The sequence below is a fragment of the Sphingomonas sp. LR60 genome (assembly GCF_036855935.1).
In the GTDB taxonomy this organism is placed as follows: Bacteria; Pseudomonadota; Alphaproteobacteria; order Sphingomonadales; family Sphingomonadaceae; genus Sphingomonas.
Map to the genome: position 1 here is coordinate 3,431,601 of NZ_JASPFK010000001.1, position 55,636 is coordinate 3,487,236.

55 protein-coding genes and 3 pseudogenes (2 of these 58 only partly in view) are annotated in these 55,636 nt (G+C 67.4%); 18 read left to right on the forward strand and 40 right to left on the reverse strand.

Going from position 1 to position 55,636, the window contains the following annotated elements; all coding sequences use genetic code 11:
• A protein-coding gene (locus QP166_RS16300; RefSeq protein WP_333916859.1) for a gamma-glutamyltransferase family protein crosses the window boundary here: on the reverse strand, positions 1-411 show its beginning. 1,311 nt of this gene lie to the left of the window's left edge; only the first 411 of its 1,722 coding nucleotides appear in the window; its start codon is at positions 409-411; its stop codon lies beyond the left edge, outside the window.
• A gap of 140 nt (positions 412-551) precedes the next feature.
• On the opposite strand from QP166_RS16300, the gene QP166_RS16305 reads away from it, so the two are divergent.
• A complete protein-coding gene (locus tag QP166_RS16305) occupies positions 552-2,336 on the forward strand; it encodes an AMP-dependent synthetase/ligase (RefSeq protein ID WP_333917367.1) in 1,785 nt (594 codons plus the stop codon).
• A gap of 157 nt (positions 2,337-2,493) precedes the next feature.
• Here QP166_RS16305 and QP166_RS16310 read toward each other — a convergent pair whose 3' ends face one another.
• From QP166_RS16310 to QP166_RS16385, 16 genes are all read right to left on the reverse strand, one after another.
• Complete coding sequence (locus tag QP166_RS16310) at positions 2,494-2,829, reverse strand: GIY-YIG nuclease family protein (protein WP_333916860.1); 336 nt, start codon at positions 2,827-2,829, stop codon at positions 2,494-2,496.
• The gene (locus QP166_RS16315) at positions 2,789-4,117 is read right to left on the reverse strand and encodes a PQQ-dependent sugar dehydrogenase (RefSeq protein WP_333916861.1); all 1,329 of its coding nucleotides are present in this window, start codon (positions 4,115-4,117) and stop codon (positions 2,789-2,791) included. The genes QP166_RS16310 and QP166_RS16315 overlap by 41 nt, the downstream gene beginning before the upstream one ends.
• Positions 4,118-4,206: 89 nt before the next feature.
• Complete coding sequence (locus tag QP166_RS16320; protein ID WP_333916862.1) at positions 4,207-5,121, reverse strand: hemolysin family protein; 915 nt, start codon at positions 5,119-5,121, stop codon at positions 4,207-4,209.
• Between the two features lie 11 nt (positions 5,122-5,132).
• Positions 5,133-5,642, reverse strand: coding sequence for an rRNA maturation RNase YbeY (gene ybeY, locus QP166_RS16325; protein WP_333916863.1), 510 nt, complete (start codon positions 5,640-5,642; stop codon positions 5,133-5,135).
• Between the two features lies 1 nt (position 5,643).
• Positions 5,644-6,042 carry a type II toxin-antitoxin system VapC family toxin gene (locus QP166_RS16330; RefSeq protein WP_333916864.1) on the reverse strand — a complete coding sequence of 133 codons (399 nt, stop codon included), beginning with the start codon at positions 6,040-6,042 and terminating at the stop codon, positions 5,644-5,646.
• Positions 6,039-6,293: a type II toxin-antitoxin system VapB family antitoxin gene (locus QP166_RS16335; protein ID WP_333916865.1), complete on the reverse strand. Its 255-nt coding sequence runs from the start codon at positions 6,291-6,293 to the stop codon at positions 6,039-6,041. Before QP166_RS16335 ends, QP166_RS16330 begins: the two co-directional genes overlap by 4 nt.
• A gap of 48 nt (positions 6,294-6,341) precedes the next feature.
• Positions 6,342-7,340 (reverse strand): PhoH family protein, encoded by a 999-nt coding sequence (locus QP166_RS16340; protein ID WP_333916866.1) that lies wholly within the window; start codon positions 7,338-7,340, stop codon positions 6,342-6,344.
• A gap of 249 nt (positions 7,341-7,589) precedes the next feature.
• A complete protein-coding gene (miaB, locus tag QP166_RS16345; RefSeq protein ID WP_333916867.1) occupies positions 7,590-8,939 on the reverse strand; it encodes a tRNA (N6-isopentenyl adenosine(37)-C2)-methylthiotransferase MiaB in 1,350 nt (449 codons plus the stop codon).
• A 45-nt stretch (positions 8,940-8,984) separates the two neighbouring features.
• On the reverse strand, positions 8,985-9,413 hold the full coding sequence (locus tag QP166_RS16350) for a c-type cytochrome (protein WP_333916868.1): 429 nt from the start codon (positions 9,411-9,413) through the stop codon (positions 8,985-8,987).
• Positions 9,410-10,123 carry a lysophospholipid acyltransferase family protein gene (locus QP166_RS16355; RefSeq protein WP_333916869.1) on the reverse strand — a complete coding sequence of 238 codons (714 nt, stop codon included), beginning with the start codon at positions 10,121-10,123 and terminating at the stop codon, positions 9,410-9,412. Before QP166_RS16355 ends, QP166_RS16350 begins: the two co-directional genes overlap by 4 nt.
• A 1-nt stretch (position 10,124) precedes the next feature.
• Entirely contained in the window at positions 10,125-10,544 is a 420-nt protein-coding gene (locus QP166_RS16360; protein WP_159759941.1) for a Fur family transcriptional regulator, read from the reverse strand.
• 59 nt (positions 10,545-10,603) lie between these two features.
• Positions 10,604-11,089 carry a ribosomal protein S18-alanine N-acetyltransferase gene (gene rimI, locus QP166_RS16365; protein ID WP_333916870.1) on the reverse strand — a complete coding sequence of 162 codons (486 nt, stop codon included), beginning with the start codon at positions 11,087-11,089 and terminating at the stop codon, positions 10,604-10,606.
• The gene (gene tsaB / locus QP166_RS16370) at positions 11,086-11,715 is read right to left on the reverse strand and encodes a tRNA (adenosine(37)-N6)-threonylcarbamoyltransferase complex dimerization subunit type 1 TsaB (RefSeq protein ID WP_333916871.1); all 630 of its coding nucleotides are present in this window, start codon (positions 11,713-11,715) and stop codon (positions 11,086-11,088) included. The genes rimI and tsaB overlap by 4 nt, the downstream gene beginning before the upstream one ends.
• Positions 11,715-12,308 (reverse strand): malonic semialdehyde reductase, encoded by a 594-nt coding sequence (locus QP166_RS16375; RefSeq protein ID WP_333916872.1) that lies wholly within the window; start codon positions 12,306-12,308, stop codon positions 11,715-11,717. Before QP166_RS16375 ends, tsaB begins: the two co-directional genes overlap by 1 nt.
• 36 nt (positions 12,309-12,344) lie before the next feature.
• Entirely contained in the window at positions 12,345-12,917 is a 573-nt protein-coding gene (locus QP166_RS16380; protein ID WP_333916873.1) for a NifU family protein, read from the reverse strand.
• 213 nt (positions 12,918-13,130) lie between these two features.
• On the reverse strand, positions 13,131-13,931 hold the full coding sequence (locus QP166_RS16385; RefSeq protein WP_333916874.1) for an aspartyl/asparaginyl beta-hydroxylase domain-containing protein: 801 nt from the start codon (positions 13,929-13,931) through the stop codon (positions 13,131-13,133).
• A gap of 145 nt (positions 13,932-14,076) precedes the next feature.
• Here QP166_RS16385 and QP166_RS16390 point away from each other — a divergent pair, with 145 nt between their 5' ends.
• Positions 14,077-16,989, forward strand: coding sequence for a M16 family metallopeptidase (locus QP166_RS16390; protein WP_333916875.1), 2,913 nt, complete (start codon positions 14,077-14,079; stop codon positions 16,987-16,989).
• 153 nt (positions 16,990-17,142) lie between these two features.
• Here the strand turns inward: QP166_RS16390 and QP166_RS16395 are convergent, their stop codons facing one another.
• Positions 17,143-17,445, reverse strand: a complete 303-nt coding sequence (locus tag QP166_RS16395) for a polyhydroxyalkanoic acid system family protein (RefSeq protein ID WP_333916876.1) — start codon at positions 17,443-17,445, stop codon at positions 17,143-17,145.
• Positions 17,446-17,529: 84 nt separating this feature from the next.
• Here QP166_RS16395 and lnt point away from each other — a divergent pair, with 84 nt between their 5' ends.
• The 3 genes from lnt to ruvA all read left to right on the forward strand — a co-directional run bounded on the left by lnt (position 17,530) and on the right by ruvA (position 21,164).
• Positions 17,530-19,149: an apolipoprotein N-acyltransferase gene (lnt, locus tag QP166_RS16400; RefSeq protein ID WP_333916877.1), complete on the forward strand. Its 1,620-nt coding sequence runs from the start codon at positions 17,530-17,532 to the stop codon at positions 19,147-19,149.
• A 42-nt stretch (positions 19,150-19,191) separates the two neighbouring features.
• Positions 19,192-20,409: a methionine adenosyltransferase gene (gene metK / locus QP166_RS16405; RefSeq protein WP_333916878.1), complete on the forward strand. Its 1,218-nt coding sequence runs from the start codon at positions 19,192-19,194 to the stop codon at positions 20,407-20,409.
• Positions 20,410-20,567: 158 nt separating this feature from the next.
• Positions 20,568-21,164, forward strand: a complete 597-nt coding sequence (gene ruvA, locus QP166_RS16410) for a Holliday junction branch migration protein RuvA (protein ID WP_333916879.1) — start codon at positions 20,568-20,570, stop codon at positions 21,162-21,164.
• A gap of 565 nt (positions 21,165-21,729) precedes the next feature.
• Here ruvA and QP166_RS16415 read toward each other — a convergent pair.
• Positions 21,730-23,097 (reverse strand): DEAD/DEAH box helicase, encoded by a 1,368-nt coding sequence (locus QP166_RS16415; RefSeq protein ID WP_333916880.1) that lies wholly within the window; start codon positions 23,095-23,097, stop codon positions 21,730-21,732.
• Between the two features lie 252 nt (positions 23,098-23,349).
• Between QP166_RS16415 and QP166_RS16420 the strand changes: the two genes are divergently transcribed.
• The 4 genes and pseudogenes from QP166_RS16420 to QP166_RS16435 all read left to right on the forward strand — a co-directional run bounded on the left by QP166_RS16420 (position 23,350) and on the right by QP166_RS16435 (position 28,746).
• A complete protein-coding gene (locus QP166_RS16420; protein ID WP_333916881.1) occupies positions 23,350-25,458 on the forward strand; it encodes an ATP-binding protein in 2,109 nt (702 codons plus the stop codon).
• Between the two features lie 103 nt (positions 25,459-25,561).
• Positions 25,562-27,645 (forward strand): annotated as a pseudogene (locus QP166_RS16425) (catalase).
• Between the two features lie 12 nt (positions 27,646-27,657).
• A complete protein-coding gene (locus tag QP166_RS16430; protein ID WP_333916882.1) occupies positions 27,658-28,281 on the forward strand; it encodes a YbhB/YbcL family Raf kinase inhibitor-like protein in 624 nt (207 codons plus the stop codon).
• Positions 28,282-28,284: 3 nt separating this feature from the next.
• Entirely contained in the window at positions 28,285-28,746 is a 462-nt protein-coding gene (locus QP166_RS16435; protein ID WP_333916883.1) for a DUF3429 domain-containing protein, read from the forward strand.
• 19 nt (positions 28,747-28,765) lie between these two features.
• Here the strand turns inward: QP166_RS16435 and QP166_RS16440 are convergent, their stop codons facing one another.
• From QP166_RS16440 to trmB, 3 genes and pseudogenes are all read right to left on the reverse strand, one after another.
• Complete coding sequence (locus QP166_RS16440) at positions 28,766-28,972, reverse strand: hypothetical protein (protein ID WP_333916884.1); 207 nt, start codon at positions 28,970-28,972, stop codon at positions 28,766-28,768.
• A 129-nt stretch (positions 28,973-29,101) separates the two neighbouring features.
• Positions 29,102-29,215 (reverse strand): annotated as a pseudogene (locus tag QP166_RS19060) (PEPxxWA-CTERM sorting domain-containing protein); the annotation flags it as partial.
• 554 nt (positions 29,216-29,769) lie between these two features.
• The gene (gene trmB / locus QP166_RS16450) at positions 29,770-30,450 is read right to left on the reverse strand and encodes a tRNA (guanine(46)-N(7))-methyltransferase TrmB (RefSeq protein WP_333916886.1); all 681 of its coding nucleotides are present in this window, start codon (positions 30,448-30,450) and stop codon (positions 29,770-29,772) included.
• 47 nt (positions 30,451-30,497) lie between these two features.
• Between trmB and QP166_RS16455 the strand changes: the two genes are divergently transcribed.
• On the forward strand, positions 30,498-31,262 hold the full coding sequence (locus QP166_RS16455) for a hypothetical protein (RefSeq protein ID WP_333916887.1): 765 nt from the start codon (positions 30,498-30,500) through the stop codon (positions 31,260-31,262).
• A 129-nt stretch (positions 31,263-31,391) separates the two neighbouring features.
• A complete protein-coding gene (locus QP166_RS16460; protein ID WP_333916888.1) occupies positions 31,392-31,946 on the forward strand; it encodes a phosphatase PAP2 family protein in 555 nt (184 codons plus the stop codon).
• Between the two features lie 17 nt (positions 31,947-31,963).
• Here QP166_RS16460 and QP166_RS16465 read toward each other — a convergent pair whose 3' ends face one another.
• Positions 31,964-34,981: a glycosyl hydrolase family 28-related protein gene (locus QP166_RS16465; RefSeq protein ID WP_333916889.1), complete on the reverse strand. Its 3,018-nt coding sequence runs from the start codon at positions 34,979-34,981 to the stop codon at positions 31,964-31,966.
• 403 nt (positions 34,982-35,384) lie between these two features.
• Positions 35,385-35,639 (reverse strand): helix-turn-helix domain-containing protein, encoded by a 255-nt coding sequence (locus tag QP166_RS16470; protein ID WP_333916890.1) that lies wholly within the window; start codon positions 35,637-35,639, stop codon positions 35,385-35,387.
• Between the two features lie 204 nt (positions 35,640-35,843).
• Between QP166_RS16470 and QP166_RS16475 the strand changes: the two genes are divergently transcribed.
• Complete coding sequence (locus QP166_RS16475; protein WP_333916891.1) at positions 35,844-36,521, forward strand: FadR/GntR family transcriptional regulator; 678 nt, start codon at positions 35,844-35,846, stop codon at positions 36,519-36,521.
• A 442-nt stretch (positions 36,522-36,963) separates the two neighbouring features.
• On the opposite strand, the gene QP166_RS16480 is transcribed toward QP166_RS16475, so the two are convergent.
• The 3 genes from QP166_RS16480 to QP166_RS16490 form a co-directional block, all read right to left on the reverse strand.
• Positions 36,964-37,506, reverse strand: a complete 543-nt coding sequence (locus QP166_RS16480; protein WP_333916892.1) for a gluconokinase — start codon at positions 37,504-37,506, stop codon at positions 36,964-36,966.
• A gap of 182 nt (positions 37,507-37,688) precedes the next feature.
• Positions 37,689-38,207 (reverse strand): lactoylglutathione lyase, encoded by a 519-nt coding sequence (gene gloA, locus QP166_RS16485; protein ID WP_333916893.1) that lies wholly within the window; start codon positions 38,205-38,207, stop codon positions 37,689-37,691.
• A 13-nt stretch (positions 38,208-38,220) separates the two neighbouring features.
• Positions 38,221-38,646 (reverse strand): organic hydroperoxide resistance protein, encoded by a 426-nt coding sequence (locus QP166_RS16490; RefSeq protein WP_333916894.1) that lies wholly within the window; start codon positions 38,644-38,646, stop codon positions 38,221-38,223.
• A gap of 109 nt (positions 38,647-38,755) precedes the next feature.
• On the opposite strand from QP166_RS16490, the pseudogene QP166_RS16495 reads away from it, so the two are divergent.
• Positions 38,756-39,175: pseudogene (locus QP166_RS16495) on the forward strand (MarR family winged helix-turn-helix transcriptional regulator); the annotation flags it as partial.
• Between the two features lie 149 nt (positions 39,176-39,324).
• Positions 39,325-39,648, forward strand: coding sequence for a hypothetical protein (locus tag QP166_RS16500; protein WP_333916895.1), 324 nt, complete (start codon positions 39,325-39,327; stop codon positions 39,646-39,648).
• Here QP166_RS16500 and QP166_RS16505 read toward each other — a convergent pair.
• The 5 genes from QP166_RS16505 to QP166_RS16525 all read right to left on the reverse strand — a co-directional run bounded on the left by QP166_RS16505 (position 39,639) and on the right by QP166_RS16525 (position 44,483).
• Positions 39,639-40,253 (reverse strand): glutathione S-transferase family protein, encoded by a 615-nt coding sequence (locus QP166_RS16505; RefSeq protein ID WP_333916896.1) that lies wholly within the window; start codon positions 40,251-40,253, stop codon positions 39,639-39,641. The two genes, QP166_RS16500 and QP166_RS16505, sit on opposite strands and share 10 nt — an antisense overlap.
• The gene (locus tag QP166_RS16510; RefSeq protein WP_333916897.1) at positions 40,250-41,137 is read right to left on the reverse strand and encodes a dienelactone hydrolase family protein; all 888 of its coding nucleotides are present in this window, start codon (positions 41,135-41,137) and stop codon (positions 40,250-40,252) included. Before QP166_RS16510 ends, QP166_RS16505 begins: the two co-directional genes overlap by 4 nt.
• Before the next feature lie 319 nt (positions 41,138-41,456).
• A complete protein-coding gene (clpS, locus tag QP166_RS16515; RefSeq protein ID WP_376699699.1) occupies positions 41,457-41,810 on the reverse strand; it encodes an ATP-dependent Clp protease adapter ClpS in 354 nt (117 codons plus the stop codon).
• 107 nt (positions 41,811-41,917) lie between these two features.
• On the reverse strand, positions 41,918-42,703 hold the full coding sequence (locus QP166_RS16520; protein WP_333916898.1) for a phasin family protein: 786 nt from the start codon (positions 42,701-42,703) through the stop codon (positions 41,918-41,920).
• An 85-nt stretch (positions 42,704-42,788) separates the two neighbouring features.
• Entirely contained in the window at positions 42,789-44,483 is a 1,695-nt protein-coding gene (locus QP166_RS16525; RefSeq protein ID WP_333916899.1) for a PHA/PHB synthase family protein, read from the reverse strand.
• Between the two features lie 135 nt (positions 44,484-44,618).
• Here QP166_RS16525 and QP166_RS16530 point away from each other — a divergent pair, with 135 nt between their 5' ends.
• Positions 44,619-45,827: an LL-diaminopimelate aminotransferase gene (locus QP166_RS16530; protein ID WP_333916900.1), complete on the forward strand. Its 1,209-nt coding sequence runs from the start codon at positions 44,619-44,621 to the stop codon at positions 45,825-45,827.
• Between the two features lie 276 nt (positions 45,828-46,103).
• Here QP166_RS16530 and rpoZ read toward each other — a convergent pair whose 3' ends face one another.
• Positions 46,104-46,448, reverse strand: a complete 345-nt coding sequence (rpoZ, locus tag QP166_RS16535) for a DNA-directed RNA polymerase subunit omega (RefSeq protein ID WP_022687961.1) — start codon at positions 46,446-46,448, stop codon at positions 46,104-46,106.
• A gap of 117 nt (positions 46,449-46,565) precedes the next feature.
• On the opposite strand from rpoZ, the gene QP166_RS16540 reads away from it, so the two are divergent.
• A complete protein-coding gene (locus QP166_RS16540) occupies positions 46,566-47,726 on the forward strand; it encodes a phospholipase D-like domain-containing protein (protein ID WP_333917368.1) in 1,161 nt (386 codons plus the stop codon).
• Positions 47,727-47,759: 33 nt separating this feature from the next.
• Here QP166_RS16540 and QP166_RS16545 read toward each other — a convergent pair whose 3' ends face one another.
• Positions 47,760-49,577: an ABCB family ABC transporter ATP-binding protein/permease gene (locus tag QP166_RS16545; protein ID WP_333916901.1), complete on the reverse strand. Its 1,818-nt coding sequence runs from the start codon at positions 49,575-49,577 to the stop codon at positions 47,760-47,762.
• 117 nt (positions 49,578-49,694) lie between these two features.
• Here QP166_RS16545 and QP166_RS16550 point away from each other — a divergent pair, with 117 nt between their 5' ends.
• On the forward strand, positions 49,695-49,925 hold the full coding sequence (locus tag QP166_RS16550) for a hypothetical protein (protein ID WP_333916902.1): 231 nt from the start codon (positions 49,695-49,697) through the stop codon (positions 49,923-49,925).
• 204 nt (positions 49,926-50,129) lie between these two features.
• Here QP166_RS16550 and ubiG read toward each other — a convergent pair whose 3' ends face one another.
• Entirely contained in the window at positions 50,130-50,894 is a 765-nt protein-coding gene (ubiG, locus tag QP166_RS16555) for a bifunctional 2-polyprenyl-6-hydroxyphenol methylase/3-demethylubiquinol 3-O-methyltransferase UbiG (protein WP_333916903.1), read from the reverse strand.
• Between the two features lie 52 nt (positions 50,895-50,946).
• Here ubiG and QP166_RS16560 point away from each other — a divergent pair, with 52 nt between their 5' ends.
• On the forward strand, positions 50,947-52,245 hold the full coding sequence (locus QP166_RS16560; protein WP_333916904.1) for an aspartate kinase: 1,299 nt from the start codon (positions 50,947-50,949) through the stop codon (positions 52,243-52,245).
• A gap of 172 nt (positions 52,246-52,417) precedes the next feature.
• Here QP166_RS16560 and QP166_RS16565 read toward each other — a convergent pair whose 3' ends face one another.
• The 5 genes from QP166_RS16565 to QP166_RS16585 all read right to left on the reverse strand — a co-directional run.
• Complete coding sequence (locus tag QP166_RS16565; RefSeq protein ID WP_333916905.1) at positions 52,418-53,440, reverse strand: glycosyltransferase family 2 protein; 1,023 nt, start codon at positions 53,438-53,440, stop codon at positions 52,418-52,420.
• A 22-nt stretch (positions 53,441-53,462) separates the two neighbouring features.
• On the reverse strand, positions 53,463-54,452 hold the full coding sequence (locus QP166_RS16570) for a M48 family metalloprotease (RefSeq protein ID WP_333916906.1): 990 nt from the start codon (positions 54,450-54,452) through the stop codon (positions 53,463-53,465).
• A gap of 74 nt (positions 54,453-54,526) precedes the next feature.
• Complete coding sequence (locus tag QP166_RS16575; protein WP_333916907.1) at positions 54,527-54,898, reverse strand: hypothetical protein; 372 nt, start codon at positions 54,896-54,898, stop codon at positions 54,527-54,529.
• Between the two features lie 58 nt (positions 54,899-54,956).
• Positions 54,957-55,331 (reverse strand): HdeA/HdeB family chaperone, encoded by a 375-nt coding sequence (locus QP166_RS16580; protein ID WP_333916908.1) that lies wholly within the window; start codon positions 55,329-55,331, stop codon positions 54,957-54,959.
• Between the two features lie 204 nt (positions 55,332-55,535).
• Positions 55,536-55,636, reverse strand: the 3' end of a protein-coding gene (locus QP166_RS16585) for a RelA/SpoT family protein (RefSeq protein WP_333916909.1). 2,017 nt of this gene lie beyond the right edge of the window; 101 of the gene's 2,118 nt are visible here — the last part of the coding sequence; its start codon lies off the right edge, out of view; its stop codon occupies positions 55,536-55,538.

Below are 55,636 nucleotides of genomic sequence, written 5' to 3' on the forward strand. Positions count from 1 at the left end.
GCCGGTCGCGCGCCCGCTGAGCACCGCCTGCGCGAACGGCAACGGCTGGCCGCCGTCATCGAGGAACATGTCGGGCGTCGCGCCTGCCGGCGCGGTTTCACGCCCGTCGTAGATGCGAACTTGCCGCGCGGCGGCGTCATAATAGGTCATGAACGCACCGCCGCCGACACCGGAGCTTTGCGGCTCGACCAGCGACAGCATCGCCTGCACCGCCACCGCCGCGTCGGCCGCAGACCCGTCCCGCCGCAGCACCGCCATCCCGGCATCGGTGGCGAGCGGGTTGGCCGAAACGACGAAAATCTGCGCGCTGCGCGGTGCGTAAACCGCCACCGGGGGGGCGACGGCACTCTGCGGGGCGGCACACGCCCCCAGCAGCAAGGCGGCGCCGGACAGGAGGGAGCGGAGGCGCACGATGGCGTTTCTCGGATCGATCATCGCGCCATGCGATAGCCCCGAGCCGGGACAGCGTCCATGCTGGCGCGGCGGGGAAATCCTTGGCATGACGCAAGGGAAAGGGCGGCACGCCCAGCGTGGAGAGGAGCGGCACCATCATTCGTCGGCTGGAACCATTCCCCAATCTGGTGACGATGTTCTTCACCCGCGCCGCGGAGAAGGGCGACGCGCCGTTCCTGTGGCAGAAGCGCGATGGCCGATGGGTATCGACGAGCTGGCGTCAGGCCGCCGAGACGGTCGCACGTCTGGCGACCGGGCTGCGCGCGGTCGGGCTCGAGCGCGGCGACCGCGTCATGCTGGTCAGCGAGAACCGCCCGGAATGGTGCCTGTCCGATCTGGCGATCATGGCGGCGGGCTGCGTGACCGTGCCGACCTACACCACCAACACCGAACGCGACCACGCACACATCATCGAGAATTCGGGCGCGAAGGCGGTGATCGTCTCGACCGCGAAGCTCGCCAAGGCGCTGATGCCCGCGATCCTGCGCTCGATCCGCCCGCAGATGCTGATCGGGATCGACGCGATGCGGCTGGGGCAGACCGCGATCGACGTCCACGACTGGCGGACGCTGATCGAGCGCCATCCCGTGGAGGTGGACACCATCGCCGCACAAGCCGATTTCGCGCGCGGCGATCTGGCGTGCATCATCTACACCAGCGGCACCGGGGGCGCGCCGCGCGGGGTGATGCAGCATCACGGCGCGATCCTGCACAATGTCGCGGGCTGCTCGGCGGTGGTCGCCGAGGATTTCGGCTGGGGCGACGAGGTGTTCCTGTCGTTCCTGCCGCTCAGCCACGCCTATGAACATACCGGCGGGCAGCATTTCCCGATCGGGATGGGCGGGCAGATCTATTATGCCGAGGGGATCGACAAGCTCGCCGCCAATATCGAGGAAGTGCGCCCGACGATCATGTTCGTCGTGCCGCGCCTGTTCGAGGTGCTGCGCACGCGGATCAGCAAGGCGATCGAGCGGCAGGGCGGCGTCCCCGCCAAATTGCTCGCCGCCGCGCTCGACATCGGGGCGAAGCGCGATGCCGGGCGGCTGCGGCTGAGCGACCGGCCCAAGGCGCTGTTGGTCGATGCGCTTTTCAAGCCCAAGATCGCGCGCAAGTTCGGCGGGCGGATGAAGGCGATGATCTCGGGCGGTGCGCCGCTCACGCCGGAAGTGGGGGTGTTCTTCCAGTCGCTGGGCGTCACCTTCCTGCAGGGCTATGGACAGACCGAGGCGGCGCCAGTGATCTCGTGCAATCGCCCCAGCGCCGGGGTGACGATGGATTCGGTCGGGCCGCCGCTCGCCGACACCGAGGTGAAGATCGCCGAGGATGGCGAGATCCTCGTCAGAGGCGAGCTGGTGATGCACGGCTATTGGCGGAACGAGGCCGAAACCGCGCGGGTGCTCAAGGACGGATGGCTGCACACCGGCGACATCGGCGAGATCGATCCAGCCGGGCGCATCCGCATCACCGATCGCAAGAAAGACCTGATCATCAACGACAAGGGCGAGAATGTCGCCCCGCAGAAGGTGGAGGGGTTACTGACGCTTCAGCCCGAGATCGGGCAGGCCATGATCGCAGGCGATCGCAAGCCGCATATGGTGGCGGTGCTGGTCCCCGACGCCGAATGGAGCGTGGAATGGGCGGCGGCGCACGGCAAGCGCGACGCGGTGCTGGCGGAGGATCCCGCGTATCGGTCTGCGATGCAGGCGGCGGTGGATCGCACCAACGCGATGCTGTCAGTGACCGAGCGGGTGCGACGGTGGATCCTGGCGGACGCGCCGTTCTCGATCGAGAACGAGCAGTTGACGCCGAGTTTGAAGATCCGCCGGCACGTGTTGCGGCAGGTTTATGGCGAGCGGTTGGATTTGCTCTACGGCGCGGGGTGAGGGATTAGCCTAGCGCCGTCGCCCCTGCGCAGGCAGGGGCCTATGTCTGTCGAGTGGGTGCGGGTGGGTGCGGATACAGCGGCCGGTCGTGTGTCCGCGCTGTCCTGCGAAACGCTACAGACATGGGCCCCTGCCTGCGCAGGGGCGACGGTGGAGGTCACATGTTGATCTTTTCCCAAAGCTCTTCCCAATCGGGGTTCATTCGTCCGATCAGGTTGAGTTTCCACGCGCGCTTCCACTTCTTCAGCGCCTTCTCGCGTGTGATCGCTTCGAGCATCGTGTCGTGCCGCTCGACGTACACCAGCCGCGTCAGGCCGTGCTCGCGACAGAAGTCCGAGCCCCGGCCCTCACGGTGCTGCTGGATGCGTGCCGCGAGGTGGCCGGTCACCCCGGTGTAGAGCGTGCCGCTGGGCTCATCGGTCATGATGTACACCCAGCTCACGCCTGTAGACTCACCCCGCCGCGCTGACCCGCCAGATCGTGTTGCCGACATCGTCGGCGACCAGCAGTGCGCCGCTCTTGTCGGTGATGACGCCGACCGGGCGGCCGTGCGCCTCGTCGTCCTTGTTGAGGAAGCCGGTGAGCACGTCGACGGGCTTGGCGCCCTTCACCGGCCAGCCGGTCGCGTCGAAGGGCACGAACACGACCTTGTAGCCCGACAGCGGCTTGCGGTTCCACGAGCCGTGTTCGCCGACGAACGCACCGCGCGCGAAGCTGTCGCCGAGCTTCGCGTCCGCGGCGAAGGTCAGGCCGAGCGCGGCGACGTGCGGCCCCAGCGCATAATCGGGTCGCTTCACATACTGCCGCAATTCCGGGTTCTTGGGCGCGACGCGGGTGTCAATATAGCCGCCCCAGTAATACCATGGCCAGCCGAAGTGGTCGCCCAGCTCGATCGCGGTCAGATAATCCGGGACGAGGTCGGAGCCGAGCATGTCGCGCTCGTTGACGACGGTCCACAGCCGGTTGGTGCCGGGGACCAGCGCCATGCCGTTGGCGTTGCGGATGCCCGAGGCGAAGACACGATACTTCTTGGTGTCGGGATAGACCTGAAGGATCGCAGCGCGATCGTGCTCGGCGTCGAGCCCGTCGTCGGCGATATTGGTGGCCGAGCCGACCGAGACGTAGAGCGTCTTGCCGTCCTCGGCGACGATCACGTTGCGCGACCAATGATTGCCACCGCCGGGATAGCTGACCACCGCCTCGGGACGGCCGGTGATCTTCGTCTCGCCGTCGCGGTACGGCACGCGAACCAGCGCATCCGTATTGGCGATGTAGAGTTGGCCGTTCAGCAGCGCCATGCCGGAGGGCGAGTTGAGCCCGGTCAGGAACGGCGTCTTCACTTCCGCAACGCCATCGCCGTTTGTGTCGCGAAGCAAGGTGATGCGGTTGGCGGAGGGCACGCCTGCACCGACCTTGCCGAGCAGGTGGCGCATCACCCAGCCCTTGATCCCTCCGCCCGAGCGCGGCGGCGAATTGGTCTCGGCGACCAGCACGTCACCATTGGGCAGGCGATAGAGCCAGCGCGGATGATCGAACCCGGTCGCGAACGCCGCGGTCTTCAGCCCGGCCGCGGCGGTCGGTGCCTCGCCGGCCTTCCAGCCGATCGGGTCGGCGGTCTTGACGGTCGGCAGCACCTGTTCGCGCGGGGGCGTGATATCGGGGCGGGCGCCGGTCACTGCCGCCACGTCGCGGCGCGCGGTATCGGGCCACGACAGATAGAGGAAGATCGCGACGCCGAGGGCGATCAGCAGGCCGATGACGGCGAGAACGTGTTTGCGCATCGCATGAATGTAGGCGCGCGGGAGGGGAGACGCTACCGGGTTCGTGCCTCAAGCTTTGTCATCCCGGACTTGGTCCGGGGCGATGGCGGTCAGTCCTCGACCCCCTCCGGCACCGGCACCGGCGGATGGAGGCGCAGGCGGTTGATGCGGCGTTCGTCGGCGTCGGTCACCTCGATCCGCCAGCCGCTGGGATGGTCGATGCAGGTGCCGGCCTCCGGGACATGCCCGGCGAGCACCGCGGTGAGTCCGCCGATCGTATCCACGTCGCTCTCAGCCTCGGCCAGCCGCGCGTCGACGGTGGTGCCGACATCCTCCAGCTCGACGCGCGCATCGACATCCCATGCGCCGCCGTCGAGCGGGACCAGCAGCACCTCGGGCGCGTCGTCATGCTCGTCCTCGATCTCGCCAACGATCTCCTCGATGAGATCCTCGATCGTCACAAGGCCTTCGGTGCCCGAATATTCGTCGAGCACGATCGCGAGGTGGATGCGCGACTGGCGCATGTCGGCGAGCAGATCGAGCGTACCGCGGCTCATCGGCACGTAGAGCGGCTGGCGGATCAGCGCCTGGATATCGGTGGGCCGCTCGCCGCCCGCCGCGAGGATCGCGAATACGTCCTTCAAATGGACCATCCCGACGACTTGGTCGAGATTGCCACGATAGACCGGCAGACGGCTGACCCCGGCTTCGTGGAACACGTGGACGAGATGGTCGAAGGTTGTCGCTTCCTCGACCGCGATCACGTCGGCGCGCGGCACGCCGACATCGCCGGCGTCGCGCTCGCTGAAGTGCAGCAGGTTGCGGACCATCTGCCGCTCCAGCTGGGTCAGATCGCCCTTGATCTCGGGGGCGGGATCTTCCTCGTACCGGTCGATCGCCTTCTCCAGCAATTCGCGCAAGGTCGCCTCGCGCGGCTCGCCGAAGATCATGTTGCGCAGCCCGGTCCACAGGCCGCCTTCATGGTGCTCGCCGCCGTTCGCGGCGCTACTTCGGTCGTCGGCCATGGCCGTTGGGTTCAATCCTCGCGTATCAGATAGGGGTCGGCAATGCCCAGATCGGCCAAAGCGTCGCGCTCGATCTGCTCCATCGCGTCGCCCTCGTCGTCGGTCATATGATCATAGCCTAGCAGATGCAGGCAGCCATGCACCACCAGATGCGTGAAATGATCGGCCGTGGCGATGTTCCGCTCCGCCGCCTCGCGCTCGCAGACGCCGTGGGCGAGGACGATGTCGCCGAGCAGCACCTCGCCATCGTCGCTGTTCTGGCTGACGGTGTCGATCAGGTCGGGCTGGACCATCGGGAAGGACAGGACGTTGGTGGGCTTGTCCTTCTGCCGATACTGGCGGTTCAGCTCCTGCACCTCTTCATTGGTGGTGAGGCGGACGCTGATCTCGACATGCGCGGGGGTGGTGATGAGATCGCCGTACGGCGTCCGCGCGATCGCGGCACGCGCGGCGGCGAGCGCGCGCGCGTCCCAGTCGGTATCGGGCCACGGCTCTTCGCGGGTGAGTTCGATGTGGATCATGTTAGCCGAGGTCCGTGTGGGAGAAGTCGTTGCCCTTGTAGAGCAAGCGCGCGCCATTGGTTCTGGCGCAGGCATAGGCGAAGCAATCGCCCATGTTGAGTTGTGCGGGGTGTCCGGTGCCTTTGCCGTAGCGCGCGGCCGCATCGATCGCGATCTTGGCCTCGCGCTCCCCGGTCACGACAGGATGCAAATCAAGCCTGTCGATCAAGATGCCGAGTTCACCGCGCGCTTCATCAAGTGACAAAGTGCGCTTGCGCGCAATCGCAAGGACAGCCTCCCATTCGCCCGTCGCGCAGTAGAGGCGATCGTCATGCTCATCCAGTCGCGCGGCCAGCGCCCGGGCGTCATCTTCCTTCACCGCCATGGCGACGAGCGCCGACGCATCGACCAAGATGGTCAATCGTCGTCTTCGTCGTTGAGGCTGTCGTAAAAGGCCTTGTCCGCTTCCAGGCCGGTCGGTTCGCCAAGCTTGTGCGTACGCCAGAACTCTTCCAGCACCGTCACGGCCGGACGTCGACTGCAGGGAGCCTTACGCTCGAGTTCGTGGGTCAAGGCCAACTTGACTGCCGCGGTTTTCGTTAGCCCCCGTACCGACGCCAGCCGCTCGGCGAGCCGGTTTGTCTCTTCATCCTTGATGTAAAGCGACGCCATGCCAGCCTCCGGTATATCCCGCCAAGCTAAGAAGGATATCCCTACGCGTCAACCGGACACCCCCTCATACGCCTCGACGATCCGGCCGACGATCGGATGGCGCACCACGTCGGCGGCGGTGAACCGGCAGAGCGAGATCCCATCCACCCCCTCGAGCCGGGTCGTCGCATCGGCGAGGCCGCTGGCACCGACGCCGCCGGGAAGGTCGGTCTGGTTGGGATCGCCGCAGATCACCATCCGGCTGTTCTGCCCGAAGCGCGTCAGGAACATCTTCATCTGCGCCGGCGTGGTGTTCTGCGCCTCGTCGAGGATCACGAAGGCGTCGCCCAGCGTCCGGCCGCGCATGAAGGCGATCGGCGCGATCTCGATCTCTCCGCTCGCGATGCGCCGCTCGACCTGCTCGGCAGGCAGGCAGTCGTAGAGCGCATCGTAAAGCGGGCGAAGATAGGGATCGACCTTCTCCTTCATATCGCCAGGCAGGAAGCCGAGCCGCTCGCCCGCCTCGACCGCGGGACGCGACAGGATCAGCCGCTGCACGCTGCCCGCGATCAACTGCGCCACCGCCTGCGCGACCGCGATATAGGTCTTGCCGGTGCCCGCCGGGCCGAGCGCGAAGATCATGTCGTGGGTGGTCAGTTCGCGCATGTAATGCGCCTGCGCGGGCGTGCGCGGGACGATCGTCTTCTTGCGCGTGCGGATCATCACCGAGGGTGCCGGGCTGCGCTCCGCGGAGATGATCCCGTCGAGCACCGGCTCGGCCGCCATCGCGATCGACGCATCGACCAGGCCGGTGTCGACCTCCTCACCGCGCTGGATCCGTGCATACAGATCGTGGAGCACGTCGCGCGCCAAGGCCACCTGTTCCGCGGTCCCCTCCAGCCCGACGCGATTGCCGCGCGCGGTGATATAGACCCCCAGCCGGTTCTCCAGCGCCACCAGATGCTGGTCGTACTGGCCGAAGAGTCGGCTCAGCAACTGCGGGCGATCGAAGACGACCTCGACGCGCGAACGCTCGCCCGCCTGGGCGGGGACGGGTTTACGGCTCATGCGGCTCCTGTGGCGATGGGCGACACGCGGCAGATCGCCGCAAGGGGCGAGATAAGAGCAACGCGTGACGGCACAATGGCATCGCGGGTGAATGTGGCAGGCGTCGTGCCCGTGGGGAAGGTGAAATCGACATGCCCACCGCTCCGCCGCTCGCCTCGAGCAGGGATCGAGCGCAGCCGCCATCCCGTGTCGAGAGGTCGCCTCCGCCCTCCCCTATCTCGATACGAACGCGTGAAGAATGAAAGCGACCTACGCCGCCGCCAGCGTCCGCACTTCGCCGGTCAGCGACAAGGGTCCGGCCTGCGTCAGCGTCACGTCGAGCACGTCGCCGATCGCATGCGGGCCGACGACATGCACCGATTGCAGCCACGGCGACTTGCCGAGCCATTGCCCCTCGCGCTTGCCGCGGCGTTCGATCAGCACGCTACAGTCGCGACCGACAGAGGCAGCATTGAACGCCGCCTGATCGCGGTTGAGCGCAGCCTGCAGGCGCTGGAGGCGTTCGTCCATCACCTCCGCGGCGACTTGCTCGCCGAGCGTCGCCGCCGGGGTGCCGGGGCGTGGCGAATATTTGAAGCTGTACGCCTGCGCATAGCCGACCGCATCGACGAGGCTAAGCGTCTCGGCGAATTCGGCCTCGGTTTCGCCGGGGAAGCCGACGATGAAATCGCCCGACAGCGCGATATCGGGACGCGCGGCGCGAATGCGGTCGAGCAGGCGCAGGTAGCCGTCGCGGGTGTGCTGGCGGTTCATCGCGCGCAGCACGCGGTCGCTGCCTGCCTGCACCGGAAGATGAAGGAACGGCATCAGCGTCTCGACATCGCAATGCGCGTCGATCAGCCCCTGCGCCATGTCGTTGGGATGGCTCGTCGTGTAGCGGATCCGCGCCAGCCCCGGAAGACGATCGAGCGCGCGGATCAGGTCGTGGAGTCCCCGCCCTTCGCCATCGGTCCAGGCGTTGACGTTCTGCCCGAGCAACGTGATCTCGCGCGCGCCGGCATCGACCAGCGCCTTGGCCTCGTCGACGATCGCCGCGAACGGCCGGCTGATCTCCGCGCCGCGCGTATAGGGGACGACGCAATAGGTGCAGAATTTGTCGCAGCCCTCCTGCACGGTCAGGAACGCGCCGGGCGCGACCTTCCGCCGCGCCGGGAGCGCCGCGAATTTGGAGGCGAGCGGCATGTCGGTGTCGAGCGCTGCGGTGCCGCTGACCGCATCGGCGACCAGCTTGGGCAGATTGTGATAGGCTTGTGGCCCGACGACGACATCGACCTTGGCGCGGCGGACGATCTCCTCGCCCTCGGCCTGCGCGACACAGCCCGCGACCGCGATCATCGGCGAGCGGCCCTCGGCACCCGCGACCTTGCGGACGCGGCCGATGTCCGAATAGACCTTCTCGGTCGCCTTCTCGCGGATGTGGCAGGTGTTGAGCACGACGAGGTCCGCGGCATGGGCGTCGTCGGTGGCGACCATTCCCTCGGCCGCCATCAATTCGGCCATCCGCTCCCCGTCATAGACGTTCATCTGGCAGCCGAACGACTTGACGTGGAAGGTCTTCGGCGGCGTCTTCGGGGGCGGAGTCTTGGCAGGCACGGACATGGCGCGCGCTTTAGCCGAAACGCGTCAGGCTGGCCAGCGCGCGGCTCATCGCTGTGTCTTGAGATAGGCGATCAGGTCGGCACGTGCGAGCGGATCGTGGATGCCGGCGAAGGACATCGTCGTGCCCGGCACGTCGCCACGCGGATCGGCGAGCCATGCGTCGAGCCGCCGGTCGTCCCAGACGCCGCGCTGCGCCTGCAAGGCGTCGGTATAGCCGAAGCGTGGACGGTTCTGCGCGATCGGCGCGCCGTAAACCCCGTGCAGGTTGGGGCCGTTACGATCCGCTCCGCCCGCCGCGATCGAATGGCAGGCGGCGCATTGGCCGAAGCGGCGTGCGCCGGCCTGCGCATCGGCGACCTGCATCATTTGCGCCAAGGACGGGTTAGGCCCCAGCCGTGCGCGCCGCTCTGCGCTGTCGTCGCGCGAACAGGCGGCGAGCGCGAGTGCTGCGACGGCCGCGAGGCGCGGGTTCATGCCGCGGCTTCGATCTGTGCGCGAGCGGCGGCGGCAATCGCCTTGCGATCGCCTTCGGGTATGAAGGGGGTCAGGAAGTGCAGCGTCGCCACGAAGGTGCCGCGACGATTCAGGACGCGCCGGGCATGATCCGCGCCGTCCTCCGCACCGATCCAGGCCACGTCAGGGGTCGCCGCGCCGTAATCGATGCGAACCGGCTGGACGCGCACACCGGGAGGTGGCGGCGCGAGCGCGGCGAGCAGCCCGGCCTTGAACTGTCCCAGCGTCACGCCGCCGCCGGTCGTCCCTTCGGGAAAGATCGCGATCGGCTGCGGGCCGGCGAGTTGCTCCCGGAGCGCCGCGACCTGCGCGTCGATGCCCATCCGGTCACCACGGCGGACGAACAACGTGTTGTTGAGCGTGCACAGCCAGCCGACGAGCGGCGCATCGCGCAATTCCGCCTTGGCGACGAACGCCGCTCCGCTCGCGCCGGCCATGGCGAGGATGTCGATCCATGTCACATGATTGGCGAGCAATACCGCGTCGCGGCGCAACGGCGTACCAACGACAAGCACCCGCGCTCCGACGATCCGCGCGACCAAGCCGAGGAAGCGCCGCGGCCACGGCGAGCGCAACCGGAACAACCGCCAAATGCCGTGAAGTAGCAATGCGACGAGCAGTGCCGCCGCCAGCGCGGCCAACCGCCCCCAGCCTCGCGCGTTGAGCCGCACCTTAGTCCCTGCGGAGCGCGACGCCGTACAATTCCATGCGGTGATCGACGAGCCTGAAGCCAAGCCGCTCGGCAATGGCCTTTTGCAGGAGTTCAAGCTCCGGATCGACGAATTCGATCACCTTGCCGGTCTCGACATCGATCAGATGGTCGTGATGCGCCTCGGGCGAGGGTTCGTAGCGCGCACGGCCATCGCCGAAATCATGACGATCGAGGATGCCCGCTTCCTCGAACAGCCGCACGGTGCGATAAACGGTGGCGATCGAGATACCGGGATCGATCGCGGACGCGCGCGCATAGACCTTTTCCACGTCGGGGTGGTCCTCCGCCTCCGACAGGACGCGCGCGATGACGCGGCGCTGTTCGGTGATACGCAGGCCCTTTTCGTGACACAGCGCTTCGAGATCGATCTTGCGAGCCATGGCTGCCATGTAATGGATCGCGCTTGTTGCGAAAAGCGCTACCGACTCGCAAAAACCGATTATCGGTGAATTTCAAGGTCACGCGCATAGGTGTGCGCGTCGAATGCCTGTCCGTCACGGCCGCGATAATAGTTGCGGCGCACCCCGGCGTGGCGAAAACCGTGCGCGGCGTAGAGCGTGATCGCCGGGTTGTTGGCGCGCACCTCCAGATGCAGCTTCGCCACCCCGCGCCCCTCGCATTCGGCGATCACGCCGCGCAGCAATGCCGCCCCGACGCCGCTGCGGCGCGCGGGCGGATCGACCGCGATCAGCAGCAACTCGGCCTCGTCCATGATCGCGCGGACCAACGCGAAGCCGACCACCGCATCGTCGACACGCGCCAAAGTCAGCCAGACGCCGGGCATCGCGAGGATGCCGATGCATTGGCTGCGCGTCCACGCCTCCCCATAGCGGGGATCGAAGGCAGCGAGCATGATGCGATCGACCGCCTCGGCATCCGCCGCGCCGCCGGGTGCCAGCTCGATCAGCCGCACCCGCGTGCTCATGCGATTGGCGCGGCCGCGGCGGCCGGCAGCTTGGCGTCGGGTGCGCGGCCGTAGAACGGCACCGGCGGCAACGCGCGCGCCGCGGGCGGGAGCGACAATGCGTGGCGCGCGTCGGGCAAGGTGTCGTCGAGCGGTACGTCGGGGTCGAGCGCGGCGAGCCAGCGCGTACCGCTGCCGATCGCGCGACGGCCGTCCAGCGCGGCCAGCGCCGCCGCCGGGGTCAGCGAGCGCGGCGCGTCGAGCGCGGTGAAGGGAGCGGTGAAGCCCTGCATGAAGACCTCACCGTGCCCGCCTTCCATCACCACCGCAAGCGGGCGCGGATCGGCGGCGAGCGCGGCGACCGCGACCAGTGACGGCGCACCATAGCCGGCGACCTCCGCTCCCCAGCCGAACGCCAGCGCGCGCGCGGCGGCGATCCCGACGCGGATGCCGGTGAAGCTGCCCGGCCCGACATCGACCAGCACCCGGTCGGCGCGTCCGCCGTCGGGCAACGCCGCGATCATCGGCACCAACCGCTCGGCATGGCCGCGCCCCACGACGTCATGGGTGTGCGCGATCAATTGCTCGTCTTCGAACAGCGCGACCGAGCAAGCGGCGGTCGCGGTGTCGATCACCAAGGTGCGCATCAGGCGAAGCGGTTGAACGTCTCGAAGGCGGGACGCGGGCTGCGCGGGTGGAGCGTCGCGGGATCGCCATAGCCGAGCGTGGCGATGAAGTTGGTGCGAACCGCGGGGGTGTCGGCGAAGAACGCCTTGTCGACCGCGCCGGCATCGAAGCCCGACATCGGTCCGATGTCCAGACCGAGTGCGCGGGCGGCGAGGATCAGATAGCCGCCCTGCAACGACGAATTGCGGAACGCCGACGCCTCGCGCAGCTCGCGATTGCCGTCGAACCAGCTCTTGGCGTCGGCGTGCGGGAACAGCTCGGGCAGATGCTCGTGGAACTCGACGTCCATGCCGAGCACGACGCTGACCGGCGCGTTGCGCACCTTGTCGCGGTTGGTGTCCGAACAGGCGGCGGCAAGCTTCTCCTTGGCCTCGTCCGAAACGCACCACACCAGCCGCGCGGGGAGCTGGTTAGCCGAGGTCGGCCCCATCTTCACCAGGTCCCAGAGCGCGCGGAGCGTCTCCTCGCTGACGGGTTCGTCACGGTAGTGGTTGAAGGTGCGCGCAGAGCGGAACAGCTGGTCGAGCGCCTGATCGTCGAGCGGGGTGGCCATCGGAAACTCCAATTGTCGGAAAAGGACAGCGCGCGATCAGACCGCGCGGACCTCGGTCACCTCGGGGACGTAATGACGCAGCAACTGCTCGATGCCGTTCTTGAGGGTCGCGCTGGACGACGGGCAGCCGGCACAGGCGCCCTGCATCCGCAGGAACACCTTGCCCTTGTCAAAGCCGCGATAGACGATGTCGCCGCCATCGTTGGCGACCGCCGGGCGGACGCGCGTCTCGATCAGCTCCTTGATCTGCGCGACGATGTCGGCATCCTCGGGGTTGTCGGCGAAGGTCTCTTCCTCGGCCGGCACGCTGAACCCAGCGCCGCCGGTGCGAAACAGCGGCATCTGCGCGGTGAAATGATCCATCAGGATCGCGAGCACATCCGGCTTCAGGTCGCGCCAGTCGACAGCGGGCGCGGCGGTCACCGACACGAAGTCCCGCCCGAAGAACACGCCGGTCACGTCGCCGAGCCCGAACAACGCGTCGGCGAGCGGGCTCGCCTCCGCCTCTTCGGGGGTGGCGAAGTCGCGCGTGCCGGCATCCATCACGGAGCGGCCGGGCAGGAACTTGAGCGTCGCCGGGTTGGGCGTGGCTTCGGTTTCGATCAGCATGGCGGCGATGTGGCGCGTGCGGCGCGCGGGATCAAGCGCGCAGGACGAAAGCGATCGTTTCGGGCGGGATAGGTGGAGGGCGCCCTCCTCCCACTCGTCATTCCGGCGGAGGCGGAAATCAAGACGCGCAGGTCATCGCAAGGGCCGAAAGGTCAGGACGTCTGGATCCCCGCCTTCGCGGGGATGACGATTGTGGTCTGGCGCAGATCGGCCTCAGCCGTCCAGCTGCCCCAGCGCCGCGTTCCATTTGGCGATGTTCGCGCGCGCTTCCTGGACGAAGGCGGAGCGTCGGACCGCGCCGAGAAACAGGTCCGCGGCCCATTTGCCGGGACGCCGCAGCGGACGCTCGAACTGGATCAGCAGCACCACGCGCGTGCCCTCGGTATCGTTCCAGACCTCATGGTCATAGGTGTCGTCGAACACCAACGTCTCGCCTTCCGACCAGCGGACGATCCGGTCGCCGACGCGCATCCGCACGTCGCCATCGCGCGGGACGATCAGTGCGAGGTGGCAGGTGATGAGCCCCTTCGTCACGCCGCGATGCGGCGGAATGTGCGTGCCCGGCGCGAGAATCGAAAAGAAGGCGGTGGCAAGTCCCGGCACGCGCGCCAGCACGTCGCGGGTGCGCGGGCAACGAGTCAGATTGTCGTCGATCCGATAACCGTAACCCCACAGGAAATAGGACCGCCACTTGCCGACCTCGGCAATCGCGCGATGATCGGGCGAGATGGTGGCGAGGCTCGGGGCGGCGTTGCCGACCAGCGCGACCGCGCGCGCCTCGGCAAGCACGTCGTGCCAGCGATCGCGGAGCAGCGCGGTCCAGGCGAAATCGCGCACGTCGAGCACCGGCGAATTGGCGACCAGCGACGATCCCGCGATCAGCCGGTCAAAGGTGCCGCGCAGCCGCTTTCCGACTCGCACCGGCCACGGCCGGCCGCAGTCGGCGACCAGCACCGACGATGATAGCGCGACCAGCGATCCCGATGCGGCAATTCTCAGACCCGACCTCATCATCTACTTTTCGTTCAGTCATTTACCCGCCTTCGGGGAACGGGAAGGCGCCGAGTAAACCCGCATCGCGGCCAGAACGTGGCGCACAACGGCGAAGGAAAGGCGGGCGGGCGTTGCCGCGCGCCCCGCCCGTCCCTACACTCAGCGAATGCATCCTTATTCGCGCGTGCTCGCGAAGCCGCTCGTCGCCCTCCTGCTCGTCTCCGTCGCGCTGCCGCTCCCCGCGCAGCAGCGTGCGCGGCGCGCGCCGGTCGCCACCGACACCGTCCCCACGCAGGCGACCGCGCCGATCACGGTCGATACCCGGCCGTGGCTGTTCGCCGATTCGGATATCCCGCCCGACACCAACTGGCACTTCGGCGCGCTACCCAGCGGGTTGCGCTATGCGGTGCGGCGCAACTCGGTGCCGCCGGGGCAGGTCGCGGTGCGCGTCCGCATCGACGCGGGGTCGTTGTATGAGACCGACGCCGAACAGGGCTTCGCGCATCTGATCGAGCATCTGTCGTTCCGTGGCTCGAAATACGTTCCGGACGGCGAAGCCAAGCGCGTGTGGCAGCGGTTCGGCGCGACGTTCGGCAGCGACTCCAACGCTTCGACCACTCCGACGCAGACCGTCTACAAGCTCGATTTGCCCGGCGCGACCGACGTCAAGCTCGACGAGAGCCTCAAGATCTTCTCGGGCATGATGGCCGCGCCCGCGATCAGCGACGCCGGGCTCGCCGCCGAGCGCCCGGCGGTGCTCGCCGAACAGCGCGAAGCGCCGGGGCCGCAGGTCCGGTACGGCGACACGCTGCGCCAGACGTTCTTCGCCGGGCAGCCGCTCGCCAGCCGCTCGCCGATCGGGACGATCAAGACGCTGGAGGCGGCGAACCCGGCCAGCGTGCAGGCGTTCCATGACAAATGGTATCGCCCGTCGCGGGCGGTGGTCATCATCTCGGGCGATATCGACCCCGATGTCGCCGCCAAGCTGGTGGTCAAGAATTTCGGCGGCTGGCAGGGCAAGGGCGCCAACCCCGCCGATCCCGATTTCGGCACGCCGCAAACCGGCGAGCCGGTCGCCAAGACCATCGCCGAGCCGTCGCTGCCGCCGATCGTCGCCACCGCGGTGCTGCGCCCATGGAAATATCAGAGCGACACGATCATCTTCAACCAGAAGCGGATGGTCGACCAGCTTGCGATGCGGCTCATCAACCGTCGACTGGAGACGCGTGCACGCGCCGGGGGCAGCTTCCTGCAGGCGTCAGTCAACCTCGACGACGTATCGCGCTCCGCCAACGGCACCTTCACCAACGTCATCCCGATCGGCACCGACTGGGAAGCCGCGCTGAAGGACGTCCGCGCCGTGATCGCCGATGCGATGGCGACTCCGCCGACGCAGGGTGAGATCGACCGCGAGCTGGCCGAGTTCGACGCCGCGATGAAGAACGACGTCGACACCGCGCGGGTCGAGGCGGGGGCGAAGCAGGCGGACGACATGGTCAGCGCGCTGGATATCCGCGAGACGGTCGCGGGGCCGCAGACCAGCTACGACATCCTGAAGCAGGCGCGCACGAAGGGCATGTTCACCCCGGCCGCGATCGTCGAATCGACCAACCGGCTGTTCAAGGGCGACGCGAACCGCGCCCTGGTCAACACCCGCACACCCGATGCGGGCGCAGCGGCGAAGCTGGCGGCGGCGATGAAGGCCGACGTCTCGAAGCTGGCCGGCAAGCGCACGCAGCAGGCGGCGGTCGACTTCTCGCGCGTCCCGAAGCTTGGGCAGCCGGGCAAGTCGGTCGCGCAGGCGCGGGTCGGGGATCCGCCGATGGAGCAGGTGACGTTCGCCAATGGCGTGCGCGCGCTGATCTATCCCAATGCCTCCGAGACGGGGCGCGTCTATCTGCGCGTGCGATTCGGGCGCGGATATCAGGCGCTGCCGTCCGATCGGCCGACACCGGCATGGGCGGGTGACAGTGCGCTGATCGCCAGCGGCATCGGCACGCTCGACCAGAGCGATCTCGACCAGCTCACCACCGGTCGCCGGATGGGGCTGGATTTCGACATCAGCGACGATGCGTTCCTGTTCGGCGCGCAGACGACGCCGGGCGATTATGCCGACAATCTCACGTTGATGGCGGCGAAGCTGGCCGCGCCACGCTGGGACAAGGCGCCGGTGGCGCGCGCGCGCGCGGCGATGCTGGCGGGCTATGCCGGGCTGTCGTCGTCCCCCGACGGTGTGCTGGCGCGGGATCTGGAGGGACTTCTGCGCGATGGCGATCCGCGCTGGGGCACGCCGACGCTCGAGCAGATCGAGAAGCTCGACGCCGCATCGTTCAAGAAACTGTGGCAGCCGCTGCTGGGGACCGGGCCGATCGAGGTCGACATCTTCGGCGACGTGAAGGGTGACGAAGCGATCGCAGCGGTGGCGAAGAGCTTCGGCGCGTTGAAGGCCCGGCGAGCGGACGACGCACGTTCGCCAACGGTGCGCTTCCCCGCGCATGTCGCGCAGCCGGTGCTGCGCACCCACGACGGCGACGACAATCAGGCGGCGGCGGTGATCGCATGGCCGACCGGCGGCGGATCGGCGGATCATGCCGAACAGCGGCGGCTCGACGTGCTGGCGGCCGTCTTCAACGACCGCCTGTTCGACCGGCTGCGCTCGGTGGCAGGGGCGAGTTATTCGCCGAGCGCGCAGAGCCAGTGGCCAGTCGGGCAACTCGGCGGCGGACGACTGCTCGCGATCGGCAAGGTCGCGCCCGACAAGGTGCCGTTGTTCTTCGAGCTGTCGCGCCAGATCGCGAGCGAACTGGTCGCGACACCGGTCAGCGAGGACGAACTGCGCCGCACGATCGTGCCGATGCTCCAATATATGGCGCGCGCCTCGTCGGGGAACCAGTTCTGGATGCTCCAGACCAGCGGCGGGACGTTCGATCCCAAGCGGATCGAAGCGAGCCAGAGCTTGGTGAGCGACTTCACGACGATCACCCCGGCGCTGTTGCAGGCGACGGCGGCGAAGTATCTGAAGCCGGAGAAGGATTGGACGATGGCGGTGGTGCCGAAGGGGGCTGCGGCAGCGAAGTAAACACCGCCGTCGCCCCTGCGCAGGCAGGGGTATCGCTGTTTCTTGCGTCGGTCTGCTCGACACACCGAGCATCGCTTATGTGTCAGATGTTGCGTGGCACGACACAGATATGGGCCCCTGCCGGCGCAGGGGCGACGGTTGGCTCGGCCACGTTCAGGCCAGCAGTTTCGGCCCGTCCTTCTGCAACTTCGCCCGCAATTGTTCGCCGAACATCCCGAGCAGCCCGGGCAGTTCGAACAGCGCGTGGACGTTGCGGTCGGTGACGTCGAGCCGCACCGCGACGCGCTGTCCCATGCCCTCGACGGTGAAGTGCAGCGTGTTGGCGTCCCAGCGATGCTCGGTGACGCGCCCGCCGGGTAGATAGCCGGCGAGCTTGTCGAAGCCGCCGTCGATCCGCGACCGCGCGCCGGCGACGCCGAGCTGGTGCGGCAGGTCCACTTCGATCGGAGTGCTCATGCGTTCCATCCATGACGTGTCATGCTTCACTGATACGCCTCGCAACCGTCATCGTCACGCCCTACCTCGCGTGGATGGCTTGCGATGAGGCGCGGAGCGTCGCAGGAGACGGCTGTTCCCCGCGGCAAAGGATGCGCTGCCCTGTCCTATTGTTCCTCGATCGAAGCGTTTCCGCGGCGTTATCCGGCGCTGGCCGCATCGTTGCTGGGCGTCGCCGCGGCGTGCGGGTTCGCGCCGCTGGAATATTGGTGGCTGGCGATCGCCGCCTTCGCCGGCTGGATCGCGCTGGTCCATGCCGCACCGACGCGCGGCCAGGCGCTGTGGCGCGGCTGGGCGTTCGGGGTCGGGCATTTCACGATCAACGACAATTGGTTCCAGCACGCCTTCACCTTCCAGGACCAGATGCCGCACTGGCTGGGCTATGCCGCACCGTTCGCGCTCGCGCTGTACCTCGCGGTATTTCCAGCGCTTTGTGCGGGGCTGGCATGGCGCGGACGCGCACCATGGGTCGATGCCGGGTTCGTGCTGCTGTTCGGCGCGTGCTGGATCCTGACCGAATGGATGCGGAGCTGGCTGTTCACCGGTTATGCCTGGGACCCGCTGGCGGCGATATGGGTGCCGGTGCAGCCGGTAGCGTGGCTGGCGACATTGGTGGGGACATATGCGCTGTCCGGGCTCACCGTCGTCGCGGCCGGCGGCTTGTTGTTATTGCCGGCGGGGCGCAAACAAATCGCCGTCGGGATCGTCGCCTTCGCGATAATAACACTCGCCGTGCTGGTGAGTTACCGATCGGGAGCGGCATCGTTCCCAGCGGATGCGCCGAAACTCGTCGTCGTGCAGCCCAACGTCCCGCAGGATCAGCGCGGCGAGAGCGACCAGGCGATGATGCTGGCGCGGCTGTTGCGGCTGTCGGGCACGCCGGGCGCCGCGCCGCGGCTGGTGATGTGGCCCGAAGGGGTGATCCGCGACTTCATCGAGGATGATTATCCCTATTGGGTGTACGGAAATACCAGCCCGTGGTTGACGCGGGAGCGGATGGCGTCGGTGCTGGGCGCGCGCGACATGCTGCTGACCGGCGGCACCGCGCTGCAATTCGACAGCAAGGGCGAGGTGACGACCGCGAGCAATTCGGTGTTCGCGCTCGATGCGCGCGGGCGGATTCGCGGACGCTACGACAAGGCGCATCTGGTGCCCTATGGCGAGTATCTGCCGATGCCGTGGCTGCTCAGGCCGCTGGGGCTGTCGCGGCTGGTGCCGGGCGACATGGACTTCGCGCCGGGCCCGGGGCCGCGGACGATGGCGGTGCCGGGGTTCGGCGCGATCGGGATGCAGCTTTGCTACGAGATCATCTTCTCGGGCGAGGTCACCGATCCGGCCCAGCGCCCGCGGCTGATCTTCAATCCATCGAACGACGCGTGGTTCGGCAATTGGGGCTCGCCGCAGTTCCTCGCCCAGGCCCGGCTGCGCGCGATCGAAGAAGGGCTGCCCGTCATTCGCGACACGCCGACCGGCATCTCCGCGGTGATCGCCGCCGATGGCGCAGTGCTCGCGACCGTCCCGCGTGACGTCAGCGGCGCGATCGTCGTGCCGATCCCGCCGGCCCATGCCCCCACCTTGTTCTCGCGGCTCGGCAATTGGGCGGCGTTGCTGGTCGGCGCGGTACTAACGCTCGTCGCATTTGCGTTGCGACGCCGATCGCGGTAACGACATAAAGCTATCTTTATATCGTTATCTCCCGGAGCCTCCATGCGTCAGTCGTTCATCTTCACGTCCGAGTCGGTGTCCGAAGGCCACCCCGACAAGGTCGCGGATCAGATTTCGGATTCGATCGTCGACTTGTTCCTGTCCAAGGACCCCGAGGCGCGCGTGGCGTGCGAGACGCTGACCACCACGCAGCTGGTGGTGCTGGCGGGCGAAATCCGCGGCAAGGGCGTGTACGAGAACGACCAATGGGCGCCGGGCATCGAGGAAGAGATCGAGGCGACCGTCCGCGCGACCGTGAAGCGCATCGGCTATGAGCAGTCGGGGTTCCACTGGAACGAGTTCCGCTTCCTCAACGAGCTGCACGGCCAGTCGGCGCATATCGCGATGGGCGTCGACGAGAGCGGCAACAAGGACGAGGGCGCGGGCGACCAGGGCATCATGTTCGGTTATGCGACCGACGAGACCCCGGGCCTGATGCCCGCGACGCTGTATTACAGCCACAAGATCCTCGAGCAGATGGCCGCCGATCGCCATTCGGGCGCGGCACCGTTCCTCGAGCCGGACGCCAAGAGCCAGGTGACGTTGCAATATGAGAACGGCGTCCCGGTCAAGGCGACCGCGCTGGTCGTCTCGACGCAGCATACGCCCGGCTATTGCGAGAAGGGCGACAATGCCGACGCCGCCAAGTACAAGGTCCTGCACGATTACGTGATGGGCGTGTTCAAGAACGTGCTGCCCGACGGCTTCATCGACGACGCCACCAAGATCTACATCAACCCGACTGGCCAGTTCGAGATCGGCGGGCCGGACGGCGACGCCGGGGTGACCGGGCGCAAGATCATCGTCGACACTTACGGCGGCGCAGCCCCGCACGGCGGCGGCGCGTTCAGCGGCAAGGACCCGACCAAGGTCGACCGTTCGGCGGCCTATGTCGCGCGTTATCTGGCGAAGAACGTCGTCGCGGCGGGCCTCGCCAAGCGCTGCACGATCCAGCTTTCCTATGCGATCGGCATCGCCGAGCCGCTGTCGGTCTATGTCGACCTGCACGGCACCGGGACCGTCGAGGAAGCCAAGCTGGAGGCCGCGCTGCCGCAGCTCGTGCGCCTGACGCCGAAGGGCATTCGCGAGCATCTGTCGCTCAACAAGCCGATCTATTCGAAGACCGCCGCCTATGGGCATTTCGGCCGCGACGCCGAGGGTGATCTGTTCACCTGGGAAAAGACCGACCTGGTCGACGCCCTGAAGAACGCCGTCGCCTGATTTCGCGAGGGGTGCTCCATCGGGGCCCCCTTCGTCGTCATTGCGAGCGTAGCGAAGCAATTCAGGACGTAATGGTCCGGCTCTGGATTGCTTCACTGCGCTCGCAATGACGAGAGGCGGCGTGACGCGGCCCCCGCTTTGTTCTACCGCCCCTGCCCATGATCGCGCATCTCAAGGGCATCCTGACCTCGACCGGCATCGACCATGCGGTGATCGACGTTCACGGGGTCGGCTATCTGGTCGGCGCGTCGGCGCGAACGCTGGCGGCGATCGGACCAGTCGGCGAGGCCGCGACCCTGTTCACCGAAATGCTGGTTGCCGAGGACTTCATCCGGCTGGTCGGCTTCGCGAGCGCGGCCGAGCGCGACTGGTTCCGGTTGCTGACCGGCGTGCAGGGCGTTGGCGCGCGCGTGGCGCTGGCGATCCTGTCGGCGCTGGAGCCCGCCGATATCAGCCGCGCGGTGATGGCGCAGGACAAGGCGACGGTCGCGCGTGCGAATGGCGTCGGACCCAAGCTGGCCGAACGGATCGTGCGCGAGTTGAAGGACAAGGTCGGCGGCGTGGCGCTGGGGCCATCCGCTGCGGCGCAGGTGGTGCCGGTCGGGGCGTCGTCGGACGCGGTGTCGGCGTTGCTCAACCTCGGGTTCCGACCGGCAGAGGCGGCGGGCGCGGTCGCGGCGGCGGAAGAGGAGCTGGGAGAAGGCGCGTCGCTCGACGCGCTGGTGCGCCTGGCGTTGCGCAAGGCGGCGAAGTAGCGGCGTTTCACCATGATCGTCATCCCCGCGAAGGCGGGGATCCAGATGCGTAGGTCCTCGTAAAGGCCGCTACGTCAGAGGTTCTGGATTCCCGCCTGCGCGGGAATGACGATGGTTGGAGGCGTCGACCCGGTTTCGCTGTCCGGTCGTGCTGAGCTTGTCGACGCACGTTCGCCAGGCGGCGAAGTAGCGGCGTTTCACCATGATCGTCATCCCCGCGGAGGCGGGGATCCAGACGCACAGGTCTTCGTGAAGGCCGCTACGTCAGAGGTTCTGGATTCCCGCCTGCGCGGGAATGACGGTGGTTGGAGGCGCCGTCCCGGTTCGCTGTCTGGTCGTGCTGAACTTGTCGACGCACGTTTGCCAGGCGGCGAAGTAGCGGCGCTTCACCATGATCGTCATCCCCGCGAAGGCGGGGATCCAGACGCGCGGATCTTCGTAGAGGCCGCTACGTCAGAGGTTCTGGATTCCCGCCTACGCGGGAATGACGGTTAGGGTGACCGGGCACGACACAAGCCACGGCCGCGAAGAAGCGGGTCCCGGGTCGAGCCCGGGACGACTTAGGTCAGGCGCTCGCCGATGCGCCGCCGCGGCCACGTCCGCCGCGGCTGCGGCGGGCACCGCCGCCACCGGCGCTGGCATTCGCATAATTGCGGCCACCCTGTGCCGAACCCGGCGTGGCGCGCGGGGCGTGGCTGGCCTTGGGACGTGCCGGACCGCGCTGGCCACGCGGGCGATCCTCGCGCGGGGCGGGATCGGCACCGATCGTCTTGACGCGCTGCGCCTTCAACTGCTCGGCCTGCTTGAGGAAATCCTCCGGCAGTTCGCTGACCGGGATCTTCTGCCGCGTCACCTTCTCGATGTCCTTCAGGTACGGACGCTCATCGTCCGCACAGAAAGCGATCGCCTCGCCGCTCCGTCCGGCGCGCGCGGTACGGCCGATGCGGTGGACATATTGCTCGGCGACGTTCGGCAACTCGAAGTTGAAGACGTGGCTGACGCCCGAAACGTCGATCCCGCGCGCGGCGATGTCGGTCGCGACGAGGATCGGCACCTCGCCCGACTTGAACAGCGCCAGCGCCCGCTCGCGCTGCGGCTGGCTCTTGTTGCCGTGGATCGCGTTCGCGGCGACGCCGTTGCCGGCGAGCAGCTTCACGACGCGGTCGGCACCGTGCTTGGTGCGGGTGAACACCAGCGCGCGGTCCACGGCCGTGTCTCGCAGCAGGATCGTCAGCAACGCCTGCTTCTCGCCCTGATTGCAGAAGATCACCGACTGGTCGACGCGCTCGGCAGTGGTCGACGCGGGCTTGATCGACACCGTCGCCGGATCGTTCAGGAACTGCGACGCCAGGTCGCGGATCGCCGCCGGCATCGTCGCCGAGAAGAACAACGTCTGACGCTTGCGCGGGACCATCCGCACGATCTTCTTGAGCGCGTGGATGAAGCCGAGGTCGAGCATCTGGTCGGCTTCGTCGAGGACGAGGATCTCGATCATCGACAGATTGATATAGCCCTGCTCGACGCAATCGATCAGCCGGCCCGGCGTGGCGACGAGGATGTCGACGCCGCGCGCGACATCGTTGCGGTTCTTGTTGATGCTGGTGCCGCCGAAGACGGTCGCGACCGACATCTTGGAGAACTGACCGTAAGCGCGCGCCGAATCGGCGATCTGGCTGGCCAATTCGCGGGTCGGGGCGAGCACGAGCATCCGGCAATGCGTCGGCAGTACCTTCTTGCCCTCGCTGAGCCGCTGGATCGACGGCAGCACGAATGCAGCGGTCTTGCCGGTGCCGGTCTGCGCGATGCCGAGCAGATCGCGGCCTTCGAGCAGCTGCGGGATCGAATCGCGCTGGATCGGGGTGGGTTCGATATAGCCCTTGGCTTCGAGCGCACGGACGAGCGGCTCGGCAAGGCCGAGAATGGCGAAAGACATGGAATTGCAGTCCTAATACAGGCGCTACCCGCAAGCCCAAAAGGCACACGAGTGGCGGGGAAGTTTGACACCCCGCGTGACTTGGGAAGCCCGTGAAAACGACCGAGGCGGAGCCGGGACCACAAGGTCCGATCACGCTGCCAACGCCTCGATGCTGCGCCAGATGGCGAATGTCCTGACGAAAGTCAAGGTGAGACCTTTACGGGGTTGATCGCGCAACCGTTGCGAACGTATCGCGTTCGCATCCCCGCCATGACCGACCACCCCTCCGCCACTTTGCGTCATGCGCCCGATTCCCCGCCGCTCGGCCGCTGGGATTGGGACATCATCGCCGATCGCGTCACCTCCGATGCCGGGTTCGCCCGCCTGTACGGCGTGGAACCCGACGTCGCCGCCGCCGGCGCGCCGATCGCCGACTTCTTCCACGGGATCGCGCCGCAGGACCTGCCGCGCGTGAAGGCCGCGATCGCGCGCAGCATCGCCGAAGGCACTCCCTTCGAGGAAGAATATCGCGTCGTCGGGCCCGGCGGTCGCTGGCGCTGGGTCGCGGCGCAAGGGCGTGTCGATCGCGATGCCGACGGGCGCGTCACGCATCTGCCGGGGATCAGTTTCGATATCGACGTGCGCAAGCGCGGCGAGCTGCGGCTGGCGGCGCTGGTCGAGCTGGGCGATCGACTGCGCGATCCGGGCGACGCGGGCGATCTGGCGCTGGCGGCGGCACGCGTGCTCGGCAATGCGCTCGACGTCAGCCGCGCGGGTTATGGCACCGTCGATCCGGTCGCCGAGACGATCGTCACCGAACGCGCCTTTTGCGCCGACCAGATCGCGCCGCTCCCCAGCGTGCTGCATTTCCGCGATTACGGCAGCTATATCGAGGATCTGAAGCGCGGCGTGACGGTCGCGATCGCCGACGTGCGCGAGGATGACCGCACCCGCGACACCGCGGAAGGGCTCCGCCAATTGGCGGCGATGTCGTTCATCAACATGCCCGTCACCGAACAGGGCGGGTTCGTCGCCTTGCTGTACCTCAACCATGCCGAGCCGCGCGAATGGCTGGAGGACGAGCTGGCGCTGGTCCGCGAGGTGGCGGAGCGCACCCGCGACGCGGTGGAACGCCGCCGCGCCGAGCACGAGCTGGCGATGCTCAACGAACGGCTGGAGCAGGAAGTCGAGACACGCACCGCGGCGTTGATGGCGGTCGAGGAACAGTTGCGCCAGGCGCACAAGATGGAAGCGGTCGGTCAGTTGACCGGCGGGCTGGCGCATGATTTCAACAACCTGCTGACCGGCATCTCCGGCGCGCTGGAAATGATGCAGGTCCGTGTCGCGCAGGGGCGAATCGGCGAGCTGGACCGCTATGTCGCGGCGGCGCAGGGCGCGGCACGGCGCGCTGCGGCGCTGACCCACCGGCTGCTCGCCTTCTCGCGCCGCCAGACGCTCGACCCGCGCCCGACCGACGTGAACCGCCTGGTCGCGGGGATGCAGGAGCTGGTCCATCGCACGCTCGGCCCGGCGATCACGCTGGAGGTGGTCGGCGCTGCCGGGCTGTGGAACACGCTGGTCGATCCCAACCAGCTTGAGAATGCGCTGCTCAACCTGTGCATCAACGCGCGCGACGCGATGCCCGATGGCGGGCGCGTGACGATCGAGACGGCGAACAAGTGGCTCGACGAGCGCGCGGCGCGTCCGCGCGACCTGCCGCCGGGCCAGTATCTCTCGCTGTGCGTCAGCGATACCGGGACTGGCATGACCCCCGAGGTGCAGGCGCGCGCCTTCGATCCGTTCTACACCACCAAGCCGATGGGCGAGGGCACCGGGCTGGGGCTGTCGATGATCTATGGCTTCGCGCGCCAATCGGGCGGGCAGGTGCGGATCTATAGCGAGCCGGGCCAGGGCACGACCTTGTGCATCTACCTGCCACGCTATCATGGCACCGTGGACGATGAGAGCGAGGCGACGCTGCCGCTCGATCAGGCGCAACGGGTCGAGGGGATGCCGACCGTCCTGGTCGTCGACGACGAGCCGACGGTGCGGATGCTGGTGATCGAGGTGCTCGACGGACTCGGTTATACCGTGCTGGAGGCCGGCGACGGCGCGGGCGCACTGCGAATGCTGGACAGCGGTATCCGCCCCGACCTGCTCGTCACCGATGTCGGCCTGCCCGGGCCGATGAACGGGCGGCAGGTGGCCGACGCCGCGCTGGCGCGTTTCCCGACGCTGCGCGTGCTGTTCATTACCGGCTACGCCGAGAATGCCGTGATCGGCAGCGGGCAGCTCGACCCGCACGTCGCCTTGCTGACCAAGCCCTTCACGATGGAGGGGCTGGCCGCCAAGGTACGGGCATTGCTGGCGGAAGCCTGACGAACGCGACGAAACCCTTGGCCGCACGGAACCGCAACGCGTGCCGTCCCTTTGATCCCCGACACCTGCGCGTCCTTGCGTGCGGGAGGAACGAGGATCGTCCATGACCGACATCAAAACCCGCCCGGCCGGCAACGGCGGCGAGACGCATCAGGTGACCGACGCCGATCACCCGGTGCTGACGACCAACCACGGGATCCCGGTTTCGGACAACCAGAACCAGTTGAAAGTCGGTCCGCGCGGCCCGGTGCTGCTGGAGGACGAAGTCTATCGCGAGAAGATGAACCATTTCGACCATGAGCGCATCCCGGAGCGGATCGTTCATGCGCGTGGTTCGGCCGCACACGGCTATTTTGAATGCACCGACTCGCTGGCGGACATTACGCGCGCCGACCTGTTCCAGAAGAAGGGACAGCGCACCGAAGTGTTCGTGCGCTTCTCGACCGTGGCGGGCGGTGCCGGATCGGTCGACACGCCGCGCGACGTGCGCGGTTTCGCGGTGAAATTCTACACGCGCGAAGGCAATTGGGACCTCGTCGGCAACAACATCCCGGTGTTCTTCATCCAGGACGCGATGAAGTTCCCCGACCTGATCCACGCCGCCAAGATGGAGGCCGATCGCGGCTATCCGCAGGCCGCGACCGCGCACGACACCTTCTGGGACTTCATCTCGTTGATGCCCGAGGCGACCCACATGATCATGTGGGCGATGTCGGACCGGACGCTGCCGCGCAGCTTCGCGACGATGGAGGGCTTCGGCATCCACACCTTCCGCTTCGTCGATGCCGAGGGGAAGAGCACCTTCGTCAAGTTCCACTGGAAGCCGCGCGCCGGCCTTGCCTCGACGATCTGGGACGAGACGGTAAAGATCGCCGGCGCCGACCCCGACTTCCAGCGCCGCGACCTGTTCGAGCGGATCAACCGCGGCGACTTTCCCGAGTGGGACCTGGGCGTGCAATTGTTCGACGAGGACTTCGCGAACAGCCAGCCCTATGACGTGCTGGACGCGACCAAGATCATCCCGGAGGAAGTGCTGCCGGTCCGCATCGTCGGCAAGATGGTGCTCGATCGCTATCCCGACAATTTCTTCGCCGAGACCGAGCAGGTCGCCTTCTGCCCCAGCCACATGGTGCCGGGGATCGACCATTCGAACGATCCGCTGCTGCAGGGCCGTCTGTTCAGCTATCAGGATACGCAGATCAAGCGGCTGGGCTCGACCAACTGGCACCAGCTGCCGATCAACCAGGCGAAGGGTCGCGCCGATGCGGCGGGCTGCCCGTTCCTGAACATGCAGCGCGACGGGCATATGCAGATGCAGGTGCCCAAGGGTCGCGCCAATTACGAGCCCAACAGCCTGCATCTCGCGGGCGAAGCCGGCGGCCCGCGCGAAGACCCGAACGGCTTCAAGAGCTTCCCCGCCGAGGAGAGCGGCCAGAAGCTGCGTATCCGCGCCGAAAGCTTCGCCGACCATTATTCGCAGGCGCGGCTGTTCTGGCGCTCGATGGACAAGGCCGAGCAGGCGCATATCGCCTCGGCGTTTGTCTTCGAGCTGAGCAAGGTGTCGATCCCGCACATCCGCGTCGCGCAGCTCGCCAATCTGCGCAACGTCGATGAGGAACTGGCGCAGCGCGTCGCTGACGGTCTGGCGGTCGACCTGCCCAAGGCATCGCCGACCAGCGCCCCGGTGCTCGACATGGACCCCTCCCCGCGCTGCGGATCGTGCGCGGGCCGCTGGAAAAGCATACGCTGGAAGGACGGACGGTCGGCATCCTGTTCGCTGACGGCACCGATCGCGAAGAGTTCGAGTCGACGATCGCGGCGGTGAAGGCGGCGGGCGGCAACCCGCTGACGATCGCGCCAAAGGTCGGCGCGGTGCCTTTGTCGGACGGCACCAGCGTTGCCGCGGATGCGCAATTATTCGGCCAGCCTTCAGTAACGGTCGACGCGTGCGCGGTGATCCTGTCCGCGGAGGCGTGCGCCAAGCTCGTCAAGGAAGGTGCGGCGGTGCAATGGGTGATGGACGCCTTCGGGCACCTCAAGGCGATCGGGCATAACGACGCGGCCAAGCCGTTGCTCGACAAGGCCGGGGTGGAGCCCGACGCCGGGGTCACGGATCTCGAGACGTTCGTCGATGCCGCCAAGCAGCGTTATTGGGACCGCGAGCCCAACGTGCGTACCTTGGCCTGAGGAGCATCGGTCATGCTCGAACACGTCCCACACTGGCTTGGCAGCCTGATGCACAATCTCCGCGCTGGCCATGCCAAGCTGGCGATCGTTCAGGACGGCATCGTGACCGGGGAAGCGCGGCTGGAGCTGTCCAGCCTCGCCTTCGCCGATGGCGGCCGGTTGCCTGAGCGGTTCACCGCCGATGGCGAGGGCGTGTCGCCGCCGCTGACATGGCGCGGCGTTCCGGCCGGCACCGCGGCGCTGGCGTTGCTGGTCGAGGACCCCGACGCCCCTGCCCCCAACCCGCTGGTTCATGCAGTGGTTTGGAACCTGCCGCCCGAAGACGGCTCGCTCCCGGAGGGCGCGATCGCGCCGGACGGGCGTGGTGCGGATGACGGGTCCGACGTCGGCCGCAACAGCTACAGCCAGGAGGGCTGGCTGCCACCCGACCCGCCGACCGGGCATGGCAGCCACGATTATGTCTTCCAGCTCTTCGCGCTCGACAGTGCGGCGGCCGTCGACATCAATCCCGGCCGCAGCGAGGTGCTCGACGCGATCCGCGGCCATGTGATCGCCGCGGGGATGCTGGTTGGCACCTATTCGCGCGGCGAGGAAGCGCCGATCGGCCCGGCATCGGCCGCCCCGCAGGTCGCCTGAGCGATGACCCCGCTGCCGCAGGTGCGCACGCCACCGGCGGCACTGGGGGCCGCGGGGCTGTTACCCCAGATCGCCTGCGTCACGCTCGCGCTGGTCGAGCCCGAGACCCGCGTGGCGGCGGCGGTCGTCGGCGGAGGCTATGCCGCGCTGATCCTGTCGTTCCTGGGCGGGATGTGGTGGATGCAGGCGCTGCTGCGCAGTGACGAACGCTGGTGGCCCTATCTGCTGGCGGTCGCGCCGAGCCTGATCGGCTGGGCGACGCTGCTCGCGATCATCGTCGGGGTCGCGCCCCCAGCGGCGGGGTTGATGGCGCTGGCGCTCACGCTGCTCGCCAGCCCGCTGGGCGATCGCGAGATCGGTCCGCTGTTGCGCGAAGTGCCGGCGTGGCGGCAGTTGCGGCTGACGCTGTCAGGCGGGCTCGGCGCGCTGACGCTGGTGCTGGCGCTGCTGAGTGGACGGGGCTGACCCCGCCCACTCGCAACGGTCACTGCTTGCGCGCGGCGGCCGCCTTCTTGGCATAATGGTGATGTGTGATCGCGCAGCCAGCGGCGGCGCCCATCACGCCATGACCCTTGCCCGCCATATGGCCGGCGACGCCACCCGCAGCGGCACCGCGCAGGCATCCCTTTGCCGATGCCGGCGAGGACGCCAGAGCCGCGGCAGCGATGACGGCGATAAGGACGGTACGCATCTCTTCTCTCCTTGGTCGATGGAAAGAAGATAGGCGTCCGGGCTGCGTTGTCCCGTTACAAACAGGACAGGTGCCGGACAGGCAAAGACCGGGCGGCACGGCTGCTAACAGCCTGTGCCGCTAGGACGTTCAGGCGAAAACCGACTGCGTCGTTCCCGACGCACGCTTGCGCATCGCGGCGCCGACCAGCCCGAAGCCGAGGATCATCATCGCCCAGGTCGCCGGCTCCGGCACCGGGCCGGCGGGCGGCGTGACCGTCCGATCGAACTTCACCTGCAGCGAACTGTCGGGCGCGAACGACGCGTTCGACAAATTGACGGTGAGAACGCCACCATCGAGGCTGAGCGTGCTGGCGTCGACGCCGTCGACACCGTCTACGTCGCCCAGCACGGCATCGGTGAACGGGTTCGTTTCGTTGCCGAAGGTTAGCGAGAACGGCTCACCGAATGCACCACCATCAGGCAATTCGGGATTGTTGGTCCAGAGAAGCGTCAGCAGACCGGCCGAAAAATCCGCCGTGAACAACGTTCCGTAATCACCGAATTCGATTCCGAACTCGATGCCAGAGCCGACCGTCGCACGATCGTTCGAACATTCGAAATTGACGCCGCCGCACGTGACGATGTCGCCCAACGCCACCGTGGCGGACGCCGGAGCGGAAACAAACGCGCCAACCAGCGCCAGACCAGCCAAAAGGTGCTTCTTCATGTCCGTCCCCTTTTTGGCCGGAAAAGACCGACCCTTAGCGTCGTCTCACAGCAATTGGTTAACAGAACGTTAACAACTACTTTTAAGGATCATACGCGGGTGTAACGGAAATACCAGACTTCATGACCCTGCCGGCGCGCCTTCCTTTCGTAGCGGGTTTCGGGCCAATCTGCGGGGCGTTCGAGGAAGTCGCGCGCGCTGTGCGCCTGCCACACGAAGTCGCGACGCTGGTTCATGACCATCATCGCCCAGCGACAGTAGGTGGGGTCGTCCGTGCCGAGTCGAAACTCCGCGCCGGGCTTCAGCTTGGCGGCGATCAGGTCGAGCGGGCCGTGGTTCATCATCCGCCGCTTGGCGTGGCGCGCCTTTGGCCACGGATCCGGGTGGAGCAGATAGACGCGCTCCAGCGACTCGTCGGGCAGGCGCTCGATCACCTCCAGCGCGTCACCCATGTGGATGCGGACGTTGCCCAGTTCTCCGTCCCGGACATGGCCGAGCGCGCCGACCACGCCGTTGAGGAACGGCTCGCAGCCGATGAAGCCGGTGCCGGGAGCGGCCATCGCCTGTCCGGCGAGATGCTCGCCCGCGCCGAAGCCGATCTCGACCTGCAACGGACGATCGTCGCCGAACAGCCGGGTGGCGTCGAGCGGGCCTTCGGTGGGGACCGCGATGCGCGGCAGCAGTTCTTCGACAAGGGCCGCTTGTCCGGCGCGCAACGCATGGCCCTGACGCCGGCCATAGAGGCGGCGGATCGTTGTGGGATCGTTCATGCAGGCGCGCCTACCGCACGGGCGCGCGAAACGAAACGGAGGAAGCGATGCGTGCGTGGTGGAGCGGTGTGGCGGTGATCGCCGTCGGGGCAGCGGTGCCGGCGTGGTCGCAATTGGCGAGCCAGCGATCGATCTCGATGCTGAACGGCGACGGCGGCTGGGCACCGGCGATGTTCGTCTGCGACTCGACCGATCGCGACCGGGTGCTCGTGCTGTCGGCGCCCGATGCGCAGCGTGGCGCGACGCTGACCAGCCTGTCGAAGCCGGGGCTGGTGCGGTACCAAGTGGACGTGCGGGTCGGCGCGGGCGATCCGGGCATGGGGCAGGTCTATTATCCGCTGACCAATGCCGCCGGGCGAACGGTCGGCAACATCCATACGGTCAACCCCGGCATGGTCGAGCCGGGCGCGACGACGCCGACCGTTACGTCCGTCACTTACGGTCGCGAGACGACCGGATGCCGCTTCGCCCCGCAGACGCGCGTGCTGGGGGTGACTGCGAAGCGCTCGATCCAGGTGACGCGCAGCGAGCGCGACGGCTTCGTCTATCGCAGCTACAATTACGACACCGATCTGCCCGCGATCGATCAGCCATGGGGCGGGCGCGACACCCGCGCCTCGTTGACGATCAGCGGCGGCCGATTGGTCGAGGAGCGCGGCGGGCGGCGCATCTACCAGTTCGCGAACGGCGGCTATGTCTATCGCGTGCTCGCCTCGGTCGATGCGGCCAAGGGCGGCGGCGGGGTGCAGGTGTGGCGAGACGGGCGGATGCTGCTCGCCGAACCGTTCGCGGCCTATACCGCCGCGTCCTGAACGGGACCGAAAGTGCGCCCGGCTCGTTGGCAGGCCGACATCAAGCGGAGCCGATATGGGCAAGAAGAAGAAAAAGCGCTACGCGCAGCCGCCGAGCGCGACCAGGACGCAACGGCGCCGTTGCGCGCGATGGCAGCCGCAGGCGCGATGCGTGCGCTGGCGCCGATCGCCAAGGCGACCGACGAGCCGCCGTTGCTCGCCCTCGGGCTCGGCACGCTGGCGATCGGCGCGGTGCTGCGCCGCCCGGCACTGGCGCGCAGTGGTGCGCGGATGGTGGCGAGCCATCTGCTGGCGACGGGCCTGAAGACGGTGCTGAAGGCCGGGGTCGATCGTGCGCGCCCCAATGTGCCGGGCAACGACGCCGTTCCGCGCAAGGGGCATGGCACCGACGACACCAACTTCAACGCTTTCCCCTCCGGGCATACCGCCGGGGCGGTGGCGGTGGCGCAATCGGTCGCGCACGAAGCGCCGGGCATCGGCGGCGTCGCGAAGCTGGTGGCGGGCACCGCGGGCGTGGCGCAGGTCGCACGCGGCGCGCATTACGGCAGCGACGTGGTGGCGGGCGCCGTGATCGGCTGGCTGGCTGAGCGCGTCGCCAGCTGGGCGATTGACGCGGGCGAGCGCTTCGCCGACACGCGCCGCGAGGTGAAGGCGGAAGCGGAGGTCGAAGCGCACCCGAGCTGACGGCGTTCAGGCAGCCGTTACAATTGCACCGCGTACAGCGCATGGTGCGCAAGGATGTAGAGCGTGCGCCGGTCGGCACCGCCGAGCAGCAGTTGCAACGGGCGTTCGGGGACGTCGATGCGGCGGGTCAGCGCGCCGTCGGGGGCGTAGACGAACACCTGGCCGTTCGCGACGTACAGGTTGCCCGTCTCGTCGCGCGCGACGCTCTCGCCACCACGCGGGGCGACGACCTTGAGGTCGGTCACCTGTCCGCCTGCGCCGACCAGACCGCTGTAGGTGAGGTTCTCCGACGCGTTGGTGAGTGTCACCCGGCTGCCCGGCACCGCGCCGACGAAGCCATAGGAATCAAGCGTGTCCGACCAGCGCCAGCCGAGATGATCGTCCGGCCCCTGGTTCCAGACGCGGAACGCCGGCAGCGCCAGCGACCCGTCGGGCGAGCGATATTCCTGCGGCTTCGCTTCGCCGAGCTTCGTGGTGAAGAAGGACACGATCGGCGGATATTCGTAGGTCGCCGGATCGATCCGGTCCGCAAATTCACCGTTCGCCCAGACATTTACCGGCAGCAGCGTCGTCGCCTTGCCGCCCGCGCGCGCGGCGGTCGGCTCGATCGGGCGGATGTCTTCGGGCTTGGCGGGGTCGATGCTGTAGACGCTGCCGTCGCGGGCGGCGGAGGATTGCACCAGCAGGCGGCCGGAGCGGTCGACCGCGAGATTGACCGGATCAAGCGGCGCGTCGGAAACGGTCGTCAGCCCCTCGGCCGGACTAAAGCCATGAATCCGCTGGAAGAAGCGGTCGACGAAATACAGCTTCCCCTTGGCGTCCACCGTACCGCCGGAGATCGAATAGAAGCCGTCCGCGAGCTTGGTCACGCCCGAAGTGCTTGGAATCGCTGAGTCGGCGGTGGCGGTGGCGGGTGCGGGTGGAATGTCGAGGCTGGCGAACTCGCGTTCGCGGACTTCCTGCCGGCGGGTCATGTCCTTGATGCTGTTTTCAAACGGGAATTTGCTGGCGCGGAGATAGGTGCCGCAGCCCTTGGCGTCGCAGCTCGCAAAGCCGCTCTCCGCGTTCACATGGACGTTGCGGAAGCGAATGGCGCCCGAATTGAACAGCTTGACCGCCGCATCCATAGGCTTGATCGTCCGCGTGACGCGATAGCCGTGATAGTTGGCGAACAGGATATCGTGGGAATCGTGGAACTCGGCCGAGACCGCGTTGACGCCGTCGCGGACCTCCTGTTCGGTCTGCGGTGCCAGAAACTCCCAATTTTTAACACGGTCCAGCACGATCTCGGCACGATAATGATGCTCGGCCGAGAGCTGATAGACGTGTCCGGGCGTGCTGGTGTCGGAAACGTGAAAACCCGACGACGCGAGCGTGTTCGGGGACCAGATCGCCGAGAAGGTCCCGCCGCCGCCGTCGGTGACCATGATGCTGGGATATTGTCCGTCGGGCCGGGCGCGCGGATCGTTCTGGTTGATCGGGCTGCCCTTGGTCAGCACGGTGCCGCCGCCGCCCTGGATCTTGACGTCGTTGACCTCGGAAGTGGCGCCGGCCTTCCACAGCAAGGCGGTGGCGCGACGGTTGATCGCGCCGGTCCACAGGCCGAGGCCGTGGACGATCGCATTGCCGCCCTTCGCGCTTTCGATCATCGCCTTTGCGCCGCCGACGCCGCTGAAGGCGGGGGTCTCGTCGGGGAGATAGACGTGGGTCAGGCTGGGGTGGAGCGAGATCAGGACGCTGTCGGGGCGTAACTTGATCGTTTCGGTGACGCGGTAGCGTCCGATCGGAAGGTACACGACGCGGTGGGTGTCGATCGCGCGCTGCAGGGCGGCGGTATCATCTGTCGCGTCATCGCCCTTGACGCCGAGATCGTGCGCGTTCGCCCATTCGCGGACCGGCGGGAGCGCGCGGATCGCGTTCGCGGGCCGCTTCGGGACACGCGTCAGCGGGGTCATGGACACGTCGGTCGCGGTTTCGCCGATCGTGCCGAGCCCGGCGAGCTTCAGACCGTGCGAAAAATCGGCAACGCGGTAGCGCGCGCCCTTCCCAGCGATCGTCTTGCCGGAGTCGCGGAAGCGCGCGAAGGTCGGCGTGTCGATCGCGACCGCATCGTCGAAGCCGATCTGCGTGTAGACGCTGTTCTCCTCGGAAATGACCACCGCGGCCTGCGAGACGTTCTCAAAGCTGACCTGCTTGCCCCACAGCGAATCCGAATAGCCGCGATCAATCTCGATCCCGACCGGCGTGTCACGGATTGCGACGTTGACGAGGGTAAGATCGACCTCATGCTCGCGGATCGCGGCGTCGCGTTGCCCGACGAACTCGCTGTCGATCAGCGTGAACTGCCACGCGGGCGAGGTCTTCTCGGACATGATGCCGTAGCGACCGCCGAAGAAGCGCAGGTCCTCGAACTCGTTACCAGCCTGATAGACGCCGGCCAGCCCCGAGCCGATGTGGAAGTCGACATGGCGCAGATAGCCGTGCTGCGCGACGCGGAAGCGTACCGCGACCGCGCCGGCATTGCCGTCGCCGATCCGGAAATCGATGTTCGACAGCGCGGAATAGAAGGTGCTGGAGGTGGCGTCGAAGATCGCCGGATCGAACGGTACGCTGGTGCGCGGCGGGACCGGCGCCTTGCCCACGCGATACTGATCCTCGCCGGTGAAGGCGACCATTGCCGCGACACCGTTGCCGAAGCCCGCGGTGCTGTCGCCGAGCACGATCTGCGGGCGGGTCTTGCCGATGCCGAACAAGCGCACCGCCGAGCGGACGAAGATCGTGCGCGAGATGCGGTAGGTGCCCGATGGCACGAAGACCACGCCGCCGTGCCCACCCGCTGCGGCGGCGTCGATCGCCTGTTGCAGCGCGGCGCTGTCGTCGGCGCGGCCGTCACCGACCGCCGTGAGGACGATCGCGCGTGGATCGTCGGGCATCGTCTGGTAGACCGATGCGCCGGGCTTGATCCCGCTCGCCGCCAGTGCAGGGGTGGCGAGCACCGCTGCCAGTGCCGCTCCGATCCGCCATCCTGCCCGCATCGCCCGTCTCCCGTCCGTCTTCGCGCTTTTGCTAGCGTTACCAGAGGGACGCTTCATGCGCGACGATGGTCGTAGGTGGGCGTTTGCGTCGTCGCCCCGGACCTGAGCCGGGGCCCTGTTCTTGTCGACGGCCGGAGCAGGAAGCGGGATCCCGGATCAAGTCCGGGATGACGACGAGGCAGGTGAGCGGTGGTTGGCAATCGAGGACGGGTTCAACGCGCCGCGACACCTATCATCAGCGTCCCCCAACTGGGCCCCGGCCTTCGCCGGGGAGACGGAAGAGGGCAGCCGGTGCGGAGACCTCGATGGCGATTGCGCCCGAGGCGGGATGACGCCGGCGGGAACCGATCATCCGTCATTGCGAGCGTAGCGAAGCAATGACGAACCAACCCGACGCCATTCGTCAGGCGTAGCGGGTATCGCCGCTGAGTGCCTGCGCGGCGATCGCGACCTGGGTGCGGTTGCGGACGTTGAGCTTGCGCATCAGCGCGGTCATGTGCGCCTTCACGGTCGCCTCGGCGATGCCGAGATCATAGGCGATCTGTTTGTTGAGCATGCCCGAATGGACGCCACGCATCACCTTGAGCTGGGTCGGGGTCAATTGCGCCAGCATCGCGCCGTTCACTGGCGCGGGCATGTCCTGAGCGATCGCTTCCATTCCGTCCTCCCTTGACGCCGCCTCCCCGTCACGCTTTCGAGCGGATTCGGTTGGACAGCTTTGTGGCGATATGCCCCGATATGGTAGCGCTTTTCAAGTAACTTCCGATAGGTTGGTCACTGAAGTTGTCGGACAGGCTCGGACACTCGCCAGCCGCGCCTGCGGCAGCTAGGTTCGGGTCAAGATCATGGGGGAGGACGCGCGGTGAGCGAGGGACGATTGGCCGACCGCGCCTATGCCGCGATCGTGCGGATCATCACCGACGAGGGACTGGCGGCGGGCGACCGGCTGCCATCCGAAGCGCGACTCGCCGAGACGTTCGGCATGTCGCGCACGATCGTCCGCGAGGCGCTGGCGCGGCTTGCCTCCGACGGAATCACCGAGGCGCGGCGCGGCGCGGGGAGTTACGTCAAGCGGCGACCGTCCGAACGGCTGGGAACGCATTTGCCGCTCGATGCGCTGGCGGTGACGCTCGGCTCGTACGAGGTGCGGTTCGTGCTGGAGGCGGAAGCGGCGCGGTTGGCGGCGCTACGCCGGTCGCAGGCGCAACTCGACGCGATCGAGGCGGCGCTGGAGGCGTTGCGCGCCGCGTTGTTCTCCAATGCGCCGGCGCATGACGAGGATTGGGCGCTGCACCTCGCGATCGTCGCGGCGACCGGCAATGCCGCCTTCGCCCCGGTGTTCGACCATCTGCGCGACAGCGTCATGCAGATCCTGCGCGCGGGCGTCGATATCTCGCGCTCACGCCCGCCGCAGGTGATCGGGGCGATGATGGAGGAGCATGACGCGATCGTCGACGCGATCCGCGTCCGCGATGCCGATGGCGCGGCGCTGGCGATGCGCTGGCATTTGTCGCAGGGGCGCAAACGGTTGATGCCGTGAGGACGTTCGTTGTTGCGGTTCCAGCGAAGCGACGCCGGCCATCGCTAATTGAGCAACGGCCCTAAGCTTTTCTCTTTCGTCATTCCCGCGCAGGCGGGGATCCAGACGGGCAGGTCTGCCGATAGAGACGCTGCGTCAGAGGTTCTGGATCCCCGCCTTCGCGGGGATGACGGAGGGGATCGGGCGCGAACGAAGAAACGATCCCGGGAGAAAGAGCCCGGAACGATGGCGGGACGGTGGCGATGCTCTCGCCTTTGTTGCAGGGGGGCAAACGGTTGATGGTGTGACGTAGCTCGTCATCCCCGCGAAGGCGGGGATCCAGACGCGCAGGTCCGTCGATAGAGGCGCTACGTCTGAGGTTCTGGATTCCCGCCTTCGCGGGAATGACCGGAGCGGGCGTCGGGGCCGGAGTTCCGGATCGAGCGCAAGCCGAAAGCTCCGGTTACACCTTTCCCGTCTCCACCCACGCCTGCACCTCGCGGCACAGCGCCTCTGGCGGGTGGCCGGCATCGAGGCGGAGCGCGCGTTCGTTGGTGCCTGGCGGTTCGAGCGTCGCGAGCTGGCTGTCGAGCAGGCTGGGCGGCATGTAATGGCCGGTGCGGGCGCCCATCCGTCGCGCGATCTCGGCGCGACCGGTGTCGAGGAAGGCGAAGCGTAGCGGCAGCCCGGCCGCCGCGGCAAGCCGCGCGCGATAGGCGTGGCGCAGCGCCGAACAGGCCGCCACCGCCGCCCCGTCGCGGCGCGCCGCCTCACCGAGCGCGGCACCGAGTCGGTCGAGCCACGGCCAGCGATCCTCATCGGTGAGCGGCGCGCCCGCCTCCATCTTCGCGACATTGGCCGCGGAGTGGAACGTGTCGCCTTCGAGGAACGGCGCGTGCCAGTGATCGGCGAGCAACCCGCCGAGCGTCGACTTGCCGGTGCCGCTGACGCCCATCACCACCACCGCCAGCGGCTCGCCTTCCGTTCCGCCTGCCTGTGCCACCATCGATCTTCCCTCCGCCCCATGCGAGCTATCGGCCGGACGGTCGCGCGATGACCATTACGACCTTTGTCGGCGCGCCGCGCGACTTTGGTCGTAGACCGACGAGCAATAGCCGTCCGCTCGCCCGCCAAATGCCCGGTACTATCGTGCTTGGCGAAGGGGCGAAGAAGAAGCGGAGTCCCGGATCAAGTCCGGGACGACGGCTCGAGAAAACCGGTCATCCCCGAGGGCGACAGGATCTCGATCCAATAGCCGTCGGGATCGGTGATGAAGGCGATGTCCTTCATCGCGCCGTCCTGCGGGCGTTTCTTGAACGGCACGCCCATTTGCTCGAACCGCGCGCAGGCCGCCGCCACGTCGGGCACCGAAATGCCGATATGGCCGAAGCCGCGCGGGTGATCGTTGCCGCTGTGGTAGCCGGTGAACGCCGGGTCCTGCTCGGTGCCCCAATTGTGGGTCAGCTCCAGCGTCGTCTCGCGCGTGAAGATGAAGCGCGCGCGTTCGGCCGGATCGCCGGGCACCGTCTCGCCCTCGCCGAGATAGGCGAGGAAATAGAGCGAGAAGCGCATGTCGGGAAAGTCGAGTTTCTCGAGCAGGGTCATGCCCAGCACGTCGCGGTAGAAGGCCAGCGATGGCTCGGGATCGCGGATGCGGAGCATCGTCTGGTTGAGCGCGAACCCTTCGGTACCGGGCGTGCGGAACATGGTCGTCTCCGGATCAGGCGAGCGTCAGACCGACATCGACATTGCCGCGCGTGGCGTTGGAATAGGGGCAGATCTGGTGCGCGGTGTCGACCAGCTGCTGCGCCTGATCCCTGTCCACGCCGGGCAGGTCGACGACGAGGTCGGCGGTGATGCCGAACCCGCCAGCCGAACGCGGACCGATGCCGACGGTTGCGGTGACGATGGTTTCGGCGGGCACCTTCACCTTGAGCTGCTGACCGGCGGCCTTCAGCGCGCCGAGGAAACATGCCGAATAGCCGGCGGCGAACAATTGCTCGGGATTGCTGCCCTCGCCACCCGCGCCGCCCAATTCCTTGGGCGTCGAGAGCGCGACGTCGAAGCGGCCGTCCTCGCTACGTGCGCGGCCGTCGCGACCGCCGGTGGCCGAGGCTTTGGTGGCGTATTTGACGTCGACGGACATGATTTACTTCCTTACCTCGATAATGTGTATCGCGGCATGTAAATTCATATGGTGGATGAGTCCAGCGAAAAGATTATCGCGATAACGAAAAAGCTGCTACGTCACTGCCATGCCCGATGCGCGACCGCTCGACGAGCAGCTCTGCTTCTCGCTCTATTCCGCGAGCATGGCGGTCGGGCGCGCGTACAAGCCGTTGCTCGATGCGATCGGGATCACCTATCCGCAATATCTCGTGCTCCACGCGCTGTGGGAGCAGGATGCGCGGACGATCGGCGCGATCGCCGAGCGGCTGGCGCTCGAATCGAGCACGGTGACCCCGCTGGTGAAGCGGCTGGAGGCGGCCGGGCATGTCGCGCGGCAGCGCAACCCCGACGACGAGCGGCAGGTGCGTGTGATGCTGACCGATACGGGGCGCGCGCTCCGCGAGCGTTGCGGGTGCCTCGCCGAGGAACTGGTCGCGCGCAGCGGGTTATCGCTCGATCAGCTTGCCAGCCTCAATCGGCAGGTCGCCGCGTTGCGCACCGCGCTGGCCGGCGATCCCGAAGCTGAACGAACCGGTCACGATCGCGACAAAGTGACACACTTTCGCGGGCTTGCCGGGACGGGAATGCGACAGACGCTGCCTATCTTCGTTCTCGTACCGCCGCTGATGCGGTGCCAGTGCAAAGGAGCGTCACAATGAACCGTTTTCACCTGCTGATCGCCGGTATCGGCCTCGCCGGCGTCACCGTTCCGGTCGCGGCCAGCGCCGCGCCGTGGCAGTCGATCAACGCGCGACAGGCGCGGCTCGACCAGCGGATCGATCAGGGCATCCGCACCGGCAAGCTCGATCGTCGCGAAGCGACCCGGCTACGTCGGGACTCGCGCCAGCTCGTCCAGCTCGAGACGCGCTATCGCCGTAGCGGCGGGCTCTCGAACTGGGAGCGGCAGGACCTCAACCGCCGTTTCGATGCGCTGAGCGCGCGCGTCCGCTGGGACAAGCACGACCGTCGTTACCGCTGAGCGGCCTCTGCGATCAGCGCGTCGTCGATCGCGACGGCGCGCTGATAGGCCGGGCGCTGCTGGAGCCGGTCGAGATAGCGCATGAACGTCTCGCGCTTCTCCAGCAGCCCGAACTGCGTGAACCAGCCGACCGCGCTGCCGACATAGACATCGGCGGCGGTGAAGCGGTCGCCGGTGATATAGCTGTGCGACGACACCGCATATTCGAGCGTGTCGACCGCCTGCGCGAAGCCGCCATAGCCGACCATCCCGCGCTTGCCCTCGGGCACCTCGACCCCCAGCACCTTGTCGACCATCGCCGCCTCGAGCGGGCCGGCGGTGAAGAACATCCAGCGCAGATAGGGCGCGCGCTCTTGCGCATGCGGTGCGAGGCCGGCGGCGGGAAACGCGTCGGCGAGATACGCGCAGATCGCCGCCGCCTCGCTGACCACCGCGCCGTCATGAACGATCGTCGGCACCTTGCCGAGCGGATTGGCGTCGAGCAACGCGGCGGGCTTCTGCGTCCAGTCGACCAGCACCGTGTCATAGGGCGCGCCGATTTCCTCGAGCATCCAGCGCGCGATCCGGCCGCGCGACATTGGGTTGGTGTAGAAGGTCAGCGTCATGCACGGGCATCCAGATGGCGATGGAAGAAGTCGATCGTCCGCCCCCAGGCGAGATCGGCGGCGGCCTTGTCGTAGCGCTCGGCCGAAGTGTCGTTGTTGAAGGCGTGGTCGACGCCGGGATAGTCGAAAGCCTCGACCGGCTTGCCCGCGGCCTTGAGCGCGGCGACCCATGGCACGCCGGTCTGCGCGACGCGGGCGTCCTTGCCGGCGTAGTGCAGCATCAGCGGGACGTTGAGCTTGGGCGCCTCGGCCGGATCGGGCGCGGGGCCGTAATAGCTGACCGCGGCGGCGAGCCCCGGGCCGGCAGCGAGCGCGACGCGGTCGACGAGTGCGCCGCCCCAGCAGAAGCCGACCGTCCCGACTTTGCCGGTGCCGTGCGACAGCTTTCCGAGACGGCCGACCGTTGCGACTGCCGATGCGAGCACCGCGTCCATGTCCGCCTTGCCGATCAGGTCGCGCGCGGCGTTTTCATCAGCTGGGGTGCCGCCCTGCGCGGAGAGGAAGTCGGGGGCGACCGCGAAGAAGCCGGCGAGCGCGACGCGACGGGCGACGTCCTCGATATGCGGCTGCAGCCCGCGGTTTTCGTGGATCACCATCACCGCGCCGATCGCGCGGCCTGGGTTGCGTGGCGCCGCGAAATAGCCGGTCATCTGCGCGCCGCCACCGATCGCATAGCTGCCCTTGCGGGTGACGAGCCGCGCGTCGCCGGGATCGGTCAGCGCGGCGGCGGCGGGCGAGGCGGAAATCCCGCCGATCAGCGCCTCGGCAGCGGCGACCGAGCCGACGAGTGCGGTCATCTGGCGCAGCAGGGTGCGGCGGTCGCGATGTTCGTGGGTGAAGGCATCGTACAGGCCGATCGCCCGGTCGCGCAGGCTGGGGTCCATGACGGTTCCTCTCACGATTCGTTGTGGTTAGCGTGGGAGGGTAGCGAGAAGCGACGGGGGGCGGAAGGTGGCGTGGATCACGTCCCGTTGCCCCTGCGGAGGCGGGAGCCTATGGCTGTCGGCGTTCTGCGGACGCTTCCCGATCGTAAGCGCGGTCATTGTGTCGGATGGCCCGGCATCCGTGAGAGACATGGGCCCCTGCCTTCGCAGGGGCGACGGCGGTTGGTTATTCGTCATCCCGGACATGATCCGGGATCCCGCTCTTGACCCGACCTAACAAGAAGAAGCGTGGCCCCGGATCAAGTCCGCGGCGACGAAATCACGCCTTCTCCAGCGTGCATTGCAGCGGGTGCTGGTTCTGGCGCGCAAAATCCATGACCTGGCTGACCTTGGTCTCGGCGACCTCGTAGCTGAACACGCCGCACACCCCGACACCCTTCTGGTGGACGTGGAGCATCACGCGCGTCGCCTCTTCCATGTTCATCCGGAAGAAGCGCTGGAGGCACAGGACGACGAATTCCATCGGCGTGTAATCGTCGTTGAGCATGAGGACGCGGTAGGGCGTGGGTTTCTTGGTACGGGCGCGCGTGCGCGTGGCGATGCCGATCCCGGTGCCGTCACCGTCGGCATCGTCGCTCTGGCCCGCGGCCATCGGGACAATCTGCTGCTGCATGGACACGGCGCAGATATGGCACGCGGGGGCGCACAGGCAAGCCTGCAAACACGCAAAAAAGGCGGCCGCATCGCTGCGACCGCCCTCTTTTGCTTGCGCGACCGCGCTCAGGCGGCGGTGCGGAACTTGTCGGCAGCGACCGCGACGCGATTCTGGAGCGGCTTGGCGACATCGCCCGCCAGCTTCAGCGTTGCTTCGGTCGAGCGCGACGCTTCCTTGACCATCGCGTCGAACGAGGTGCGGAAGTAATCGGCCTGGAGCTGAAGCGCCTCGGTCGGCGACTTCACCGACGCCAGCGTCTGGACGAGGTGCGCGGTGCTCTCGTAGCGGGCACGCGCGAACGCGGCCGCGTCCTGACCGAACGATTCGATTGCCTGCGCGGCGATGCGGCTCGATTCGACCAGCGCCTCAACATTGCCCTTGCCGAATTCGGCCATGTCCTCGGCAACCTTGCGGCTCTTGTCGAGCGCGACGCGCGCCTGCTCGCCGACGTTGTTGAACGCCGCGCGGCCCTGCTCCTGCGCCTTGTCGGCGAAGGCCTTGGCCTGGTCCTGCGCCTTGTCGGCGAACGTCGTGACGGTATCGGTCATGGTCGTGTCCTTCGGTTCCAATGGCGCTGCCGGAGCAGCCACTTCGGGTTGGGTTGGGGTTGCGGGTTCTTCGAGCACGGGCGCCGGTGCGGCGGGTGTTGCGACGGGCGTCTCCACCGCGACGACCGGGGTCGGCTCCTCGACGGCCGTCGGCGCGGCGAGGATTGCGGGCACCTCGGGCTCGGCGGGGAGCGGCGGAAGCACGGGCTTGGTCGACACCGGTGGCTTTGCAGCGACGCGCGGACGCCCCTTGGCCGCTCCGCTCGTCTTCCTGCCCTCTACCTTGCCGGTCTCGCCCACCATCGTGCCCGCTCCGTTATTTGCTGCGGCGCACAATAGCTATTCGACGCGCGAGTCGCAAGTCTATTGTGCGGTGCAGCATGTAATGTCAGCGCGTGCGGACGTAACTGCCCGGCGCGTCCTCGATCGCCGGCAAAGCGCCCTGCCCCGGCACCCGCGCGCCCTCCACGGCGACAGTCGCCGGTGCTCGGTCGCGCAACCACGCCGCCCAGTCGCCCCACCAGCTTCCCTTCACCTCGCGCGCGGTCGCGACGAAGTCGTCGAGCGTGTCGGCGGGCTGCTCGCTGATCCAATGCTGGTATTTGCCGGCGGCCGGCGGGTTCACGACGCCTGCGATATGGCCCGATCCGGCGAGCACGAAGCGCACGGGGCCGTGCAGATGCTCGGTCAGCTTCCAGACGCTCTCCGCGGGCGCGATATGATCCTCGCGCCCCGCCTGCACATAGGCGGGCGTCTCGACCGTCGTCAGATCGAGCGGCACGCCGCCGACGGTCATCGCGCCGGGCTGGACCAGCAGATTGTCGCGGTACAGATCGGTCAGATAGGCGAGGTGCCATTTGGCGGGCAGATTGGTGACATCGCCGTTCCAGTGGAGCAGGTCGAACGGCACATAATCCTTGCCGAGCAGATAGTTGTTGGTGACGTAATTCCAGATCAGGTCGCGCCCGCGCAGCAGGTTGAAGGTGGCGGCGAGATAGCGGCCGTCCAGAAATCCCTTCGGGCTGAGCGTCGCGATAAGCTTGAGCTGTTCGTCGTCGACGAAGTAGAGCAACTCGCCCGCCTTCGTGAAGTCGACCTGCGCGGTCAGGAAGGTCGCGCTCGCCACCTTGTCGGCCTGCTCCTTCGCGGCGAGCCACGCCAGCGTCGCGGCGAGCGTCGTGCCCGCGACGCAATAGCCGACCGTGTGCACCGCCGATACGTCGAGCAGTTCGCGGACGGTATCGATCGCCTCGACCTGCGCGGCGACATAATCGTCCCACATTACTTCGGCCATCGACGCGTCCGCCGACTTCCACGACACCATGAACACGGTGATGCCCTGCTCGACCGCCCAGCGGATGAAGCTCTTCTCCGGCGTCAGGTCGAGGATGTAGAAGCGGTTGATCCACGGCGGGAAGATCAGCAGCGGAGTCGCCAGCACGGTATCGGTGGTCGGCGCATATTGGATCAGCTCGTAGAGGTCGGTGCGCTTGACGACCTTGCCTGGCGTCGCGGCGAGATTGCGCCCGACCTCGAAGGCAGTCCCGTCGGTGTGCGTCAACTGGCCGCGCCCGATGTCGGACAACATGTTGGTGAGCCCGGTGAGCAGGTTCTGGCCGCGCGTCTCAATCGTCTTCTCGATCACTTCCGGGTTCGTCACCGCGAAGTTCGACGGGCTCATCGCATCGACGAAGCCGGCGGTGGCGAACTTGAGTTGCGCGCGCGTCCGCTCGTCGACGCCCTCGAGCGCATCGACCCCGCGCAGCATGTGGTCGGCGATCAGCGCATAGCTCTGCCGCATCCAGTCGAACGCCGGGTTGCTGCGCCAGGCGGGGTTGGCGAAGCGGCGATCCTTCTCCTTCGGCTGCTCTTCCTCGGGCGCGGCGGGGGCGGTGAAACGCTGCCACATCGCGAGGTAATCGCTCCAGAAATCGCGCGTCTGTTCCGCGAGGGTTTCGGGCGGCGCGAGCGGGACGCCGGCCTCCAGCATCATTTGCTGCGCACGCCCCATCAGCCAGGTCCAATGCTGAAGATCGGCAAGATCGGGTTGCGCAGTCTTCGGCGCGGCGGCGGGCTCGGTCATGCGGGATCCTCTCTCTCGGCTGCCGTAACGTAACGACGTTGCAGCGCGAAGTCAGGTCCACGGCTTTTTGTTGCGCGGGGTGCCCGGCGCACGTGAATGGCTGTATAGCCGGCGCCGCAAAGGAGTATCCGCCCCGTGTCCGACGAATTCTACCGCATGAAGCGCCTGCCGCCCTATGTTATCGCCGAAGTCAATGCGATGCGGGCACAGGCGCGTGCGGGCGGCGAGGACATCATCGATCTCGGCATGGGCAACCCCGACCTGCCGCCCCCCGATCACGTCATCGCCAAGCTGGTCGAGGTGGCGCAGAAGCCGACCGCACATGGCTATTCGCAGTCGCGCGGGATACCGGGGCTGCGGCGCGCGCAGGCCAATTACTACGGACGCCGCTTCGGGGTCGACGTGGATCCCGAGACCGAGGTCGTGGTGACGATGGGGTCGAAGGAAGGGCTGGCGAGCCTCGCCACCGCGATCACCGCGCCGGGCGACGTGGTGCTCGCGCCCAACCCGAGCTACCCGATCCACACCTTCGGGTTCATCATCGCCGGCGCGACGATCCGCGCGGTGCCGACGACGCCCGACGAGTATTATTTCGAGAGCCTGCAACGCGCGATGGAGTTCACGATCCCGCGCCCGAGCGTGCTGGTCGTCAATTACCCGTCAAATCCGACCGCTGAGACCGTCGACCTCGCCTTCTACGAGCGGCTGGTGGCGTGGGCACGCGAGAACGAGGTGTGGATCCTGTCCGACCTCGCTTATTCGGAGCTGTATTTCGACGGCAAGCCGACGGTCTCGATCCTGCAGGTACCGGGCGCGAAGGACGTCGCGATCGAGTTCACCAGCCTGTCGAAGACCTATTCGATGGCCGGGTGGCGGATCGGCTTCGCGGTCGGCAACAAAAAGCTGATCGCGGCAATGACGCGGGTGAAGTCGTATCTCGATTACGGCGCGTTCACGCCCGTCCAGGCGGCAGCGTGTGCGGCGCTCAACGGGCCGCAGGACATCGTCGAGAAGAACCGCCAGCTCTATCACAAGCGCCGCGACGTGCTGGTCGAAAGCTTCGGGCGCGCGGGGTGGGACATCCCTGCCCCGCCCGCGAGCATGTTCGCCTGGGCCCCCTTGCCGCCGGCGTTGAAGCATCTCGGGTCGCTGGAATTCTCCAAGCAATTGCTGACCCACGCCAAGGTCGCGGTCGCGCCGGGGGTCGGCTACGGCGAGAATGGCGAAGGCTATGTGCGGATCGCGATGGTCGAGAACGAGCAGCGGCTGCGGCAGGCGGCGCGCAACGTGAAGCGGTATCTGCAGAGCATGGGGGTGAATACGCCGGGTAAGGTCGCAGGGTAAGCTTGCGGGGTTCGTCGTCCCGGACGTGATTCGGGGCGGCTGCTTCGGTTGGGCGCGACAACCCACCCACGTTCGTGGAGCGGTTCACGCGGTGGGTGGGGAGCACCGGTGGCCACGAACGGCCGTCATTGCGAGCGTAGCGACGCAATCCAGAGCCGGATCAGGACGCCCTAGATTACTTCGCTATGCTCGCAATGACGGCCGCCGCACGAACACGAAAAAGGCCGGCCGCTCCACGAGCGACCGGCCTTTTTCATCGACATCGAAGCGACGGGATCAGCCGTCGTAATCGGCACCGAGGTTCTGGTTGCGCGGCGGCGCGACGGCGGTGAGGCGCAGCGCCTCGGCCGAGGCGGCGAGGCTGCCGATCGCGTCAGCCTCTTCCTCGTCGTCGATCTGGACGCGCTGGAGGCTCTGCACCACCGATTCGTGCAGATCCTTCGGTCGTACGGTCTCCTCGGCGATCTCGCGCAGCGCGACGACCGGGTTCTTGTCGCGATCACGATCGATCGTCAGTTCGGCTCCGCCCGACACCTGCCGCGCGCGCTGGGCGGCGAGCAGGACCAGGTCGAAACGGTTCGGGATCTTGTCGACGCAATCCTCGACAGTGACGCGCGCCATCCGCGTATCCTCTAATCGCTAAACTCAGGGAAGCTGGAGCAGGTACGCGGTGGACGGCGATCCGTCAAGGAAAGGCTGCGCTTGCCGGGCGGCGGCGCAGTCGCCATCTGCGGGACCATGGAGGAAGCCGCCCCGCAACCTGTGTTTACGGTCGACGGCAACCGGCTGACCCTGCTCGACACGGGGCCGCGGCGACTCGAGGCGGTGCTGGCGCTGATCGACGGCGCGCGGCACTCGCTGCGCGTCCTCTATTACATCTATGCCGACGACACGACCGGGCGCCGCGTCAACGCCGCGCTGATCGCGGCAGCGCAGCGCGGGGTCGCGGTCAAGCTGATCGTCGACGGCTTCGGGAGCGAGGGCGACGCGTTCTTCGATCCGCTGCGCGACGCGGGCGTGTCGGTATGCCGCTTCTCACCGCGCGTCGGGCGGCGCTATCTGTTGCGCAATCACCAGAAGCTGGCGCTCGCCGATGCCGAGGATGCGGCGAAGATCATCATCGGTGGCTTCAACATCGAGGACGATTATTTCGGCACGCCCAAGCAACAGGCGTGGCGCGACCTAGGATTGCTGGTCGAGGGACCGGCGGCAGCGCGGATGGCGGGCTATTTCGACGCGCTGGAAGACGGCATCCACCATGGCGGCAAGATCCGGCGGCTCAACAAGGCGCTGGCGCAATGGAGCGAGCGCGAGGGGCGGCTGCGCTGGTTGATCGGTGGGCCGACGCGCCACCTGTCGCCCTGGGCGCGCGCGATCCGTGCCGACATGCGCCACGCCAAGCGGATCGACATCATCGCGGGCTATTTCACCCCGAGCCCGACCGTGCTGCGGCGGCTGGATCGCGCCGGCAAGCGGGCGGCGGCGGTGCGGGTCGTCACCGCATCGCGCTCCGACAACAACGTCACGATCGCGGCGTCGCGCTTCACTTACGCCGGGCTGTTGCGAAAGGGCGTGCGGATCTGGGAATATGCCGCGACCAAGCTGCATACCAAATTGTACGTGGTCGATGACGCGACCTGGATCGGCAGCGCCAATTTCGACATGCGCAGCCTGTTCATCAACCTGGAGCTGATGCTGCGGATCGAGGATGCGGCGTTCGCCGAGCATGTCCGCGGTTATGTCGATGGCGAGATCGCGCAGTCGAACGAGGTGACGGTCGATGCTTACCGCGAAGCGACCGGGTGGTGGCAGCGGAGCAAGCAGTTCGTGGCGTACCTGCTGACCGCGGTGGCCGATCCGGCGATCTCGCGCGGGCTGAACTTCGGGATCGACGAGTAGCGCTTTGCGTCATTCGTCAGAAGGTGCTGACGGTCACTCCACCGCCAGCGCTTCCTCTTCCTGCTCCTGCGCCTGTCGCGCCCACATCTCCGCATAGAGCCCGCCCTCAGCCAGCAACGCCGCATGCGTGCCGCGCTCCACGACGCGACCGGCTTCCAGCACGACGATCTGGTCGGCGTTGACGATCGTCGACAACCGGTGCGCGATCACGATCGTGGTGCGACCGCGCTCGATCGCCTCCAGCGTTTCCATGATCTCGGCCTCGGTGCGGCTGTCGAGCGCGCTAGTCGCCTCGTCGAGGATCAGGATCGGCGGGTCCTTGAGCAACGTGCGCGCAATCGCCACGCGCTGTTTCTCGCCGCCCGACAGCTTCAGCCCGCGTTCGCCGACGCGCGTGGCATAACCGTCCGGCTGACGCTCGATGAAGCCGGCGATCGCCGCGCCGCGTGCTGCCTGCTCGATCGCGGCCTGATCGGCGTCGGCGCGACCGTAAGCGATGTTGTAGCCGATCGTATCGTTGAACAGCACCGTGTCCTGCGGGACGATCCCGATCGCGGCGCGCAAGGATGGCTGCGCGACCCTGGCAATGTCCTGCAAGTCGATCGTGATTCGCCCGCTGCTGACGTCGTAGAAGCGGTACATCAGCCGCGCGAGCGTCGACTTGCCCGCCCCCGAAGGACCGACCACCGCGCAGGTGGTGCCGGCAGGCACGTCGAGGTCGATACCCTTCAGGATCGGCATCCCGGCGTCATAGCCGAACATCACGTTCTCGAACCGCACCGCACCGCGCGACACCAGCAACGCCGGCGCGCCGGGGGTGTCCACCACTTCGGACGGCGTGTCGATCAGGTCGAACATCGCGCCCATGTCGATCGCGCCCTGCCGGATCGTGCGATAGACCATCCCGAGCAGGTCGAGCGGGCGGAACAGCTGCGAGAGCAGGGTCGAGACCAGCACCACCTCGCCCGCGGTGAAGCGGCCCTGGCTCCAGCCGTAGGCGATCCACGCCATCCCGCCGCCGAGCATCGCATTGGTGATCGCGGCCTGCCCGATGTTGAGCCAGGCAAGGCTGTTCTCGCTGACGACCGCCGCATCGGCATAGGCGCGCATCGCACGGTCGTAGCGCTGCGCCTCGCGCTCCTCGGCGCCGAAATATTTGACGGTTTCGAAGTTCAGCAGCGAGTCGACCGCGTGTGCGACCGCGCCGGTGTCGAGGTCGTTCATCCGCTCGCGCAACGCCGAACGCCAATCGGTGACGAGCCGCGTGAACCAGATGTAGAGCGCGACCATCGCGACGGTGCCCGCAACCAGCTGCCACCCGAACTTCACCCAGAAGATGCCGAGCACCAAGGTCAGTTCGAGCACGGTCGGCGCGATGTTGAACAGCAGGAAATAGAGCATCGTGTCGATGCTCTTGGTGCCGCGCTCGACCACCTTGGTGACCGCGCCGGTGCGGCGTTCGAGGTGGAAGCGCAACGAGAGCTGGTGGAGGTGGCGGAAGACGCGCGCCGCCAGCCGGCGGGTCGCCTCCTGCCCGACGCGCTCGAACACGGTGTTGCGCAGATTGTCGAACAGCGTCGTGCCGAACCGCGCCGCGGCATAGCCGACCACCAGCAGCACGACGAACGATAGCGGTGTGGTCGGCACCGACATGCCGTCGACCGCGCCCTGCAATGCGAACGGCGCGCCATAGACCTGCACCAGCTTCGACAGGACGACCAGCACCATCGCCCCGACCACGCGCACCTTCATCCCCGGCGCGTCGGCGGGCCAGAGGTCGGGCAGGAAGCGGCGGAGCGTCGGCAGCAGCGGGCGCTCGGCGGCGGAGGAGGTCGATCTGTCGGGGGGCATGGGTGACCAAGGATGTCGTGCGCGACGGCACGCGCGTCAACCGTCCCGCCACGGGACGCGGGCGAAGATCGGAACGAGCCGGGAGCGTACTCGTTTTATCCGCGAAGGGAAGACGACATGGAAGCAGCGTTCTTCGTCATGGCAATCATGGGGTGCGGCGACGCCGCCAGTGCCTGCGCCACCGCCCGCGTCGAGCCGGCGCATTATGCGACGGTCCAGCAATGCCAGGCGGCGATGGCGGACGTGCTCGCGCGAAATAACGACCTCGATTACCCGGTCGTCAGCGCTGCGTGCCAGCGCAACGGTGCGCAGATGGTCGAGCGGGGTTCGGTGAAGGCCAAGGGGTAACTTTGCCCGTCTTCGTCATCGCTGCCTTCTTTAGCCACCACCGCCTAAGTCATCCCCGCGTAGGCGGGGATCCAGAACCTCTGACCTCTCGCTTCTATCGATCCACCTGCGCGTCTGGATTTCCGCCTTCGCGGAAATGACGGTTGGAATGGCAGAACGACGGTTGGAGTGGTGGAATGACGGTCAGGTTGGCGGGAACGACAGTCAGGGCTGCGCCCGCACCGCCGTCACGAAATAATCTAGCGCGGTGGAGCCGCCCAGGGTGAAGCCGCTCGCCCCCACCGACACGCCGGTGACGTCGGTGACCTCCAACCCCGCATCTTCGATCATCGCCGACAATTCCTCGGGCGTCAGGAACTTGTCCCAATCGTGCGTTCCGCGCGGGATCTGGCCGAGCCGCTCCGCGCCTTCAACCAGCGCGAGGCGCGACCACCATGTGCGGTTGGGCGTGCTCATCACCAGCAGCCCGCCGGGGGCGACCGCCGCCGCCAAGCCAGCGACGAACGCGCGGGCATCGGCGACATGCTCGACGACCTCAAGCGAGCAGACCAGATCGAACGTCTCGCCCGCCACCGCCTCGACCCCGCCCGCGCGATAGTCGATCACCAGCCCGCGGCCCTCGGCATGGACCTGTGCGACCGCGATGCTTTCCGCCGCCGCGTCGACCGCCGTCACGGCGCCGCCCATTCGCGCCAGCGGCTCGGCGAGCAGCCCCGCCCCGCACCCCATGTCGAGCGCGCTCTTGCCCGCCAGCGGCGCGAAGCTGCGGTCGTCGAGGTCCCAATGGCGGTCGATCGCGCCGCGCAGGTAGCGCAGCCGCACCGGGTTGAGCCGGTGAAGCATCGCGGACGAACCGTTCGGATCCCACCATTCCGCCGCCAGCTTGCCGAAATGTACCGCCTCGCGATCCACCACCGAGGCGTGGGGGGCGGCGGGAATGGTTGCGGTTGTTACGCTTGCGTCGGTCATGCCCGCTTCCTATCAGGACGCCCCTCTCATCCCAAGGCGTTTGGATACGGCATTGGCGCGCATCGTCATGAAATTCGGCGGCACCTCGATGGCGGGGATCGAGCGGATTCGCTCGGTCGCCGCGCGGGTGAAACGCGAGGCGGCCGCCGGCAATCAGGTCGCGGTGGTCGTATCGGCGATGGCGGGCGAGACCGACCGGCTGGTCGGATTCTGCCGCGAAGCCTCGCCGCTGTACGACCCGCGCGAATATGACGTCGTGGTCGCCGCGGGCGAGCAGATCACCAGCGGGTTGCTCGCGATCGCGCTTCAGGCGATCGGCGTCCCGGCGCGTTCGTGGCTGGGGTGGCAATTGCCGATCAACACCGACGAGGCGTTCGCCAAGGCGCGGATCGGGACGATCGACACGCAGGCGCTCGATGCCAGCCTGGCGGCGGGCGAGGTCGCGGTGATCCCCGGCTTCCAGGGCGTCACCGCGGACGGGCGGATCACGACGCTGGGGCGTGGCGGGTCCGACACGTCGGCGGTGGCGATGGCGGCGGCGATGAAGGCCGATCGCTGCGACATCTACACCGACGTCGATGGCGTCTACACCACCGACCCGCGGATCGTGCCGCGCGCGCGCAAACTCGCCAAGGTGACCTATGAAGAGATGCTGGAACTCGCCAGCGTCGGTGCCAAGGTACTCCAGACCCGCTCGGTCGGGCTGGCGATGAAGGAAAAGGTCCGCGTTCAGGTGCTGTCGTCGTTCACCGGCGAGGACGCTCCGATGGCGGACACATTGCCCGGAACGATGATCGTGGGCGAAGAGGAGGCAGCCTCCAAGGAGAATGGGGACGTGGAACGACAGCTCATCACCGGCATCGCGCACGACAAGAACGAGGCGAAGATCACGCTGACCAGCGTGCCCGACAAGCCCGGCTCGGTCGCGAGCATCTTCGAACCGCTGGCAGCGGCGAACATCAACGTCGACATGATCATCCAGAACATCGCGCACCGCAGCTCCTCCACCAACGGCGCCAGCAGCAGCGCGACCGACGTGACCTTCACGGTGCCGGCCGCCGATCTGCCGCGCTCGATCGAGGCGCTCAATCAGGCGCGCGAGACGATCGGCTTCGGCGAGCTGATCCACGACATGCGCGTCGCGAAGATCAGCGTCGTCGGGGTCGGGATGCGCAGCCATGCCGGCGTCGCCAGTTCGATGTTCACGACGCTGGGCGCGCGCGGGATCAACATCCAGGCGATCTCGACCAGCGAGATCAAGGTATCGGTGTTGATCCACGAGGACGAGACCGAGCTGGCGGTGCGCGTGCTGCACACGGCTTACGGGCTGGACGCCGAAGAGGCGGCGTGAGGTCGGGCGGGTAATCGCGCTGATTTAGAGCGATACCGCCTGTATCCATCGTCATGCCGGCGAAGGCGGCGTTCCAGCGCCGTTGGGGTTTCGGCTCAAACGATAACCTGCGCGTCTGGATTCCCGCCTGCGCGGGAAGGACGAGAGGCGTGGCTACGCCGGCCCGGGTGTTTCAATCCTGTCCGCCGACCTCGCCCGCGACCTGTGCGTCGGGGATGCGGGTGCGTTCCGCCTGGAAGCCGAGCGTCGCGCGACCGCGCGCGGTGCCGGCGACATCGGCGATCAGGTACAGCGGGCGGCGCTTCGCCTCGATATACAGGCGGCCGAGATATTCGCCGATCATCCCCAGCACGAACATCTGGATCGACGACAGCACGACCACGACGAGCATCGTCGAGGTCCAGCCCTGCACATGGTCGCCGACGAAATAGCCCCAACCGATATAGACCAGCAGCAGCATCGAACAGGCCGCCAGCACCACCGACAAATGGCTCGCCCAGCGCAGCGGCGCGGTCGAGAAGCCGGTGACCGCATCCAGCGCCAGCCGCACCATCTTGCCGAGCGGGTAATTGGTCTCGCCCGCATGGCGTTCGGCGCGGTCATAGGGGAACGGCACCTGGCGGAACCCGACCCACGCCACCATCCCGCGGATGAAACGCGCCTGTTCCGGTAGCGCGAGGAAGGCGTCGAGCGCCCGGCGCGTCATCAATCGGAAGTCGCCGGTGTCGAGCGGGATCGCCGTGTCGGTGACGCGGTCGAGCACGCGGTAGAAAGCGGCGGCCGTCGCCTTCTTGAACAACGTCTCGCCCTCGCGCTTGCGCCGCACCGCGTAGACGACATCGGCCTGCTCACGCGCCATCGCCAGCCGCATGTCGGCCAGCAGCTCGGGCGGGTCCTGCAGATCGGCGTCGATGATGAGGATCTGCTCGCCCGCGCACAGGTCGAGCCCGGCGGTCAGCGCGAGTTGATGCCCGTGATTGCGCGACAGGTTGATCGCCACCACGCGCGGGTCCTCGGCGGACAGCCGCTGCATCGCCGCCCAGCTGTTGTCGCGCGAGCCGTCGTTGACCAGCACGATCTCGTGATCGTCGCCCACCGCCGCGCGCGCCGCCGCCGAGACGCGCGCGTGGAGCAGCGGCAAGGTAGCCTCTTCGTTATAACAGGGAACGACGACCGAAAGCGCGGGACGATGCATGGGCCCCGCGTCTAAACGAAGCTTATCCGCGCGTCACGATCTTTACCAAACGCCCCGGCGTCAATTGTGCTTCATCTTCGATCGCATTGAGCGTCATGAAGCGATCGCGTTGCAGGCTGTCGTACGCCATCTGCCGCGCCAGCGAGTCGATCGTGTCGCCGCGCTTGACGGTGACGACGCGGATGCGCTTGCCCGAGCCCTTCTCGTCATAGGCGAGCCCATCGAGTTGGCGGAGGAAGGTCGTATCCTGCGGCGGTTCGGTGAGCGGGCGGCCGGTCGCCTTGGCGAGCGCCGCCGCACGCCGCACGCGATCGGCGCTGTTGGGGTGGGTCGAGGCCCAGCCCGGCGCCTGCTGCCCGCCCTTGCCGCCGACCTCGGCCTGCAACTGGCTCTGCGCCTCGAGCTGCGCGAGCATGTCGGCGGCGGCATAGGGATCGTAGCCGGCAGCGGTGATGTACTTCACGCCCAGACCGTCGGCGGCATATTCCTGATCGCGGCCGTATTTCAGCACATAGAGCTGCGCCCCGCCGCGTGCCGCCGTCCCGACCAACTGCCCGGCGGCACTGTTGCCCGCGGCGGCACCGACCACCGCGGCCAGCACACCGCCGATCGTCGCGCGCTGGTTGCGCGACGCCGAATGGCGTGCCGCGACATGGCCGACCTCATGCCCCATCACCGACGCCAGTTCCGCTTCGCTGTTCATCAGCGCCAGCAATTGCCGCGTGACGTAGATATAGCCGCCGGGGATCGCGAAGGCGTTCTCGATAGGGGAATCGAGCAAGGTGACGATGAAGTCTCCCTGTGCATTCGACAGGCCGGATTGCACCGCGACGCGCTTGCCGACCCGCTCGACATATACCGCCTGTGGACCCGAATATTTGCCGCCGAACTGGGTCAGCAACTCCGGGTTCGCGCGCGCACCCAGCGCCTTGTCGTTGGCTGAGATCGACTGCGCTGCGACCGGCACCGCGGTTGTCGCCAGCGCCGTGGCGAGCAGCATGGATCGTAACATGTATGATTCCTCCCTCAGCGAGAAAATGCGGGAGCATCGCGAGAGTTTCAACCGCGCGCCGGGCCCGTGCGGGGTCAGCGCACCGTCTGGCCCACGATCTGGCGTGCGCGTTTGGCGAAGGCGGCGAGCAATCGGTCCTTCTCGCTGGCGTCCTTGTCGGCGCGGGCCGCGATCGTCGGGCAATAAGCGACGACCAGATAATTGGCGATCGCATCGGTGCTGGCGGTCGGATGACGGCCATGAATCACGGCCGCGGTGGTCGCGATCGCATTTTCGTCGCCATCGCCGAGCAGCGCGGCTGTGGCGCGTTGCTGGTCGGCCGTCTCGCGCAGGTCGCCGGGGCCGCCTGCCTGGACGGTCGGGCAGGTCATCGTCGCCTGCTGACCGCACGCCGCCAGCATCGTCAGCGCCAGTAACGCGGCGCATCCGCGCGCCCGCTTGTCCATCGCCATTTCATTCCTCCCGAAGTAAAGGGGCCGCCGCAGGGCGGCCCCCTTGTGGCGATCAGCGAGCGGCCTTCATCGCCGCCTTCACCGTGGCGCCGAAGTGATTGCCCGGCTGCGCCTTGCACTGCGCGACGACGACCGGGATGATGCTTTCGACACCATCAACGGTCACGGTCGGATGCGGCTTGCCCTTCGGACCATAATTGGCGGCATAGACCACCGCCTTGGGTCGATAGCTTTCGTCGAGCGCATTGAAGTCACGGCACGACACGGTTTCGAGCTTCTTGTGACTCTTGAACAATGCGATGCCGTCGACGCCATCCGGTTCGGGTACCTGGGCCTGCTCGACGACTTGCGGCGTGCTTTGTGCAGAGCAAGCGGTGGCAGCAACAGCGATGAGAAGCGCCCCGAACGAAGCAGCGATCTTTTTCATGATACGTCCCTTCCTCTTTCGTAGCCATCTCTCGAATGGCGCGGCGGGAACGACGAAAGGACGATGCTGGTTTCCGTTACGATCGTGAACTATCGGCCATCGTCTGGTTAAGTGGCGAGCATCGCATTGAAAATTGGGATCTTTGCCCATACTCAAAATGGCGTGCGGCGTAGTCGGCGGATGTGGCGTGGATCGTGGAAGCGCTCAGACCCGCTCGGCCGCATTCACCGCATCGGCGGCGCGGAGCGCGGAGAGCAGCCGCATCAACTGGTGCGCGTCATGCACCTCGACGTCGATCACGTTGG

Coding starts and splice junctions, on each gene's coding strand:
- tsaB (WP_333916871.1), bottom strand. CDS start 11,715: ATGCGCACCTTGGTGATCGACACCGCGACCGCCGCTTGCTCGGTCGCG.
- ubiG (WP_333916903.1), bottom strand. CDS start 50,894: ATGACCGACGCAAGCGTAACAACCGCAACCATTCCCGCCGCCCCCCAC.
- QP166_RS16360 (WP_159759941.1), bottom strand. CDS start 10,544: ATGGCTCGCAAGATCGATCTCGAAGCGCTGTGTCACGAAAAGGGCCTG.
- QP166_RS16525 (WP_333916899.1), bottom strand. CDS start 44,483: ATGACCGAGCCCGCCGCCGCGCCGAAGACTGCGCAACCCGATCTTGCC.
- miaB (WP_333916867.1), bottom strand. CDS start 8,939: ATGTCCGTGCCTGCCAAGACTCCGCCCCCGAAGACGCCGCCGAAGACC.
- QP166_RS16420 (WP_333916881.1), top strand. CDS start 23,350: ATGACCGACCACCCCTCCGCCACTTTGCGTCATGCGCCCGATTCCCCG.
- QP166_RS16415 (WP_333916880.1), bottom strand. CDS start 23,097: ATGTCTTTCGCCATTCTCGGCCTTGCCGAGCCGCTCGTCCGTGCGCTC.
- clpS (WP_376699699.1), bottom strand. CDS start 41,810: ATGCAGCAGCAGATTGTCCCGATGGCCGCGGGCCAGAGCGACGATGCC.
- QP166_RS16315 (WP_333916861.1), bottom strand. CDS start 4,117: ATGCGCAAACACGTTCTCGCCGTCATCGGCCTGCTGATCGCCCTCGGC.
- QP166_RS16580 (WP_333916908.1), bottom strand. CDS start 55,331: ATGAAAAAGATCGCTGCTTCGTTCGGGGCGCTTCTCATCGCTGTTGCT.
- QP166_RS16455 (WP_333916887.1), top strand. CDS start 30,498: ATGCGTGCGTGGTGGAGCGGTGTGGCGGTGATCGCCGTCGGGGCAGCG.
- QP166_RS16490 (WP_333916894.1), bottom strand. CDS start 38,646: ATGTCCGTCGACGTCAAATACGCCACCAAAGCCTCGGCCACCGGCGGT.
- lnt (WP_333916877.1), top strand. CDS start 17,530: ATGAGGCGCGGAGCGTCGCAGGAGACGGCTGTTCCCCGCGGCAAAGGA.
- QP166_RS16570 (WP_333916906.1), bottom strand. CDS start 54,452: ATGTTACGATCCATGCTGCTCGCCACGGCGCTGGCGACAACCGCGGTG.
- QP166_RS16340 (WP_333916866.1), bottom strand. CDS start 7,340: ATGAGCCGTAAACCCGTCCCCGCCCAGGCGGGCGAGCGTTCGCGCGTC.
- QP166_RS16435 (WP_333916883.1), top strand. CDS start 28,285: ATGACCCCGCTGCCGCAGGTGCGCACGCCACCGGCGGCACTGGGGGCC.
- QP166_RS16395 (WP_333916876.1), bottom strand. CDS start 17,445: ATGAGCACTCCGATCGAAGTGGACCTGCCGCACCAGCTCGGCGTCGCC.
- trmB (WP_333916886.1), bottom strand. CDS start 30,450: ATGAACGATCCCACAACGATCCGCCGCCTCTATGGCCGGCGTCAGGGC.
- gloA (WP_333916893.1), bottom strand. CDS start 38,207: ATGTTCCGCACGCCCGGTACCGAAGGGTTCGCGCTCAACCAGACGATG.
- QP166_RS16575 (WP_333916907.1), bottom strand. CDS start 54,898: ATGGACAAGCGGGCGCGCGGATGCGCCGCGTTACTGGCGCTGACGATG.
- QP166_RS16440 (WP_333916884.1), bottom strand. CDS start 28,972: ATGCGTACCGTCCTTATCGCCGTCATCGCTGCCGCGGCTCTGGCGTCC.
- QP166_RS16465 (WP_333916889.1), bottom strand. CDS start 34,981: ATGCGGGCAGGATGGCGGATCGGAGCGGCACTGGCAGCGGTGCTCGCC.
- QP166_RS16545 (WP_333916901.1), bottom strand. CDS start 49,577: ATGCCCCCCGACAGATCGACCTCCTCCGCCGCCGAGCGCCCGCTGCTG.
- QP166_RS16540 (WP_333917368.1), top strand. CDS start 46,566: ATGGAGGAAGCCGCCCCGCAACCTGTGTTTACGGTCGACGGCAACCGG.
- metK (WP_333916878.1), top strand. CDS start 19,192: ATGCGTCAGTCGTTCATCTTCACGTCCGAGTCGGTGTCCGAAGGCCAC.
- QP166_RS16565 (WP_333916905.1), bottom strand. CDS start 53,440: ATGCATCGTCCCGCGCTTTCGGTCGTCGTTCCCTGTTATAACGAAGAG.
- QP166_RS16375 (WP_333916872.1), bottom strand. CDS start 12,308: ATGGCCACCCCGCTCGACGATCAGGCGCTCGACCAGCTGTTCCGCTCT.
- rpoZ (WP_022687961.1), bottom strand. CDS start 46,448: ATGGCGCGCGTCACTGTCGAGGATTGCGTCGACAAGATCCCGAACCGT.
- QP166_RS16480 (WP_333916892.1), bottom strand. CDS start 37,506: ATGGTGGCACAGGCAGGCGGAACGGAAGGCGAGCCGCTGGCGGTGGTG.
- rimI (WP_333916870.1), bottom strand. CDS start 11,089: ATGAGCACGCGGGTGCGGCTGATCGAGCTGGCACCCGGCGGCGCGGCG.
- QP166_RS16500 (WP_333916895.1), top strand. CDS start 39,325: ATGAACCGTTTTCACCTGCTGATCGCCGGTATCGGCCTCGCCGGCGTC.
- QP166_RS16550 (WP_333916902.1), top strand. CDS start 49,695: ATGGAAGCAGCGTTCTTCGTCATGGCAATCATGGGGTGCGGCGACGCC.
- QP166_RS16380 (WP_333916873.1), bottom strand. CDS start 12,917: ATGCTGATCGAAACCGAAGCCACGCCCAACCCGGCGACGCTCAAGTTC.
- QP166_RS16520 (WP_333916898.1), bottom strand. CDS start 42,703: ATGGTGGGCGAGACCGGCAAGGTAGAGGGCAGGAAGACGAGCGGAGCG.
- QP166_RS16335 (WP_333916865.1), bottom strand. CDS start 6,293: ATGGCGTCGCTTTACATCAAGGATGAAGAGACAAACCGGCTCGCCGAG.
- QP166_RS16390 (WP_333916875.1), top strand. CDS start 14,077: ATGCATCCTTATTCGCGCGTGCTCGCGAAGCCGCTCGTCGCCCTCCTG.
- ybeY (WP_333916863.1), bottom strand. CDS start 5,642: ATGATCCACATCGAACTCACCCGCGAAGAGCCGTGGCCCGATACCGAC.
- QP166_RS16510 (WP_333916897.1), bottom strand. CDS start 41,137: ATGGACCCCAGCCTGCGCGACCGGGCGATCGGCCTGTACGATGCCTTC.
- QP166_RS16310 (WP_333916860.1), bottom strand. CDS start 2,829: ATGTCGGCAACACGATCTGGCGGGTCAGCGCGGCGGGGTGAGTCTACA.
- ruvA (WP_333916879.1), top strand. CDS start 20,568: ATGATCGCGCATCTCAAGGGCATCCTGACCTCGACCGGCATCGACCAT.
- QP166_RS16430 (WP_333916882.1), top strand. CDS start 27,658: ATGCTCGAACACGTCCCACACTGGCTTGGCAGCCTGATGCACAATCTC.
- QP166_RS16505 (WP_333916896.1), bottom strand. CDS start 40,253: ATGACGCTGACCTTCTACACCAACCCAATGTCGCGCGGCCGGATCGCG.
- QP166_RS16385 (WP_333916874.1), bottom strand. CDS start 13,931: ATGATGAGGTCGGGTCTGAGAATTGCCGCATCGGGATCGCTGGTCGCG.
- QP166_RS16460 (WP_333916888.1), top strand. CDS start 31,392: ATGGCAGCCGCAGGCGCGATGCGTGCGCTGGCGCCGATCGCCAAGGCG.
- QP166_RS16320 (WP_333916862.1), bottom strand. CDS start 5,121: ATGGCCGACGACCGAAGTAGCGCCGCGAACGGCGGCGAGCACCATGAA.
- QP166_RS16470 (WP_333916890.1), bottom strand. CDS start 35,639: ATGGAAGCGATCGCTCAGGACATGCCCGCGCCAGTGAACGGCGCGATG.
- QP166_RS16350 (WP_333916868.1), bottom strand. CDS start 9,413: ATGAACCCGCGCCTCGCGGCCGTCGCAGCACTCGCGCTCGCCGCCTGT.